Raw genomic sequence first — 46859 nt, 5'->3', positions numbered from 1 at the left:
GGATGGCGGCGGAACTGTTCGCGGGCGAAGGGACAGAGCGGGATGATGGTCTTGCCGGCCGCGCGGGCGTCTTCCACGGCGCGGGTGACGAGCTTCGATCCGATGCCCTGGCCCCGGAACGCGTCCGGGACCTCGGTGTGGTCGATGATGATCTGGCGCTCGCCGAGCTTGGAAAAGGTCGATTCGGCGATGGCGCCGTTCGGACTCCGGACGAAATAGCGGCCCTTGGAGCCGTTGTCCTCGTATTCGATGGTGACGGGCGTGTCGGTCATGATCCGCGTCCTTCCGTTGCGATGGCGGCGAAGTGCCGGGTGGCGGCCGAGACCTCGTCGGGGCGAAGCTCGTGGCCGCCCTGATGCCAGTGCATGGTGACGGCGGCACCCGCGTCGGCCAGCCAGCTTTCCAGCCGGCGGGTCAGGTTCGGCGGGCAGATCGGATCGCGCTCGCCGGCGGTGACGAGGATCGGCCGGCCCGCGAGCGAGCCTTCGATCCTCGGCTGGAACGGGATCAGCGGATGCATCAGCGCCACCGCGTCGAAGAGCCCGGGATGGGCGAACAGAACGCTGGCGAGAATGTTGGCCCCGTTGGAATAGCCGAAGGCGAGCACGCGGGACGGCTTTTCGGCCGCGACATGCGCCTCGACGAAGCCGGCCATCTTGTCTGTCGCGCGGGCGAGGTCGTCCATGTCGTAGACGCCCTCCCCGGTGCGGCGGAAGAAGCGCGCCGATCCGAACTCGGAGACGTCGCCGCGCGGCGACACGATGGTGGCGCCCGGCACGAGCTCGCGTGCGAGATCGACGAGCTGGTTCTCGTCGCCGCCGGTGCCGTGGAAGGCAAAGACCAGCGGTTGGCCGGGAGCCCCTTGCTCCCGGCGGTGGATGTAGCTGTCGGTGGACATCGTCTGGTCCTTTCTCCGGTCAGTCGGCGATCGGCTGGAGGTGACCCTCCAGGATGCCGCGCAGATGCTCGTGCTGACGCGGCAGCTTGAGCGCCTCGCCGAGATGGGCGGTGTCCTCGTCGCGGTCGAAGCCCGGCTCGTTGGTGGCCACCTCGAACAGGACGCCGCCCGGCGTGCGAAAATAGATCGCCCAGAAATAGTCGCGGTCGATCACCGGCGTGACCTGATAGCCCGTGTCCATCAACGCCTTGCGCACCTCGAGCTGCCTGGCGCGGTTCTCGACCGCGAAGGCGACGTGGTGCACCGATCCGGCGCCGAGATCGGCGCGGCTGCCGGCGATCGTCTCGATGTCGATGACGTCCGCGCCGTTGCCGCCCGGCACGGCGAGGCGGGTGACGGCGCCCGACCGGTCGACCGGCTGGTAGCCCATGAACCGGAGCAGTTCCTCGGTCGCGCCGCCGTCGCGCAGCCTGAGCGACACGGAGTGGAAGCCGCGGATCGCCTCGTCGCCGGCAACCGCGCCCCCGGTCCAGGGCGTGCGGCTGTCGTACCTCGCCTCGACGAGCGCGAACTCGTCATGGTCGGGGCCGGCGAAGGCCAGCCGCTTCTCGCCGAAGCTCTCGGTTTCGGAGAGCCCGCCAACGCCTTCGGCAGCCAGTCGCTCGCGCCAGAACGGCAGCGTGCCTTCGGGCACCGAAAAGACCGTGGCGCCGACTTCGCCGGCACCGCCGCGACGCGGCCCGATGTTGGGGAACGGAAAATAGGTCATCACCGACCCCGGCGTTCCCTGCTCGTCGCCATAGTAGAGATGGTAGACGTCCGGCGCGTCGAAATTGACCGTCTTCTTCACGCGGCGCAGGCCAAGCTTATGGGTGAAGAAGCTGTTGTTCTCCTGCGCGTCGCGCGCCATCGAGGTCACGTGGTGCAGGCCCTTGATCTGGTCGAGCATGGGTCTCGTCCTTTCGTTCCAGGCGGTCGGAGCCGCTCGTTTCTGTCTGGGATGATATTTCGGGTTTCGACCCGGCATTGAAAGCCGCCCAACGCAGAATGCATTGTCCACCGTTTGTGAACGATGGCAGAGCGATTGTTTATCGCCGACGCGACCGCACCAGGGACGCGCCCGCGGAACACGCATCATGACCCGGCATCTTCCATTCCTCTTGCCGATGTTCGTCAGCGCGACCAGCGCGGCCATCCGGCCCCGACGCATCGGAAGAAACCGCCGCTCCATGCGATTCCGTTGCATGACTGTCTAATTTCCTTGACAGTTCTCGAGGAGGCCATCAACATGATTGCTGCTATGGTTATCCGCGTTACTGGCGTGGATCTAAGAGGGAATTCGGTGCGGCGCGTGCCAATACCGAAGCTGCCCCCGCAACTGTAAGCGGCGAGCGACGATCCGGCCACGTCACTGGGAGCAATTCCGGGAAGACAGGATCGAAGCCCAGACCCGCGAAGCCAGGAGACCTGCCATAGCACACCATCAACGGGCGGGGTGCCCGGGTTAGAACACTGGCGTGACCCTGGCTGGAACCGACGTTCCGGACACCTCGTCATTGTCTGACCCACCTCGACCGGGCGCAGACGGCAGGGAGGTGTCGGATGTCGAGCATGCAATCTTGGGCGGAGGCTGGCCCGGCGTCATCGGGAAGTCCCGGGAGGAGCGGCGCCCCGCTCTGCAATCTCGTCTACCGCAGCCGCGCCGTGAACGACCTCTCGGCAGGCCAGCTTCGTCAACTCACCCTCAATTCCGAAGAACGCAATCGGCGCGAATCCATCACGGGCATCGTGGTGTATGACGATTCCCGGTTCTTCCAGTGGCTGGAAGGGCCAAGGGACAGCCTTTCCCGGGTGATGTGCTCGATCCGCAACGACCCCCGCCACACCGACATCGAGGTTCTGAGCGAGAGGACGTCGTCGCAGCGCGCCTTCGGGGCCTGGAACATGAAGCTGGCGGCGGCGGGTTCCGGCCGGGCGCCCTGGGGCCACGAGATGATCGAGGCGCCGTCCGATCTCGTCTGCGAATTGCGCCTGCGTCCGACCTCGGCGCCGGCGCTGCTTGCCAAGCTCGTGCCGGAGCGTCGGCCTGCGCCGGGGACCGAGCCGGCCGGCCCGGCGACCGGCCATGACGACGCGATGCTGGGCGGCAGCACGGCGCAGACGCTCAAGCAGGTGATCCTCACCGCCCTGAGCCAGGCGACCGGACTGGAAAGCGGCGTGGTGAGGCTGCATCCCCGCGCGCGGGAACTCGCCGAACTGCTGGTCGAGGCCGACCAGGCCGCCGCCCGCGAACTGATCGAGGAGCTGAACAGGGCGGAGGTCTCCATCACGCCGCTCTATGCCAACCTCCTGGAGCCGGCCGCGCGAAGCCTGGGCGATTTGTGGGCCCAGGAAGGATGCAGCGAGTTCGAAGTGACGCTCGGCCTCTGCCGCATCCTCGCCGCGGCGCGCTTGCTCGGCGCGATCGAGCCGCCGCATGGCGGGCGGGAGACGAGCGGCGCGACCGTTCTCATCGCGCCCGAACCGGGCGAACTCCATCATCTCGGAGCGGCGCTGGACGAGGACATTCTCTGGCGGGCCGGATGGGCCCCGCAATGCGAGTATCCGACCGACGACCGCACGCTGCAGGAACTCGTCTCGGCGACGTGGTTCGACGTGGTGGACCTGTCGCTGAGCGCGGCGTTCCAACGGGCCGACTGGCTGCCTCGCCTGACGAAATCGATCGCGGACATGCGGCGCGCCTCCCGCAATCCCCATCTGCTGGTGGTGGTCGGCGGGCGGGTCTTCGTCGATCGCAAGGCCAGCGCCGCGCAGGTGGGCGCCGACCTCGCATGCACGACGTCCGCCGACATCGGCCGGTTGATTGCGCAAGCCGTATCCGGGCAGAGGGCACGCAGGCTCGACGCCTGAAGACGCGGGCCTGGGACGGACGGCCGCCTGGCCGTTGCCGGATGCGAAAAAGCCCCGCCGCTTTCGCGACGGGGCTCTTTGTGTCCGGCCCTCGAGGGGTCGAATGACGCCAGATCAGTTGGGGACGACCATGCGCATCTGGTCGCGGCCGTTGGCGTAGGTCGCCTCGTCGTACTCGGGCTGGGCCTCGAGCTGCTCCTGCGTGAACGGCGTGTAGAGATAGCGGTTGCCGTTTTCGTCACGCATGAACTCGAGACGGTCCATGCCGATCGCGACTTCCTTCTCGCCGATGCCGAGGAAACCGCCCACGTCGAGCAGCACGGCGTCGATCTGACCGTCCTGGCTCAGGACCAGATCGCCGACTTCACCGACGTTCTCGTCGTTGACGCCGTAGACGGTGGTGCCGATGAGGTTGTCGGCGGTCAGCTCTTCGGCCGCGAGCGGCTGCAGGGTCGACCGGTCGATGGCGGCGGTGCGGGTGTCATCCGTGCCGGCGGCCGGAGCCATGGCCTGGCCATCCGTGGCCGGGGCGGCGGTGGTGCCGTCAGCCGGAGCCATCGTCGTGGCCTGACCGTCCGTGGCCGGGGCGGCAGCGGTGCCGTCAGCCGGCGCGACCGCGAGATCCTGGGCGGTTGCGGGACGGGTTTCGCCGACGACCGTGCCAGCCGGGGTCGGCTGATAGGCGAGGCGGTCGAAATCGGGCTGCGCCTTCAGGGCGTCGGTCGTGGTCGGAACGACGATCCAGCGGTCGCCGTCGCGCTCGACCCATTCGGCCAGATCATACTCGATGGCCACGTCCTTCTGGCCGATGCCGAGGAAGCCGCCGACGCCGATGATCAGGGCCTCGATGTTGCCGTCGGCGCCGATGACGATGTCGTTGACTTCGCCGATGCTCTCGGCGCCGTCAGCGGCGCTGTTGTAGACGGTCTCGCCGATGATGTTGGAGGCGAGATTGCCAGCGGCCTGCACGACCATCTGGTTCTGGGTCGCGGCCTGGTTCTGCATGGCCGGATCCTGAACCGTCACGCCCGGCTGGGCGTTTTCGGCGGGAACGGTGGTGGTCTGCGCCATGGCACCGGTGGAAATGAGGGTTGCGACGGCGGTGGTCGCCAAAAGCTTGCGGATCATGTTATGCTCTCCTTGTGCATTATTCGATGCATGGGCCGCGCTCCTGTCCCAACTTGCCGGTGAAGGCAGGGGCGTGGCCCTTTCACCCGCTCACAACGCCGCGACTCACAACTTGTTCCGAACAGAATCATCTCCGGCGACGATCCCGGCTGCTTTTCGTGCGGGTGGAACCGGGGCTGGCGCAGCCGAGTTGTAGGCCCGCCCGCATGACGCGCGCGTTGCTCTTTCCCCAGATGGAACCGGAAGTCCCATGCAGTTTCTCGCGATCCTGAACCGCGACGGCGGTACGCTGCGGACGACCGATCTCGCCGCGCTGTCGGCCTTCATGACGAAGACCATGGAGGCGGCGGGCCACCGCATCGAGATCGAGATCGTCCGGGGGAGCGAGATCGTGGCCGCGCTGGATCGCGCCGTCGCACGCAAGGACATCGACGTGGTGCTGGCAGGCGGAGGCGACGGAACGATCTCGGCCGCCGCCGCCGCCATCATGTCGACGGACAAGGCCCTGGCGGTCTTGCCAGCCGGGACGATGAACCTGTTCGCGCGCGGACTGGGGATCGATCTCACGCTGGAGCGGGCCATCGAAGGCCATGCCCGGGGACGGCTGAAGCCCGTCGACGTGGCGACCGCCAATGGCCGACCTTTCGTGCATCAGTTTTCCATCGGGCTGCACGCCCGCCTCGTCCAGATGCGCTCACGCTTCGAGTATGGATCGCGCATCGGCAAGATGTGGGCATCGGTGCGCGCGGGCCTCGCCGTGCTGCAGCACCCGCCCGCCATCGACATCTCGCTGGAGCTCGGCGATGCCGAAATCCGCAGCACCACGACGGGGCTCGGCATTTCCAACAATCTGTTCGGCGAAGGCCACCTGCCCTTTGCGGACACGCCGGACGGCGGCGTGCTGGGCATCTACATCGCAGGGCCGGCCAACCGGCTGCAACTGGCCTGGCTGTTCCTGGCGATGACGATCGGGCGGCTGCGGGAGACGGAGATCGTGGAAATCCACGAATGCGAGGGCGCGACGCTGACGATCCTGTCGCCCCTGCGCCGCCATCGCTGCGTCATCGACGGCGAACTGGCGACGCTGGAAGAGAAGACGGTGGTGAAGATCCACCCGAAGGTGCTGAACGTGCTGGTGCCCGATGCGGCGGAGAGCGCCGCCTGAGGCGGCTGACAGACCCGCCTGAGGAAAAGGGAGTGCCGCCCGAGGCGGCAGAAATTGCCGCCTGAGGCGGCAGAAATTGCCGCCCGAGGTCAGTCCGGCTCGTCGGGTGTCCGCGGGCGGTTTTCCTGCCAGATCGCGTAGGCAGCGAGCGCGGCCAGCGGCAGGGCCAGCGAGCCGACGATCCCGACCTGGCGTATCAAAGCAGGCACGGCGGCGACCGCAGCGGCGGTGGCCATGGATCGCACCTGGTCGGCCTTCTGCCGTTCCGCGAGACGGCGCAGCCGCCTGGCGGTCACCATGCGGTGCACCATCAACGTGAGCACCGACAACAGAAGAAAGCCGAGACCGAAGCCGATGGCGGCCTCGAGACCGCCCCAGCGACGCGCGGCCCAGATGAAGGCGGCGACGAGCAGAAAGCCGATGCCGAGGACGAACGCGACCCCGGCGATGGCGTAGTCGATCACGGCCCGGCGCAACCGCCTCGCCATGCGCGGCGCGTTGGCGGAGGCGATGGCGGCGACAAGCGGTCCGATCACGCGGGCACCCTTATCGACGTGCGATCAGCGCAAACAGGAAGCCGACGCCGGCTGCGAGCGCCAGCGACGTGATCGGCTTCTCGCGCACGGTCGCCGTGATCTGGGCCTCGACGTCGCGCGCGTTGGCACGCAGATCCTCCATGGCGGCCTCGCCATGCTCGCGAAGATTTTCCGCGCCACTGACCGCCGCCTTGCGCGCCGCGGCCGCCGAACGCTCGGAGGAGCGCGACAGCTGCGCCTTCAGAAGCTCCAGCTCTTCCTTGAGAATGGCGATCTGCTCCTCGAACTCCTCGCGCGAGGCGGTTTTCGATCGAGCGGCGCCGGAGGCTGCGTCTTCGGGCTTGGCTTGGCTTGGCGTCATGAAGGTCTTCCTCTTCTACCGATTGGAACCAGACAACGCCGCCGGACGGTTACGGTTCCGCCGTTTCCGCGGGCCGCGAAGGAACCCGCGCGCATGAGAGGGCGTTTCAACTCCCGAGTCCAGCCGGAAAACCTGACAGCCATGCAGCATTGGGCCTTCAAGAAGCCGCCGATCGTCCGGCTGCCGCCACGTTCCAACGCCGAGGTTCTGCTCGTCAAGGGCGCCCAGCTCGGAACCATCGCGGTCGGCCTGGTGGCGGTCGTCTTTGCTCTCGACTCCGGCCAGTTCGTGCTCGCCCCCGTGCTGATGGCGATCGTCATCGGACTGATGTTCAGCCCGGTGGCGAGCTGGCTCGAGCGGCGCGGAGCCAACTCGGCCGTCGCCGCGGCGATCGTGGTGCTTCTGTTCCTCCTGATCCTGGCGCTCGGGATGCTGGCGCTGGCGGCGCCGCTGACGACCTGGCTGGACCTCGCGCCCCAGGTCTGGGCGCAGCTTCAGTTCCACATGGCGCAGTTTCGCGAGCCGATGAACGTCTTGCGCGACCTGCGCGAGGAACTGCGCACGATCAGCGGCTCGGACAATGTGACCGTGTCGGTGGAGGAAGGCACCGCCGTGGAAAGCATGGCGGTGCTCGCTCCGGCCATCATCGGCCAGGTTCTCCTGTTCCTGGCGAGCCTCTACTTCTTCGTGGCCACCCGCAACCGCAGCCGCAATGCGATCCTGCGCCTTTGCACCACCCGGCGGATCCGCTGGCGCGTGGCGCATATCTTCCGCGACGTGGAACAGAGCGTGTCGCGCTACCTGCTGTCGATCACGGTCATCAACGTCGGGCTCGGCGTCGCGGTCGGCGCGGCGATGTTTGCGATCGGCATGCCGTCGGCAGCCCTCTGGGGGGCGCTCGCCGCGATCCTCAACTTCGTCGTCTATCTCGGCCCGGCCGTCATGGCGGTTGTTCTCTTCGCCGTCGGACTGACGCAGTATGACACGCTCAGCGGCAGTCTGTTGCCGCCTCTGGTCTATCTCGGCGTGAACCTGATCGAGGCGCAGTTCGTCACGCCGCAGGTGATCGGCAAGACCATGCTGATGAACCCTTTCGTGGTCATCCTGGCCATTGCCTTCTGGATCTGGCTCTGGGGCCCGATCGGGGGCTTCATCGCCATTCCCATGCTGCTGGTGTTCTATGCCATCGCGGCCAACATCGTGCCGGGCATGGACTGGCACGAGACGGCGAGCGCGGACGCGCTTGCCAATCGCGCGACGCATGCTAAGCCTCGCTCGACCCTCGATGGCCCGAGATAGCTCGGGTTTGCCCGACCGGACACAAGGCATGACGCGACCGCTCGATGGACTGCTCGTCGTCTCCCTCGAACAGGCGGTCGCCGCACCTTACTGCACGCGCCAGCTCGCCGACCTGGGGGCCCGGGTCATCAAGGTGGAGCGGCCAGACGGCGGCGACTTCGCCCGCGCCTATGACGGCCGCGCGCGCGGCCTGTCCAGCCATTTCGTCTGGACGAACCGATCCAAGGAAAGCCTGGCGCTCGACCTGAAGCAGGACGCAGAACGGGACGTGCTGCTGCGGCTCGTGGACCGGGCGGACGTGTTCGTGCAGAACCTGGCGCCCGGCGCCGCCGAGCGGATGGGGCTCGACCCCGAGACCCTGCGAAAGCGGTGGCCCCGGCTGATCACCTGCTCCATCTCCGGCTATGGCAAGGGCGGCCCCTACGAGGCACGCAAGGCCTATGACCTGCTGATCCAGGCGGAAGCCGGGTTCCTGTCGGTCACCGGCACGCCGGACCAGACGGCGAAGGCGGGCATCTCGGTCGCCGACATCGCGGCCGGCGCCATGGCCTTCCAGGGCATCCTGGCCGCGCTGCTGCAAAGGGCGCGGACCGGGACCGGAGACCATATCGAGATCTCCATGCTGGAGGCGATGGCCGAATGGATGGGCTTTCCGATGTACTTCGCCACCGACGGCGCCACCCCGCCGCAGCGGGCCGGAGCCGGCCATGCGACGATCTTTCCCTACGGTCCTTTCGAGACCTCGGACGGCACGGTGCTGTTCGGCCTGCAGAACGACCGGGAATGGGCGTCCTTCGCCACGATCGTGCTCGACCGTCCCGATCTTGCAACGGACGGGCGCTTCATGGGCAATGACGGACGCGCGGCCCACCGCGCCGAGTTGCAGGCCGCCATCGACGCGGTCCTGTCCCGGCTGACGGCCGCCGAGGCGATCGAGCGCCTGGAGCGGGCGGGCATCGGCATGGCGCGGGTGAACGACATGGCGGGCCTCTGGAACCACCCGCAGCTCGCGGCCCGCGGCCGCTGGACCAGCGTGGAGACCCCGACCGGACCGCTTCCGGCGCTCAGGCCGATAGGCGGCGGCTGGGAACCCCGCATGGACGCGGTTCCGGCGCTCGGCCAGCATTCGGCGGCCATCCTGGCCGAGCTGGGGATCGGCGCCGATGTCGAGCCTGGGGAGGGCTGACGCAGGATAAGCTGCGGCAGACGTCATATTTAAATGACAACGCGGCGGCGGTGGTGCAACAAATGACAATGCACCCGCAACCGGAGACCATTCCATTGGCTGAAAGCCGCCTTGACGGTCGCTCGATACTGATCCTCGAGGACGAGTATCTCATTGCCATGGATGTCGAGCAGACATGCCTGGAGTGGGGCGCGCGCGAGGTGACGATCCTGCGCAGCCTCGACGATCTGGGCGAGCGGCCTTTCGAGGACTGGCAGTTCGATGCCGCGATCCTCGATCTGCGCCTCGGCGGAGAAACGACCGCGCAATTTGCCGGCCAGTTGCTGGAGCGCCGAATCCCGTTCGTGTTTGCGACCGGCCTGACGAATGTGGGCGAGATCGCGGACGGCTTTCCCGACGTTCCTGTCGTCGGGAAGCCCTATTCGGGGGACGAACTCGCGCGGGTTCTGTCCGAGGTCATCCAGCGCAGCCGGTCAGGCTGCGGCGCCTGAACCCATGACCTGCGCTGCGATCGCGTCGGGGCCGTAGTCGCCCTCGCCTTCGATCGACAGCAGTTCCTGAAGCCGCACGCGGGCGCGGCTGACGCGGCTCTTGATGGTGCCGACGGCGCAGCCGCAGATTTCGGCCGCTTCCTCGTAGGAGAAGCCGGACGCGCCGATGAGGACGACCGCTTCCCGCTGGTCTTCCGGCAGGCGTTCGAGGGCCGCGCGGAAATCCTTCAGGTCGAGCGATCCGTGCTGGCTCGGATGGACGGCGAGCCGCGCTGTCATGGTGCCTTCGCTGTCCTGAACCTCGCGGCCGCGCTTGCGCATCTGCGAATAGAATTCGTTGCGCAGGATGGTGAAGAGCCAGGCCTTCAGGTTGGTGCCGGGCTGGAAGCTCGTCTGCTTGTCCCAAGCCTTGACCAGCGTTTCCTGGACCAGATCATCGGCCTTGTCGCTGTTGTGCGACAGCGAGACCGCGAAGGCCCGCAGACTGGGGATGGCCTTGAGCAGACCGGTCTTGAACTCCCCGGCGTCGCTCATTCATTCCCCCCTGCCTTCTTGCGCTGGCTCTCGGCGGTTTCGAGCTGGCTGAGGAGATCGGTGAAACGATCCGGGACGTCGGGCGACATCAAACCATCATAATACTCGCGCAGCTTCTTTCCGATCTCGGAGTTTGCACCGAGCGGATCGTCGCGACGCGGCTTGCCGCTCGCGGAACGCGTTTCATACTCACTCATATTTGTTCCTGACCCCTGCCGTTGCCAACCGCCATGCGCGGCTTCTCGTGCTCCAATGGAGACCAAGCGCCGAGGAGGCGCGTCTCATTCCGGCTTCAAATGCGGCAGAATCAAAAAAGTTCCTGTCGACCGGAACTTTTTTCGCAACGCGTCGTTTTGTCGGCATCGTTCGCGCCACGGGCCTGTGGGCGTCATCATGAGGGAGTTTCGACGATTATGAGTCTTTCCGCCAGTATCGCGCCACATCTGCCCTATCTGCGTCGGTTTTCGCGAGCGGTATCCGGGTCACAGGCAAGCGGTGACGCGCTGGTAGCCGCCGTCCTCGAGGCGATCATCGCCGACATCAGCATCTTCCCGGATTCGTCCAGCCCCAAGGTCGGCCTGTACAAGATTTTCGCCAAGCTGTTCTCCTCCATCACCGTGAAGGTGCCGAGCGGGACGCCCGCGTCGCCGTGGGAAGCCCGCGCGGCCGCCAGCCTGTCGTCCATCGCCCCCCGCCCGCGCCAGGCTTTCGTGCTCGTGGCGGTCGAAGGCTTCAGCGACCGCGAAGGCGCCGAGATCCTCGACGTGACGGAGGACGAATTCTCCGAACTCCTGAACGAAGCCTCGAAGGAAATTTCCCGCCAGGTGGCGACTGACATCCTCATCATCGAGGACGAGCCGCTGATCGCCATGGACATCGAGGAAATGGTGGAAAGCCTCGGCCATCGCGTGGTCGGCACCGCCCGGACCCATTCGGAAGCGACCGCGCTGTTTCGCAAGACGCAGCCGCGCATGGTGCTCGCCGACATCCAGCTGGCGGACGGCAGCTCGGGCATCGACGCGGTCAACGAGATCCTGGCGAGCACGTCCGTGCCGGTGATCTTCATCACCGCCTTCCCCGAGCGGCTTTTGACCGGCGAACGGCCCGAACCCGCTTTCCTGGTGACCAAGCCGTTCAATCCGGACATGGTGAAGGCGCTGATCAGCCAGGCGCTGTTCTTCGACCGGCAGGCCAAGGCCGCTGCCTGACGCACCTCTCGTGATTCGCCTTTCTTGATAAAAGCCGCCTCTACGGGCGGCTTTTTTCGGGAACAAGAAAAAGAAAAGAGCGTTGTTCCATCATTGTTGTAAAAGCACTGAATGGAGCGGCGATCATGCTCTACTGGACACTCGTGTTTCTGGTTCTTGCCCTCGTCGCGGGGGCGCTGGGATTTGGCGGCATCGCCGGCATGGCTGCCGGGGTTGCACAAGTTCTCTTTTTCGTCTTTCTGGTTGTGCTGGTCTGGTCGCTGGTTGCAGGGATGCGGGACCAGGCGAGATAGGCAGCGAGAACGAAATCGGTACACGAGTCCGGTTTTCCCCTCAGCCGGATTCGCGCGCACCGACCCGTGAACACGGTTCGCGGGTCGGTGTCTTTCTTTCAGGCGGAACCTTGGGCGGCTTTGTTTCGTTGGAAAGATAAAACAAACATTCGGGGCGAAAACGGGCATGGAAAAAGGCGAGAAGGAGATGGCGTCGAGCGACGCAAAGACGCCTCCTGCACTGGTGGGGTTCGATCGCGGTTTGTTGCGGGCTCTTCACAACACGAGTGTCTCCGTTCTCTATCTCGACCGTGACCTGGCGTGCCTGTGGACCGAGAACCAGCCTGCGGGCTGGATCGGCGACGCGTTGTGCGGCGGCGGTGACGCGGGCGCAGGCATGTTGTCTCAGGAAGACTCCGCGCGCCTCGACGCGGCTCGCAGGGCGGCCCTCTCGGGCGTCGAGCGGAGCCATCTGGAAATGCGCTTTCCCGATCCGGGCGGATTTCGCTGGTTCGAGATATGGATCGACGCCGACAGCGTCGACGGCGAGGTGCGCGGCATCATCACCACGGCGGTCGAAGTGACCGACCGGAAGCGGCGCGAGGACGCGCTCAGGATGCTGTTGCGGGAGGTGAGCCATCGCTCCAAGAACCTGCTCGCCATCATCCAATCCATCGCCAACCAGACCGGACGCTATTCGGGGACGATCACGGATTTCCTGCAACGGTTCCGTGGGCGGCTGCAATCGCTGGCCGCGTCGCAGGATCTGGTGACGTCGTCGAACTGGCGCGGCGCCGACCTGCACGAACTGGTGGCCGGCCAGGTGATTCGGTTCTGCCCGGACCCGGTGCGCAATCTCCGGCTGGAAGGCGGCAATCCCTATCTGAACCCGAATGCCGCGCTGCACATCGGGCTGGCGTTGCACGAGCTGGCGGTCAACGCGGTCAGCCATGGCGCCATGTCGCGGCCGGACGGGATGGTCACGATCGCGGCCAAGAAGATTGTCGGGGACGATGGCGAGGAGGCCATGGAGCTGACCTGGCGCGAAGTGCTGCCGGCCAACTCCAATCCGACGGAGGAGGGCCGTTTCGGAAGCCTCGCGCTGGAACGGGTGGTGCCCGCTTCGCTGAACGGCACGGCGACCCTGACGATCGAGCCCGACGAGCTGGTCTATCGGCTGGTGATCCCGCCGGAGAATTTCGAACTCGGCTGACCGCGCGGGCTCGAAAAAAAAGCCGGCACGAGGCCGGCTTTTGAGTTAGCGACGGAGACATGGGCGGGGGGCGTGTGTCTCCGTCGCCCGCCTTGCGATGGGGGCATCGCAAAACGTTCGCCAGGAACGTGCATCCGGGGGCAAGGTTCCAGCCGGCCGGATATTTTTTCGAATGCGATGTTTTTCGCAGTGTGTCCCCGTATTCAACGTAATGATACGATTGTCGTGGAACCTCCGGCGACGTTCGGAGTTCCATGTAGCGTCGGTGCTGCGCCGAGATTTCCGAATTTTGCCGCAAACGCGGTATCCGGACAAAATTGGGGCAAAATTTTCGGCGAGCCTGTCTTGGGACGGGCAACCGGTCATTAATCAGGAGAACGGGAACATGATGAAGATTGTTTATGCAGCGGTCGCTGTGCTCATGCTGGCTGTCACGGGCTGCACCACGGCCGAGCAGACCGGAACGGTCGGCGCCGTCGGTGGCGCCCTCGTCGGATCGGCGGTCGGCGGCACCCAGGGCGCGCTGATCGGCGCGGTGGCTGGCGGCGTCGGCGGCTACCTGATCGGCCGCACCGCGGACGGTCGCTGCCAGTATCGCACGCGCGACGGCCGTACCGTGTACGATCGCTGCTACTGATCGACCGGCACTGCCGGACGACGAGAAAAGCCTGGCTTCGCGCCAGGCTTTTTTCATGTCGTCCATGCGGTATCGGCGGTGTCGGTCAGGCTGCGGCGACGACCATGGCCCCCGGACCGGGCGTGGCGCCGGGCGGGCATTTGCCCAGGATGATCATGCCCAGCACCTCGTCCTTGGTGACGTCCTCGGTGCGGGCCGTGCCGACCACCTGGCCGTTCTTCATGACGCAGACGCGGTCGGCCAGGTCGAAGACGTCGTGGATGTCGTGGCTGATCAGGAAGATGCCGATGCCGTCGGCCTTGAGCTGCTTGACGAGTTCGCCGACCTGCGCGGTCTCCTGCGGGCCGAGCGCGGCGGTCGGCTCGTCCATGATCAGGATGCGGGCGTTGAACAGGATGGCGCGGGCGATCGCCACGGACTGGCGCTGCCCGCCGGACAGCTTCACCACCGGTTCCTTGAAGCGAACGAAGCGCGGATTGAGCCGACCCATCACCTTGCGGGCCTGGTCTTCCATGGCGACGTCGTCGAGCGTGCCCCAGGCCGTGACCAGTTCGCGGCCGAGGAACAGGTTCGCGGCGGCGTCGACATTGTCGGCCAGCGCCAGCGTCTGGTAGATGGTCTCGATGCCGTAGGCCTTGGCGTCGCGCGGATTGGCGATCGTCGCCTCCTCGCCATTGACGCGGATTTCGCCCGCGTCGCGCTTGTAGGCGCCCGACAGGATCTTGATCAGCGTCGACTTGCCGGCGCCGTTGTGGCCGAGCAGCGCGACGACTTCGCCCGGATAGAGATCGACCGAGGCGTCGTCGACGGCGCGGATGCCGCCGAAGGCGATCGAGATGTTCTTCAGTTCGACGAGCGGCGGACCCTTGCGTTCCATGTCGGTCCCTCCCTTACTGCATCCGCTTGCGATAGAGCGTGTCGAGCCAGACCGCGATCACGAGCACGAGGCCGACGACGATGTTTTGCAGCGGCGTGTCGACGCCGAGCAGGATCATGCCGGTCGACAGCGACTGCATCAGCACCGCGCCGATCATGGCGCCGGCCACCGTGCCCGCGCCGCCGGCGAGCGAGGTGCCGCCGATGACGGCCGCGGCAATGACGAGCAGCTCGTCCAGCGTGCCCTGCGCATTGGTGGCGGCGTTGAGGCGCGCGGTCGAGATGGCGGCGCCGATGGCGGCGAGGCCGCCCATCAGCATGAAGATCTTCATCGTGACCCAGCGGGTGTTGATGCCGGCGAGCGCGGCCGCCTCGGGGTTGCCGCCGATGGCGAAGACGTAGCGGCCGAAGCGCGTGCGCGTCGAGACGAAGGACATGATGACGCCGACGCCGATGGCGATCAGCACCGGGATGGCGATGCCGTGGGCGATGAAGAGCCCGCCCTCGGGAAGCGTGATGTTGTTGTCACGGGCGTAGTTGCGCACGATGCCGATCGGCCATGGATAGGAATTCGCGATCCAGACCGCGCCCATGATGAAGGCGCAGGCGATGCCGCCGAGGAAAAACTCGGCCCAGACCGGGCGCAGCGGAAAGCGGAAGCGCTTGCGCTGCCGGCGGCCGTTGAACAGCATGAGCACCACGGCCAGGCATGCGATGATGCCGACGATCCAGCTCGCGGTCGCACCGATCGACCCGGCCGGGCCGCCGCCCATCAGGCGGAAGGTTTCGTCCATGGGCGCGACCGTGCGGCCCGAGGTAACCCACCAGGCCGCGCCGCGCAAGACCAGCAGGCCGCCGAGCGTGACGATGAAGGCGGGAACGCCGAGGAAGGCGATGACGTAGCCCTGCAGCGCGCCGATGATCACGCCGATGAGGATGCCCACGATGAGCGCGATGACCCAGATGGCGGGATGCCCGAAATCGAGGTAGCGCGGCAGGATCTCGGCCTGCGTGACGCCGATGATCATGCCGACGAAGCCGAGGACCGAGCCGACCGACAGGTCGATGTTGCGGGTGACGATGACCAGAACCATGCCGGTGGCCATGACCGCGACCGACGACGACTGGACGGACAGGTTCCAAAGATTGCGCGGCGTGAGGAACAGGCCGTTGGAGAAGATGTGGAAACCGAGCCAGATGATCAGCAGCGCGGCGATCATGCCCAGCATGCGGGTGTCGAGCTCGGTCGCTTTCAGGAAGCGCGCGACGGGACCGAGTTCGTTTGACCGGGCGCGATCCGCAGGCGCCGTCGAAGTCGCGTCGGACATGGTTTCCTCCCCCGTGGGGCTGCTTCGCCCAGCCGTCTTGCGCGGCTGCCGGCGCGGATGTTCCGAGGTCAGATTAGGCTTGCGCCGCGGTTTTCGTCAAACCGCGGCGCAATTCAGGTCGGATGGTTCAGATCAGTTGCAGGCGGCGACGCTGCCGGCTGCGACGCCCTGGCAGAGCGCTTCCTTGGAAATCCAGCCGGCGTCGACGACGGCGGCGAGATTGTCCTTGGTGACCGGGACCGGGGTGAGGAAGACGGCGTCGACTTCCTTGCCGCCCGGCGTGGTGAACTTCACCGCATTGGCGATGGCGCTCATCTCGGTGCCTTCGGCGAGCGCGGAGGCGATCTCGGCGGCGTTCCTGCCGAGCTCGCGCGCGTCCTTCCAGACCGAAACGGTCTGGGTGCCGAGAGCGACGCGGTTGAGCGCCGCATGGTCGCCGTCCTGGCCGGAGACCGGGATGCCCGCGAGACCCTGCGCGGTGAGCGCCGCCACGACGCCGCCGGCCGTGCCGTCGTTGGAGGCCACGACCGCGTCGATCTCGTTGTTGTTGGCGGTCAGGATCTGCTCCATGTTCTTCTGGGCATTCGCCGGCAGCCAGCCATCGGTGTAGGCCTCGCCGACATTCTTGATCTTGCCCGAGTCCATGGCTTCCTTGAGCACTTCCATCTGGCCGGAGAAGAGGAAGTCGGCGTTCGGATCGGACGAGGAGCCCTTGATGAAGGCGTAGTTGCCCTCGGGCTGTACCTTGAACACTTCGCGAGCCTGCATGCGGCCCACTTCCTTGTTGTCGAAGGTCAGGTAGAAGGCGTTCTCGTTTTCGATCAGGCGGTCGTAGCCGACGACCGGAATGCCTTCGTTGACGGCCTTTTCGACCGCCGGGCCGATGGCCGAGGCATCCTGGGCGAGGATGATGAGGGCATCGGCGCCCTGCGCGATGAGCGCCTCGACGTCGGTGAGCTGCTTGGCGGCCGAGGACTGCGCGTCGGCGGAGATGTACTTGTCACCGGCGGCCTCGATGGCGGCCTTCATCGCGGCTTCGTCGGTCTTCCAGCGCTCTTCCTGGAAGTTCGACCACGACACGCCGATCGTCTTGTCCTTGGCGAGCGCGCCGCCGGCAAACGACAGGCTGAACACGGCGCAGCTGAGCGCCAGAATTGTCTTTTTCATGCTATCCTCCCGGTGCATCGTTGCACATGCGAAACCGGCGCACGCCCCTGCACGAGGGGGCTGTCCGGCAGTCAGCCTCTTTAATTCGAGGCTCGAAAAAAATAGTGACTCACCCGTCAAGCCGTGTCAACATGAATCTGGAGCGAGCTAACTTATTGCAGCGCAACATAATTCTTGCTGCATTGCGATTGACCGGCTTGCGAGGGAGGACGAGGCAGCGATGACGGCGATCACGAGATCGGACGACGTGCGCCGGCAGAACCGGCGCGTGGTGATCTCCGTGCTGAGGCGACACGGACGCCTGTCGCGCACGGACATCTGCGCGACGACCGGGCTGTCGGCCTCCACCGTCTCGGCCATCACCGCCGACCTGATCGACGAGACCATTCTGCGCGAGGTTCGTGACGCCGAGACGACGGGCGCCCGCCGCGGCCGGCCGCAGGTGGCGCTTGGCCTCAACCCGGAGGCGGCCACGGTGATCGCGCTCGTGCTTTCGATGAACTCGCTGTCGGCCGCGCTCATCAATTATGCCGGCGAGGTGATCGCGTCGGTGCAGCGCAAGCTGCCGACACTGACGCTGCCGCGCGACGAACTGGTGCATGCCGCCGTCGCCGTGACGGGTGACCTGATCGCCCAGTCCGCCAAGATCGGCATGCGGGTGCGGCGCATCGTCTTCGGCGTCCAGGGGATCACGGATTCGGGGTCGCGGATGCTGTTGTGGTCGCCGATCACCCAGCACACCGACGTGGGTTTCGCGGATGCGATCGAGACGGCGTTCGGGATACCGACCACCATCGAGAACGACTGCAACATGATCGCGCTCGCGCTGGGCGAACACCGCCCCGACCGCTATCGCGACAATTTCCTCGCCGTCATGCTGTCGCACGGCATCGGCATGGGCCTGGTGCTGAAGGGGCAGCTGTTCCAGGGCACGACGTCTTCGGGGGCGGAATTCGGCCACATGAACCACGTGCCGGAAGGTGCGCTCTGCCGCTGCGGCAAGCGCGGCTGCGTGGAAGCCTATGCCGGCAACTACGCCATCTGGCGCAACGCGAAGGGGTTGCCGGAAGAGGACGCACCCGCCGTCGACATCGGCGACGAGGAGATGCAGGCGCTGGCGGACACCGCCCGCGACCATGATGGGCCGGAACGCGAGGCCTACCGCCGTGCCGGCGAGGCGCTGGGCTATGGCCTCGGCTCGCTGTTTTCGCTGATCGACCCGGCGCCGGTGATCTTCATCGGCCAGGGCGCGCGCGCCTTCGACCTGATCGAGGGACCGATGCGCGAGGCGATGGCCAAGACCGCGGGTGGGCAGCACCACCGCCTGCCCCCCTTCGAAACCGAGCCGGACGAACGGCCATTGATAAGGGAGGGCTGCGCGAGCCTGGCGCTGACCTTCGTCGACCGCGAAATCTTTGCCGCCGGTGCGGCCGGGGCGCAGGATCTCCAGCGCGAGACGGCCTGACCGGCGTCGAATCGCCTCAGCCCGGCGACCAGGCGACGGCTGACCGTCCGCGCTCGATGATGAAGAATCCATCCGCGTCGAGGCGCTGCCAGTCCCCGGCCTCGCCATCCGGCCAAAGGACGCGGACCTCGGCGGAGCGCGCCTCGCCCAGCCCGACATGGCGCCATCCCGCCTGGCCGGACGCGTGCCCGCCGCCGACGGTGACTTCGCGCCGCTGGACCCTGTCGCCTGTCCGCACCTCGATCCACGCGCCGATGGCATCGCGGTTGGCGCCGGGCTGGCGCAGTTCGAGCTGAAGCCAGCGGCCCGGGCCGGACTCCGCGTTGCGCCAGACCTGGGCGGTCGACCAGCGGTTCACCACCAGCATGTCGAGCCGGCCGTCGAGATTGAAGTCGGCGAGCGCCCCGCCCCGCCCGATCGCCGTGCTGGCGATGCCCGCCGTGTCGCCGGCCTCGAGAAAGGTCCCGTCGGCGCGCTGGAGGAGCAGGTTGTTGGGATCGTCCGCCGCGAAATCGGGCATCTTGGCGACGTTGCCCTTGCCGATGAAGAGATCGGCGCGGCCGTCATTGTTGACGTCCTCGAACTGGGCGTGCCAGGCGGTGGACGGCTTGACGGTTTCGCCGATGTAGGGACGGTGGGCGGTGACGCCGAGGGAGAAGGCGATGTCCTCGAACACGGGCAGCGGCCCGCCGTCCGCGCCCGGATCCGACAGCGTCTGCAGCTTGTTGTCGGCCATGCTGGTGAGAAAATACTCCGGATAGCCGTCGAGATCGAGGTCGTGGCTGGCGATGCCCATGCCCCAGATCCGGAGCGGCTTCCAGCCATCGGACGGGCCATAGAGTTCGGGAGCCTGCCCCGGCACAACGCGCCAGAGCTGTTCCTGGCCGCCCTTGTAGTATTCGCGATCGTTGGAAACGCGCAGGTCCGGCGTGCCCGACCGGTTCCAGTCGGTGAACAGGATCGACAACGCGCAGTAGCTGGGCGTGAGCGGCAAGGGCGGCGCGAAGGACCGGGTGACGACGCCCGCCGGACGATGCAGCCAGTTGTCGGTGCAGGAGCCCCAGGGAAACGCATCCTGCTCGCGGTCGATGTAGTTGCCGACGGCGAGCGTCGGAAAGGCCCAGCCGCGCTCCCACAGGGCGGCAAAGGCGGTCGACCAGGCATCGCCGCCATCGAAGCCCCAGGCCTCGTTGGCGCGCTCGAAGCGGCATTCGCCGAGACCGCGCATGGCGAGGTTCTCGCCGACGCGAAGCAGCACGACGTCCTGGATGCCGTCGCCATCGATGTCGAGCGGGTAGGCGCCGGAGACGCCGGAGACCTCGAGGCCGCTCTGCTGCCGTTCGAAGCGCAAGGCGCCGCCGACGGCACTCGCATTGCGATAGAAGGCGGCCGGCCCCTCGCCGCCCGCGACCAGCACATCGGCCTTCCGGTCCCCGTCGCAGTCGAACACCGCCGCGCCGCCGCCGACCATGAACTCCCATTCGCCTTCATAGACCGTGTCGATGCCGGAGGATGCGGTTTCCTCGACGAACCGGGGGATGGCGACCGCCTCTTCGGCCCTGGCAGGCATCGCCGCAGACAGCAGCACGGCCGCGAGCAGCGGCGAAACGAAACGAACGGGACGCACGCTACCTCCGGGTTTGCAGGGCGTTGACGAAGGCGCCGATGCAACGCCCCTGCTCCAGCCCGCGATCGATGGCGGAGCGGAAATGGATGCCGCCGAAAAGGCGCGACATGCCGGCCTCGTGCGCGGCGTCCCAGAAGCTTCCATAGGACCGGACCGGCAGGCCGTCGTCGACATGAGTGGTGTCCTCGAAGGCGTGATCGTCTCCGAACAGACCCGTCAGGACGGTGGCCGCGGCACCGGACTGGGTGCTGTGGCCGCTCGGATATTCCGGGAAGGGCGGCGTGTTGAGGATCGGCTCCCAGGCCGGGTCGATGACGCGGCGGATATAGGTGATCGGCCGGACGAGGTCGTACTTGAACTTGGCGTCCCAGCAGCCGATGAAGGCATCGGCCATGCCGATGCCGATGAGCGCCAGCGTTTCGGCGAAGCGGGCGGCATCCGCGCCCTCCTCCCGCAAGGCTTGAAGCGCAATGGCGATCCAGTGGCCGGGCGGCGTGGGCGACAGCATGGGATCGTCGGCCCAGAAGCGCGCAATCAGACGCTGCTCGGGCGTCAGGTCGAGCACGGCGCGGTGCACCTCCGCCGCTTCGCGGTAGAAGGCGCTGTCGGGCGCTTCGCCATAGGCGGGCGGCGGCGCAATCCCGCAGGCGGCACCGTGGGGCATGGCGAAGGTGCGGTTCGAGCCCCAGCCGGGAAGAAGCGGCGCCTGCTGCTGGGCGACGAGGCTGGTCGGAACCCAGGCGTCCGGCACATCACGCGGCTGGTAGGTCGCCGGAAAGCCCATGTTCTCGATGACCGCGCCGCCATCGGTGCGCGACCAGGCGAGGATGTGCGCGGCGATCGCCTGCCCGTGGGCTTCGCTGCGATCGACCACGTCGGCGGCGAGGCCGGCGGTTGCCTCGGCGCGAAGCTTCCTTTCGAAGGCGGCGATGGCGCGCTGGCCGGTCGGGCCGGTGTTGGCGAAGAGGTCGCGGATCACCTCGGCCATCGCAGCCTGGACGATCACGGCCTCGGCATGCAGCCCTGCTTCGCGTGCGGGCAGCGCGTCCAGTTCGTTGAGCTGGCCGGCCAGCGTCTTGAGCCGCGGGTCGCCAGACGCGAGCGACTCGAAGGCGGAGATGCCGAGATAGGCCAGCGCGCGGCTGGCGACCGGCGGCGAATAGGTGGGCGTGTGCCGCACGAGTTCCAGCGTGAGACGATACCAGTTCCGGATAGGCTCGACGGCGCTGCGATCACTGGCCTGCGCGCCCGGCACGCTTGCGAGCAGGGCGAGGACGACGGCGAAGAACGGCACGCCGATTCTGCCAAGCCAAGCCATCGATGATCCTCCCACGCCGGCCGGAACGACCGCGCGGCGAAGAAAGCACAGGCGGAAGGCAAAGGACAAGGGCGGGGGGATGATGCTTGGCTGGAAGACGAGGCCCTTCACCCCGCTGCGCGGTCGATCACGTCCTCGGCCCACTGGTTGAGGCTCTTACCGGAAAGCTCGGCCGCCAAAGCAGCCCTGCGATGGACCTCCGGGCTGACGCGGAACATCATCTTCCCCGAATAAGGCTTCTGCGGTTCCTTGCCGATCCTGGCGCAGGTTTCGAGATAGTCGTCGACGGCTTCGTGAAAGGCAGTTCGCAGGTCCTCGACGTTGTCGGCATGAAAGCCCACGCCATCGCGGATGCCGGCGATCTGGCCAAACAGAATTCCGTCCTCGTCATCATATTCGATGCGGGCCGAATAGCCCTTGTAGGTCATCATGTTGTTCATGGCTCGATACCCAACCTGATCAGGAACGCCCGGGCAGCGCGGACCTGATAGCGTTTCGCTTCCTTGGCCGGATGAGGACGGTGAAAGCTCTCGACCTCGCCACCCTTCTCGAATCGGACGCGAGAGCCGCTGCCCTCGATGATCCTGCATCCGACCGCGACGAGCAGGCTTTCGACCGCTGCCCATTCCAGGGTGCCCGACACGGGATCGCTGAAGATGGCCGCGAGAGTCCTGCGCTGCTTGCCGTTCATGGCAGCAACATAGGGTTTGCTAGCACTTCATGCAAGCATCGCCTCTAACCGCCCGCCTACGCCTCGCGGATGGCGTAGCCGGCGCCGCGGATGGTGCGGATGATGTCGGGCATGCGGCCGTTGTTGACCGCCTTGCGGAGCCGGCCGACGTGAACGTCGACGGTGCGCTCGTCGATGTAGATGGTCTCGCCCCAGACGTTGTCGAGCAGTTGTCCGCGCGAGAAGACGCGGCCGGGATGCTGCATCAGGAACTCGAGCAGGCGGAATTCGGTCGGGCCGAGCTTGATCTCGGCCTTGCGGCGGTAGACCCGATGCGCTTCGCGGTCGAGAACGATGTCGCCGACCTTGAGCACGGAGGACAGGACCTCCGGCTTCGCCCGGCGCAGCAGCGCGCGGACGCGGGCGACGAACTCCGGGGTCGAGAACGGCTTGACCAGATAGTCGTCGGCCCCGGTGGAGAGACCGCGAACGCGGTCGCTCTCCTCGCCGCGCGCGGTCAGCATGATGATCGGCAGGCGCTCGGTCTCCGGCCGCACGCGCAGGCGACGGCAGAGCTCGATGCCGGAAATGCCGGGCACCATCCAGTCGAGAACGAGCAGATCCGGCACGCTTTCCTGCAAGCGGATTTCGGCCTCGTCACCCCGGGTGATGACCTCCACCTGGTAGCCTTCGGCCTCGAGATTGTACTTCAGGAGGACGCAGAGCGGCTCCTCGTCCTCCACGACCATCACCTTTGCGGCGATCATGCCACGGGTTTCCTTCAGCCGGCGGCGTCGGAGACGGCGGTCTCGTCGACGCGCGGGCGCGACATCGGCAGTTGCCGGCCCGTCATGACATAATAGGCGTTCTCGGCGATGTTGGTGACGTGGTCACCGATCCGCTCGAGGTTCTTGGCGCAGAAAAGCAGATGCGTGCAGGCGGTGATGTTGCGCGGATCCTCCATCATGTAGGTGAGGAGTTCGCGGAAGATCGCCGTGTACTTGATGTCGATCTTCTCGTCGTCGGCGCGCAGCGCGGGAAGCTCCTCGGAGCGGCGCTCGGCGTAGAAGGCCACGACGTTCTTCACCTGGTCGTGCACCAGCGAAGCCATGGAATCGATGGAATGCGCGAGCGGCTTGGGCGTGGCCGACTGGCCGACCGCGCCGACACGCTTGGCGATGTTCTTGGCAAGGTCGCCGATCCGCTCGAGATCGGAGGCCATGCGGATGGCCGAGACGACGGCGCGCAGGTCCTGCGCCATCGGCTGGCGCCGCGCGATAAGGGTGATCGCCTGCTCGTCGAGTTCGCGCTGCTTGGCGTCCATGATGGCGTCGTCGGAGATGACCCGCTGCGCCAGCGGGTTGTCGGACGACAGCAGCGCCCGCGTGGCATCGGCGACCATGGTCGCCGAGAGGGCGCCCATGTCGCGGATCAGCTGGTCGATCGACCCAAGTTCCTCGTCGAAGGAGGCTACGGTGTGCTCACCCATGTTGTGTCCTCGTCTTTGAAGCTGGACCGGCGTCAGCCGAAGCGGCCGGTGATGTAGTCCTGGGTGCGCTTGTCGTCGGGGTTGGTGAACATCTTGTCGGTCGGCCCTTCCTCGACGAGATAGCCGATGTGGAACATGGCCGTGCGCTGCGAGACGCGGGCGGCCTGCTGCATCGAGTGCGTCACGATCACGATGGTGTAGTTCTGGCGCAGTTCGTCGATCAGCTCCTCCACCTTGGCGGTGGCGATCGGATCGAGCGCCGAGCAGGGCTCGTCCATCAGGATGACTTCGGGCGACACGGCGATGGCGCGCGCGATGCACAGTCGCTGCTGCTGGCCGCCGGACAGGCCGGTGCCGGACTCCGAGAGGCGATCTTTGACCTCGTCCCAGATTGCCGCCTTGCGCAGGCTCTTCTCGACCACCTCGTCCATCTCGGCCTTCGACTTCGTCAGGCCGTGGATGCGCGGACCGTAGGCGATGTTCTCGTAGATCGACTTCGGAAACGGGTTCGGCTTCTGGAACACCATGCCGACCCGGGCGCGAAGCTCGACGACGTCGATCTTCGGATCGTAGACATCTTCCTGGTCGAGCGTGACCTTGCCGCCGACGCGGCAGCCGTCGATCGTGTCGTTCATGCGGTTCAGGCAGCGCAGGAAGGTGGACTTGCCGCAGCCCGACGGGCCGATCAGCGCGGTGACCTGGTGCTCGGGGATCTGCAGGTCGACGCCGAAGAGCGCCTGCTTCTCGCCGTAATGGACGGTGACCTTGTCGCCGCGCATCTTGATCCTGGGTTCGTTCTTCATGGGCGAGAGCTTCTGTTCGATGGAGGCTTCGGTCAACATGTTCATATCTCTCTACTCCATTACCAGCGGCGCTCGAAGCGCTGCCTCAGGAAGATGGCGATGGCGTTCATCGTGATGAGGAAGCCGAGCAGCACGAGAATGGCGGCGGAGGTTCGCGAAACGAAGCCGCGTTCGGGGCTGTCGGCCCAGATGAAGATCTGCGTCGGCAACGCCGTCGCCGGCTCCAGAATGCCGGCCGGCGGGCTGGTGATGAACGCGTTCATGCCGATGAGCAGCAGCGGCGCGGTCTCGCCAAGCGCCTGGGCCAGGCCGATGATCGTGCCGGTCAGGATGGTGGGCATCGCGAGCGGCAGGATGTGGTGCATGATGACTTCATGCTTGGAGGCGCCGATGCCCAGCGCCGCCTCGCGGATGGAAGACGGAACCGACTTCAGCGAGGCGCGGGTGACGATGATGATGGTCGGCAGGGTCATCAGGGCGAGCGCCAGGCCGCCGACGAGCGGGATCGAGCGCGGCATGTTGAACCAGCCGATGAACACCGCCAGCGCGAGCAGGCCGAACACCACCGACGGGACCGCCGCAAGGTTGTTGATGTTGACCTCGATGAGGTCGGTCAGCTTGTTCTTCGGGGCGAACTCTTCGAGATAGATGGCCGCCGCGATGCCGCATGGAAAGCTGATGAAGAAGCAGACCATGAGCGCCCAGAACGAGCCCGAGATGGCACCGGCCAGACCGGCGAGTTCCGGGAAGCGGCTGTCGGCATTGAAGAACAGGCCGGTGTTGAACGGCCGGGAGATCATGCCCTGCTGCGCCAGCCCGTCGAACCAGGCGATCTGCTGGTCGCTGACGCGACGCTGGCTCTCCGGCGTGGAGCGGTCGATCTGGCCCTTGGCGAGCTGGTCGACCGGATCGGCCATCGGGATGGTGAACGTGACCGTGGTGCCCACGAGGCGGGGATCGGCGACGACGCGGTCGCGGACGAGGAAGGGCGCGTTGTTGGTGAACATCGCGAAATAGGCACGCTCGTCGGCGGTTTCGAGCCCGGGCGTGGCCGCCTTGAAGGCGTCGCGGACGATGTTGCGCCAGTTGGCCCCGAAGACGTCGTTGCGGTCGATCCGTTCGTCGTCGAGGGTGATCTGCACCGAGACCATCGTCTGCGTGAAGGCCGTGTAGCCCGTCATGACCAGCGAGGTGATCAGGATCGCCAGAAGACCCAGAGCGGTGGCGATGGCGGCGATGCCGTAATATTGCAGCCGGCGATCGGCCGCATAGCGGCGGCTGCGCCTTTTCTTGAACTCGTCCGAGGACCAGTCGATCGTGCGCGCGCCGGAACCGGTCGTTTCTACCGCGGCCATCAGTACTTCTCCCGGTATTTGCGGACGATGCTGAGAGCGATCACGTTGAGGAACAACGTGATGATAAAGAGCATCAGGCCCAGTGCGAAGGCGGAAAGCGTCTTCGGGTTGTCGAATGCGGTATCGCCGATCAGCAACGTCACGATCTGGACGGTCACGGTGGTCACCGAGTCGAGCGGGTTGATGTTCATGGAGGCGATCAGGCCGGCGGCCATGACCACGATCATCGTCTCGCCGATCGCTCGGCTGAGCGCCAGCAGGATGCCGCCCATGATGCCGGGCAGCGCGGCCGGCAGCAGCACCTTGCGGATCGTCTCGCCCTTGGTTGCGCCCATGGCGTAGGACCCCTCGCGAAGGGCACGCGGAACGGCGGCCAGCGCGTCGTCGGAGAGGGAGGAGATGAACGGGATAAGCATGATGGCCATGACGCCACCAGCGGCAAGCGCGCTGCGTGGCGCCACGGAGAGGCCGAGCCCGGTGCCGAAATCGCGGATCAGCGGCGCCACGATCAGCACCGCGAAGAAGCCGTAGACCACGGTCGGCACGCCGGCGAGGATTTCCAGCAGCGGCTTGACGACGGAGCGAACCCGCACATCGGCATATTCGGTGAGGTAGACCGCCGACATCAGCCCGATAGGCACGGCAAAAACCATGGCGATGGTGGCGATGACGAAGGTGCCGACGAAGACCGGGATGGCGCCGAACGCGCCGGAGCCGGCGACCTGGTCGGCGCGGATCGGGATCTGCGGCTCCCAGCGCGTGCCGAAGAAGAACTCGGACGCGGGAACGCGCATGAAGAACTGGATCGATTCGAACACCAGCGAGGCGATGATGCCGATCGTGGTGAAGACCGCGACAAAGGAGCAGAACACCATGAAGATGTTGAGCGAAAGCTCGACGCTGTGGCGGGCGCGGTAGCGCGGCGCGATGGCGCGCACGCCGAGCACCAGGCCGAGGGCGCCGATGACGCCCACGATGACGACCATGGAGACGTGAGCCAGCCAGGTCCAGCCGTTCAGCGTTTGCGCTGCCGCGAGAAGATCCTCGCCCGGGGTGCCGAACTGGCGACCGGCGGCGAGCTGCCTGATTTCGCTGATGAGCAGCGATCGCTCGGCCGAGGACATGGCTGCGATGCGGTCGGCGTCGAAGAGGCCGAGGATCATCCGGTTGATGACGGCGTCCTGGAAGAGAACCCAGACGAGAACGATGATCAAGGGCGGGGCGCAGGCCCAGATCGCGGCGTTGAAGCCGTGATACGTCGGACGCGAGTGCATCGAGGCGCCGACGGATCGGCCGACGACCGAAGCCTGGCGACGTGCCGCGAAATAGGCGACGAGCGTGAGAAGCAAAATGAGCGCGAAAGCGTAGCTGACCATACCCGTCCCCAAAGCCTGCGAAGTCAAAGGGGAAGGCCGCCGGTTTCCCGGCGGCCTTCCCTCGGTCTGGAGATTACATTTCCAGCTTCTTGCCGCCGGTCACGGCCTCACGCACTTCCAGGATCTTCTCTTCGGAAAGCGGGGTCAGGCCGCGCTCGGCGAGATAGCCGCCAGCCGCCAGAGCTTCCTCGGACATATACTCCTCGAGGAACTCGTTCATGCCAGGAATGACGCCGCGATGCGCGTTCTTCACGTAGAAGAACAGCGGGCGAGCAACCGGGTAGGAACCGTCGGCGATGGTGTCGAAGGTGGGCTCGACGCCATTGATGGCAACGCCCTTCAGCTTGTCGGAGTTTTCGTAGAGGAACGAATAGCCGAAGATGCCGATCGCGTTGACGTCGCCGTCGAGCGACTGGACGATGAGGTTGTCGTTCTCGCCGGCTTCGACGAACAGGCCGTCCTGGCGAACGCGCGAGCAAGCGACGTTCCAAGCGTCACGGTCCGTCTTCTTCAGTTCGGCGAAGAACGGCATGGCGCTGCAGCCATCATGCAGGGTCAGCTCGACGAAGGCATCGCGGGTGCCCGAGGTCGGGGGCGGGCCGATGATGACGATCTTGGTCGCCGGCAGTGACGAGTCGACGTCAGCCCAAGTCTGGTTCGGGTTGGGGACGAGTTCACCGGCCTCGTTCGGCAATTCGGCGGCCACGGCGCGGAAGATCTGCTCTTCGGTCAAATCCCAGTCGGCATCGTTCTTGCGCGAGATCGCGAGCGAGAGACCGTCATAGCCGATCAGCGCCTCGGTGATGTCGGTCACGCCGTTGGAAGCGCAGAGCTCCTTCTCGGACTTGGTGATGGCGCGCGACGCGCCGGTGATGTCGGCGTGGTCCGGTCCGATGCCGCCGCAGAAGGCGCGGAAACCGCCGCCCGTGCCGAGCGACTCGACCACGGGAGCCGGGTTGCCGGTCTTGGACGAATATTCTTCAGCGACAGCCTGATTGTACGGGAAAACGGTCGACGAACCGACGATGCGGATCTGATCGCGCGCGGCGGCAACGCCGACCGACGCGGTCAGGGCGATGGCAACCGCCGACGCCGAGACGAGAAACTTGTTCATGGGGCCTACTCCTCTTGGGAATTCCTCTGACGCCAAAGTCTTGCGCCGCGGCCCGAGTAGCCCGCCCATGTTACAGTTCGATGACACATTTGTGTCGGCAGGATTAAGGTTTCGATTCCGCCGCTCCGGCAGTGCTTTGCCGGCAACGGGAACGGGGTGCATCCGCCGCAGCCCCGGAAGACGGGTCTGCGGCCGGCGGTCAGGCGGTCGAGGACTGCGCCTGCCGGGAGTGCGCGAGCCACCGGCCGACCTTCTCGCGAAGCGTTCGCGGGCTGATCGGCTTGGACAGATAGTCGTCCATGCCGGCCTCCAGGCAGCGGACGCGGTCGCCCTTCAGCGCATGGGCGGTGACGCCCACGATCGGGATGTGCTCGCCCTCCCCTTCCTCCGCGCGGATGGCCTGGGTGGCCTCCAGCCCGCTCATGAGCGGCATCGAAACGTCCATGAGGATCATCGAGGGTCGCATGCCGCGCCAGATCTCGAGCGCGAGTTCGCCATTGCCGACGATTTCGAACGTATAGCCGGTTTCGCCGAGGATCTGCGCGAAGACCAGCTGGTTGACCTCGTTGTCCTCGGCCACGAGGATGTCGAGATGGCTCGTCCAGCCGCCGACCTCGGTCGTGGCGTCGCCGGGCGGCGTGGCGTCGGCCGGCGGCGTCGGCCGCCGCTCGGGCAGCTTGTGGACGACCGCGGCCTCGTGTTCCCGCGGGGCGAGGGGAGGCGGCGGCGCGACCGGCCTCGCCGAGACGGCGCCACGGGCGAGCCGGCGCCGCTGCACCTCGGCCAGAAGCGACTCCTGCAAGAGGTTGGAGCGGACGGGCTTGATGATCTGCATGGCGATGCCGAGGTCGCGATGCTGCCGGCCGCTGAGCGGCTGATCGACGGACGTCAGCATGATCACCGGCGTGTCGTCGATGAAGGGCGTGGCGCGGATCCTGGCCGCGACGTCGGCGCCGTTCATGCCCGGCATCTGGTAATCGAGTACCACGCAGTCGACCGGCAGGCCCAGACGCGCCGTCTCGGCGAGCACCGCCATCGCCTCGCTGCCGCTGGAGGCCGCGCACGCATCGTAGCCCCAGGCCGCCATCTGCTCCATCAGGATCGACCGGTTGACCGCGTTGTCGTCGACCACGAGGATGCGGGCGCCGGTGACGTCCATCGGGACGATCCGCCGGCTCTCGACGGCCTCGCCGACGGGCAGCTCCAACTCGACCCAGAAGGTGGAGCCTTCGCCGAGCCGGCTCTCGACGCCGATGCGGCCGTTCATCAGCGTCACCAGCCGCGAGGTGATCGCCAGGCCGAGGCCGGTGCCCTCGTGGCGGCGGGTGGAGCTGGAATCCACCTGGCTGAACTTTTCGAACACCTGGGCGATCATGTCTTCGGGAATGCCGATGCCGGTGTCCTCGACCTCGATCCGAAGCCTGGCCGTGCCGTCCGAGACGTTGCCGGACACGTCGACGAGAACATGGCCGGCATCGGTGAACTTGACGGCGTTGCCGACCAGGTTGGTCACGATCTGGCGCAGGCGACCAGCGTCGCCGACCACGACGGGCGGCAATCGCGGATCGACCCGCACGATGAGCTCGAGATCCTTCTCGTTGGCGCGCGTCGACATCAGCGTGGCGACGTCCTCCACCGATTCGGTGAGGTTGAACGGCAGCGGATCGAGCACCATCTGGCCGGCGTCGATCTTGGAGAAGTCGAGAATGTCGTTGATGATGGTCAGGAGCGCGTTGCCCGACTTGACGATGATGTCGGTGAAGGTCTTCTGCTTCACGTCGAGCTGGGTCCGGGCGAGGAGTTCGGCCATGCCGAGCACGCCGTTCATGGGCGTGCGGATCTCGTGGCTCATGTTGGCGAGGAATTCGGATTTGGCGCGGTCGGCCAGCACGGCGCGTTGCTCGGCACAGCGCAACGCCTCCTCGCGCAGCTTCAGTTCGGTGATGTCGACCCGCACGCCGACGAAGAAGCCGTCGCTGGTGCGCTCGTCATAGACCTGGAGCCAGGTGCCGTCGGGGTTCAGCTGCTCGCGCACGCCTTGCGTCTCGTGATAGCGGAGCAGGCATTTTTCGAGCCAGGCCGGCGGATCCTCGTCGTAGAGACGCTCCATCTCGGGCTCGTTCGGGAAGCGGAAGTAGCCGGCGGCATGGCCCCCTTCCAGAACGGCCCGCAAGGGGACGCCCGGGACGAGCAGGTGGGCGATCTTCGGCAGCCGCGTGACGATGTGCTCGTTGCAGAGCACGAACCGGTCATGCTCGTCATAGATGACGACGCCGGCCGGCAGCGTCTTCAACACGTGCGCGAGACGACGTCGGGCTTCCTCGGCTTCCTGTTCCCGCCGCCGGATGTCGGTGACGTCGAAGAGCAGGCCCGACAGGAACTGCTTGCCGCCATCGATGGTGACGAGCTGCTTGCGCAGGATGCGGAAACGCCCGTCGCCATGGCGGTCCGGATCGTCCTCTATCTCGAGCGGCTCGCCGGTGGCGAGAATCTTCTGTTCCTCCGCCTCCGACGGCACGGTCCATCTGTCTTCGAAGACGTCCCTCGCCCGCTTGCCGACCAGCGCGGCCGCGGTGCTGCCCACGAGCCGCGCGAACGCCTCGTTGACGAAGACGTAGCGCAGGTCGGTGTCCTTGACGAAGACCGGGTCGCTGACCGCGTTCAGCGCGGCCTCCACCAGCCCGGCCCGTTCGAGCGCGCGCTCGAGTTCGGCCGCGCGCAGCTTCAGCGGCGTGATGTCGTAGTGGACGAGGAAGGTCTTGCCGGCCGACAGCGGCGTGATCGAATAGAGAAGGGTGGAGCCGTCGGAGCGATGGATTTCGCCGGTGCCGAGGAGGCCGGCCTTCATGCCCTCGATGCGGCCGTCGAAATAGGCGTCCCGCTCGCTGGGCGGGAGATTGTAGAGGGCCCGCACCGGTTCGAGATCGAAGACCGCGCGCAAGGGCGTGCCGAGCGGTGCGGCCTGCTCGTCGATGCGCCAGAGTTCGCGAAAGGCGCCGTTGACAGACTCGATGCGGAGCTCGGAATCGAGCAGCATCACGCCCATGTTCATGGCGTTCAGCGCGGTCTTGAAGTCCCCGACCACCTGGTTGAGGGCTTCGTTGGCGCGCGCGAGTTCCTCCTCGCGCTGCTTCACCGCGGTGATGTCGTTGCAGATGCCGATGCGCCCGCCGTCCGCGGTGACGTATTCGCGGTGGAAGATCCAGCGCCCGTTCGTCATCCGCATGGTCGTCGGCTCAGGCGCGTCGAGGGCGCGATTGTGCAGGACGTCCCGCAGCCAAATAGAAGGGTCGACGCCGTCGGTGTCGAACAAGCCCCGTTCGAGCCCCGTCCGAAGGAAATCGCGGACGTGGATGCCGGGTCGAATGACGTCGGCAAGCCCGTCGTAGAGGGTCAGCAGTGCCTCGTTGTAGAGGACGATGCGGTCGTCGGCATCGTAGATCGCCACCGCGTCGTGGATGACGTTCATGGCCGAGCGCAGGGTTACGGCGTCCGCGTCGCCCGACCGGACGGCCGGCGCGGACGCAGGCGGCGCCCTGTCGCCGCCGTCGCGCAGGCTGTACGACGCTGCCTCGATCAGCGCCGTGACATTGCGCGTCGTGCCGCGATAGCCGCGGAAGTTTCCGTCATCGTCGAAGACGGGCATGCCGGAAACGGAGATCCAGCGACAGGCCGGGTTTCTGGCCGGCAGTTCCATCAGGAAATCGCGGAAAGGCTGGCGCGCGGCGATCAGATCGAGATGGGCGGCGAACCGGGGATCGTCCAGCGCCTTGCGGGAAAACCCCAGCATGGCCGACCGACCAATGATTTCGTTGCGTGGCAGGCCGGTGATCTCCAGGCCGCGCTCGCTCACCCAGGACCAGCGGTGGAACTCGTCCGTTTCCCAAAGCCAGTCGGCCGAGAGTTCGAGCAGGGTCGCGAAGCCATTGGCGCCGAACTGGGCGTCGATGTCGCGCAGGACGCCATCGGCGCCGGCCGGATTCGGCGACGGGTTCCAGCCGCCGCCCGCGGGCCGCGGCATTCCCGGCGACAAAGCCTTGCCAATTCCACCTTCCACCCGCAATCCCCCGACGGCGCACGTCAGGTTAGTCATGCCGCAGAAGTTTTAAGGATAAATAACCATTCGCGGACTTTTGGCCCACGAATGGTTAGTGGCAGGACAATCAAGCCGCGGTGACGTCGAACCGCAACGGCTTTGCCGAATCGATCTTCGGATTGGCGCGCAGTTCCGCCAGAACATCCTGCGGGAAGGGCTCGTCGAGGTAAAGCAACGCGATGGCATCGCCGCCCGGCCGGTCGCGGCCGAGATGGAAGTTGGCGATGTTGACGCCGTTGCCGCCGCAGATGGAGCCGAGCAGGCCGATGATGCCCGGCGCGTCGGCATTGGTGGTGTAGAGCATGTGCTCGCCGACCTCGGCATCGAGGTTGATGCCCTTGATCTGGATGAAGCGCGGCTTGCCGTCGGAGAAGCAGGTGCCCGCGATCGAGCGCGTCATGTGCTCGGTCTTGACCGTGAGCTTGATGTAGCCGTCGAACACGCCGGACTTGTCGCGGCGCACCTCCGACAGGATGATGCCGCGCTCCTTCACCATGATCGGCGCCGAGACCATGTTGACGTCGGAGACCTGCGGCCGGATGAGGCCGGCGAGGGCGGCACTCGTCAGCGCCTTGGTGTTCATCGTCGCCGTGGCGCCGTCGAACAGGATCTCGACCTCCTTGATCGGATCGTCGGTGACCTGGCCGACGAAGGCGCCGAGCACTTCGGCGAGCTTGACGAACGGCTTCAGGCGCGGGGCTTCCTCGGCGGTGATCGAGGGCATGTTGATGGCGTTGGAGACCGCGCCCTTGATCAGGTAGTCGGACATCTGCTCGGCGACCTGCAAGGCCACGTTTTCCTGCGCCTCGGACGTGGAGGCGCCCAGATGCGGCGTGCAGACCACGTTCGGCATGTCGAACAGCGCGTTTTCGGTGGCCGGCTCGACCTCGAACACGTCGATGCCGGCACCTGCGACCTTGCCGGACTTCAAGGCCTCGACGAGGTCTGCCTCGACGATCAGTCCGCCGCGGGCGCAGTTGATGATGCGCACGCCGTCCTTCATCTTCGCGATCGACGCGGCGTTGATGATGTTGCGGGTCTTGTCGGTCAGCGGCGTGTGCAGCGTGATGAAGTCGGCGCGGGCGAAGAGCTCGTCGAGCTCGACCTTCTCGATGCCGAGTTCGGAGGCGCGGCTCTCCGACAGGAACGGGTCGAAGCCGACGACGTGCATCTTGAGGCCGATGCCGCGGGTCGCCACGATCGAGCCGATGTTGCCGCAGCCGATGACGCCGAGCGTCTTGCCGGTGATCTCGACGCCCATGAACTTGTTCTTCTCCCACTTGCCGGCGTGGGTGGAGGCATTGGCCTCGGGGATCTGGCGCGCGACGGCGAACATCAGCGCCACCGCGTGCTCGGCCGTCGTGATGGAATTGCCGAAGGGCGTGTTCATCACGATGATGCCCTTGCGGGAGGCGGCCGGGATGTCGACGTTGTCGACGCCGATGCCGGCGCGGCCGATCACCTTGAGGTTTTCGGCCGCCGCGATCAGCTTCTCGGTGACCTTGGTGGCCGAGCGGATGGCGAGGCCGTCATACTGGCCGATGATCTCGGCGAGCTTGTCCTTGTCCTTGCCGATCTCCGGCAGATAGTCGACGTCGACGCCGCGATCCTTGAAGATCTGCACGGCGGTGGTGGAAAGGGCGTCGGAAACGAGAACGCGGGGCATGGGTGTGGTCCTTCGAGGATGTGTGCCCTCTCCCCCTTGCGAGGGAGGGTGTCGGCGGGCCGACGGATGGGTTTGGTTCAATCTGGCGGGCAGGTGCGGGAGGGCGACCTGGACCTGTCCGGTCCAGAGCGTCGCGGCCACCCCCACCCGGCCCTTCGGGCCACCCTCCCCACAAGGGGGAGGGTAAAGAGATCAGGCCGCGGCCTTGAGCGCGGCTTTCTGCGTTGCAAAAGCCCAGTCGAGCCAGGGGAGCAGCGCCTCCAGGTCGTGCGTCTCCACGGTCGCGCCGGCCCAGATGCGCAGGCCGGGAGGCGCGTCGCGATAGGCGCCGATGTCGTAGGCGGCCCCTTCCTTTTCGAGCAGCGCGGCCAGGTTCTTGGCGAAGACCGCCTGCGCGTCCTCGTCGAGCGCGGCGATGTCGGGATCGACGATCGACAGGCAGACCGAAGTGTTGGAGCGCGTCGCCGGGTCGACGGCGAGATGGCCGAGCCAGGACGAAGCCTTCACGAAGCGGTCGAGCACGGCGAAGTTGGCGTCGGCGCGGGCGACGAGCCCGTCGAGCCCGCCCACCGACTTCGCCCATTCGAGCGCGTCGATGTAGTCTTCCACGCACAGCATGGAGGGCGTGTTGATGGTCTCGCCCTTGAAGATGCCCTCGATCAGCTTGCCGCCCGAGGTGAGGCGGAAGATCTTGGGCAGCGGCCAGGCGGGCTTGTAGGTCTCCAGCCGCTCGACCGCGCGGGGCGAGAGGATCAGCATGCCGTGCGCGCCCTCGCCGCCCAGCACCTTCTGCCAGGAGAAGGTGACGACGTCGAGCTTGGCGAAATCGAGGCGCTGGGCGAAGGCCGCCGAGGTGGCGTCGCAGATCGTCAGGCCCTTGCGGTCAGACGGAATGAAGTCGCCGTTCGGCACGCGCACGCCCGACGTCGTGCCGTTCCAGGTGAAGACCACGTCGCGGTCGAAATCGATGGTGGAGAGGTCGGGCAGTCCGCCATAGGGCGCCTCGATGGTGCGCGCGTCCGCAAGCTTCAGCTGCTTGACGACGTCGGTGACCCAGCCGGCGCCGAAGCTTTCCCAGGCGACCATGTCGACGCCGCGCTCGCCGAGCAGCGACCACATCGCCATCTCGACCGCGCCGGTGTCGGAGGCCGGTACGATGCCGATGCGATAGTCGGCCGGGACGTTCAGGATTTCGCGGGTGAGGTCGATGGCGCGTTCGAGGCGGGCCTTGCCGACCTTGGCGCGGTGCGAGCGGCCGAGCGGCGCGTTGGCGAGCGCCTGAGGCGACCAGCCGGGACGTTTGGCGCAGGGGCCGGAGGAAAAGTTGGGGGATGCCGGACGGAGTCCGGGCTTGGAGATGGTCATCGTGGTCTATCCTTCCAGATAGTAAGCCCGCTCGTTGGGGAGGGGTGGCCCACGGACGGCGATATTCCCTTCACCCCCTTGGCGTCAAGGGCAAAGTTTTCGTCGCTGGAAGGATGGCGGGGAAGCAGTCTGGACGCCGGCAAAACGAAAGGACGGCGGACAAGCCGCCGTCTCGTCGGGGTGTCGGGGTGGATCCGGGGCTACCAGAGATCGTAGCGAAGCCCGACCTTGACCTGGTGAACCTTCATGCCCTTGGCGATCTCGGGCTCGCCGTTCCGGATCGTGGCGTATTCCAGAGAAGGCGCGGCGAGGTAGCTGTAGCCGACGTCGACGGAGACGTTTTGCGTGAACTGGTAGCTTGCGCCGGCATTCAGGCTGTAGGCCCAGGTGACCTGGTTCTTGTCGTCGTGCTGGTCGATGTCTGGCGTCAGGATGTCGTCGTAGTCGACGGCGTAGCTTTGCTTCCGCTCGGCATAGGCGATGCCGAGACCGCCGCCGAGATAGGGCGTGATGCCGACATAGGTGCCGAGATCGACATAGGCATTCGCCATGCCCATCCAGACCCTGTTGTCGACGGAAACGGTGGTGGAACTGACACCGGCGTCGCCATAGGACAGGTTCTGGTCGTTGCTGCTGAGGAAGCCGAGATTCAGATCGCCCCGGAAGAACTCGGAAAAATGGTAGCCGAAGCCGACCGAACCCGAGAAGGCGGTATGGGACTCGTCATAGGCTTCGTCGACGACGGTGGGGCCACCCCAGTCGAGATTGCGGAACGGCTTGCCGAAATTGTAGCCGACGTCGCCGCGCAGGTACCAGCCCGAGCCGATCTCGACCGGGACGTATTCCGGCGCCTCCTCGATGTAGAGAGGCGCGTCGTAGTCGGCCGCGACGGCCTGCCCGAGCGGCCATGCCGCCAGGGCGGCGCTCGTCAGCAGGAAACGGGATAGCAGTTTCATGGGCCTCACTCCGGTATAACGCGACCGGGCGGAGCGTGCGCTTCATCGCCGGGTCATGAGGCATTGTTAACCATAGTGGTTAAATGCGGGTTAAGCATACCGACCGGCCGCGGGCCGTATTTTCAGGGACTTGCGCTGGCGCCCCGCGCCCCAGGCAAACGACGAAGGCCGCCCGGCTCGACGCCGGACGGCCTTTCGGGAAAGGCAATCGATGGAGGAAGACGCCTACTTGTAGACCGGCTGGAAGACCGGCTCGGGCTGGAAGGCGACCTGCTCGGGGGCGCAGTTGGTGTTGCCGCCGAAGGTCCAGCGCAGGCCGCCACGAACCTCGTGGGTGTTGATGCCATGGTCGAAGCCGGGGCCGACGCCGATCGATTCACCGGAAGGCGAATACTCCTGGAACATGCGGCCGCCTTCGATGCGGCTGTAGCGGTAGCCGAGGTCCGCCTGCAGGTTCTGGGTGATGCAGTAGGAGGCACCGGCCATCAGGGCGTAGGCAAAGCGCCAGCTCGACACGCCCTTGTGGACGTCCGTGTTGACGCCGATCGTGTTGCGCAGGTCGCCCCACTTGACATGCGCGCCACCCAGGCCGGCGCCGATGTAGGGCGTGACGCCGTAATAGGTGCCGAGGTCCACATAGGCATTGGCGAGAAGCAGCAGCGCGCTCATGTCCGACTCGTCGACCGAGACGCACGGGTTGCCGCCGCAGGAGCCGCTCGTGCTGCCCGTGAACTTGGACTTGAACCAGTAGTCGCCGGTCAGGTCGGTGCGGAAATGGCGGTTGATCTGGTAGCCGACGCCGGCGCCGAGCGACAGCGCGCCCTTGAGGCTTGTCTCGCCGAAGCGGTTGGTGCCGGGATCGGGGGTGCAGCAGCCGTAGGTGATGTATTCGGTGCCGCGCAGTTTCGGCCAATGATAGTCGATGTCGCCGCGAATGTACCATCCGCCGACCTCCTGGTAGATCGGCGCGGGCGGCTGGTACTCGATGACCGGCGGTTCGTAGATGTCCGCTGCGAGGGCTGGTGAAACGCCGCCGAGCGCGAGCGCTGCGATGATCAGCCTGACGGGCTTCAGCATGAGGGATGTCCTTGCGAGTCCCGGCGTCGTCGAGCCGGGATGTGGTTGAACTCGACTAGGATAATGAAACCCAAAGGTTAAATAGGATTTAACCCTGTTCGTTTACCGTGTTTGGAGTTTTCCCGGCGGGGCGCCCGGACCGGAGCGCGGTCGACGGGCTCCCCCAGCGCACCGGACGAGATCCGAGCGCGGCGTCCTTGCGGCAAGTCTGTATCATCTGTAAAATACAGATGATACAGACAGGAGGCGCTCATGAAGCAGTTCACGTTCTCGGATCTAAGCCGCCGGTCGGGCGACGTGCTCGACGCTGCCATGGCGGGAAAGGTTTCCCTGGCCAAGCGCGGCAAGGCCAAGGTGATGATGATGCCCATGGAGGAATACGAGCGGCTGGAGCAATTGGCCGCCGGACGGCGTGAGGGGCGTGCCTTCACGCTCGCCAACGCGCCGGAAGACGATCTCGAAAACCTCACGGCCGGTTTCCGTCAGATCCTCGACGAGGCCAAGGGTGAAGAATGAAGCGAGGAGAGGTCTATCGCTACAACTACCTCTGGGGCCATGAAGCGGAGCGCGGAGAGGAAAGCGGTCGCAAGATCCGGCGGGTGTGCCTGATGATGGAAGTGAACGGATGGCTCTACCTCTTCCCCATATCGAGCCGGGTTCCAAGACCTGCCGAGCCGGGCACCGAGAGGATCTACGAGATCATTCCGGAGACCGAACGGCGGCGCGTGGGACTTGGTGCCGACAAGACGAGCCATCTCGTTCTCGACGACTACAACAGGGTCCGCCCCGACGAACTCTACGACTTCGAAAGCACCACCCCCGTCGGGACATTCAGCTCGCGTTTCCTGGAAAAGGTGGCGCGACGGTTCCTCGAGGCAATGCGTGAACGTCGGCCGATCGCCGGACTGAGCCGCCGATAGCTGGATGCTGGTCCCAGGTGCGAGGACCTGGCCGGGCGCGGAAACGTCAGGCGGCGGTCTTGATGTTGCCGATCGCGCCGACGATGTCGTCGACCACGGTCTCGACCAGGGAAGGATCGTCCCCCTCGGCCATGACGCGGATGAGCGGTTCGGTGCCTGAAGGGCGGATCACGAGGCGCCCGGCCGTGCCGAGGCGCTGGCGGGCCTCTTCGATCATCGCGCGCACCGGTTCGCTTTCGAGCGGCCGCCCGCCATTGAAGCGGACGTTCTTCAACACCTGCGGCACCGGCTCGAACTTGCGGCAGACTTCGCTCGCGGGGCGGTTGGAGCGCTTGATGCAGGCGAGCACCTGCAACGCCGCGACCAGACCGTCGCCGGTGGTGGCGAAATCCGACAGCACGATGTGCCCGGACTGCTCGCCGCCGAGATTGAACCCCTGCGCCCGCATGTGCTCGACCACGTAGCGGTCGCCCACCTTGGTGCGGTGCAGGGCAAGACCGAGCGTGCCCAGATGGCGCTCGAGGCCGAGATTGGACATGACCGTGGCAACCACGCCACCGCCCGCGAGGCGGCCCGCCTGGTGCCAGGACTCGGCGATGACGGCCATGATCTGGTCGCCGTCGACGATCTCGCCGTTCTGGTCGACGATGATCATGCGGTCGGCGTCGCCGTCGAGCGCGATGCCGATGTCGGCGCGCACTTCGCGCACCTTCTCGCACAGGCTCTGGGGGGCCGTGGAGCCGCAGCCGTCGTTGATGTTGAAGCCGTTCGGCTCGTCGTGGATGGCGAAGACCTCGGCGCCGAGTTCCCACAGCGCGGCGGGCGCGACCTTGTAGGCGGCGCCGTTGGCGCAATCGATGACGATGCGCATGCCGGCCAGCGACATGGAGCGCGGCAGGGTGCGCTTGGCGAACTCGATGTAGCGATCATGCACGCCGTCGATGCGCTTGGCGCGGCCAAGCCCCTCGGAATTGGCGAGCTGGCGCGAGAGATCCTTGTCGAGCATCCCCTCGATGCGCGTCTCGATCTCGTCCGAGAGCTTGTAGCCGTCCGGCCCGAACAGCTTGATACCGTTGTCGTAATAGGGGTTGTGCGAGGCCGAGATCATGACGCCGATGTCGGCGCGCAGGGACCGCGACAGCATGGCGACGGCCGGCGTCGGCACCGGCCCGAGCAGGAAGACGTCCATGCCCGCGGCGCAGAAGCCCGCCACCATGGCGTTCTCGATCATGTAGCCCGAAAGCCTGGTGTCCTTGCCGATGACCACGCGGTGGCGGTGACTGCCGCGCTGGAAGGACAGGCCCGCGGCCATGCCGACCTTCATCGCCACTTCGGCGGTCATCGGAAAGGAATTGGCCCGTCCCCGGATCCCGTCGGTTCCAAAATATTGTTTCGACGACATGCCTGTCGATTTCCTCGCCGCTCTGCCCTGATCCCCTGACCGCAGGGTGTGCCATAGCAACCACCCATCCCGTAATCACAATATATGAGACGATGTAACCGATTATTGTCGGTCGGAGCGACCGATCAAAAAGGTGAAGGAGTGGTTAAGACGCCAGGTTCCCGGCCTTCGCGAGAAGCCTCTCGGCCTGGTCGAGATGCAGTCGCTCGACCATGCGGCCGTCGATCTGGATCACGCCCTTGCCGGCATTGTCCGGCAGCGCGAAGGCTGCGACGACGGCGCGCGCCTCGGTGATTTCATCGGGTGAAGGCGAGAAGGCGCGGTTGGCCGGCTCCACCTGGGCCGGATGGATCAGCGTCTTGCCGTCGAAGCCCATGGCGCGGCCCTGGTCGCATTCGCGCGCAAAGGCTTCGAGATCCCGAAAATCGTTGGAGACGCCGTCGAGCGCGTCGAGCCCGCCGGCCCGCGCCGCGACCACGATCTGCTGCAGCCAGCCCAGCAGCCACCGACGATCCGGGGTCATCCGCACGCCGGTCTCCTTGACGAGGTCGTTGGTGCCGGCGACGAGGCAGGCGAGGCGCGCGGCGGGATCGCGACCAAGCTCGGCGATGGGGCCGAGATTGAGCAGGCCCTTCGGCGTTTCGATCATGGACCAGAGCTTGATGGCCGGATCGGCGTCGAGCGAGTCCAGCATGTCGTCGGCAGCCAGCACGTCTTTCGGGCCATCGACCTTGGGCAGGAGGATGGCATCCGGCGCGCAATCCGCCGCAGCCTTGAGATCGTCGGCGCCCCACGGGCTCGACAAGGCATTGACGCGGATGACGAGGTCCGGGCCGCCGGCGCGCCGGGCGGCGAAGACCCCGGCCAGCCTGGCGCGAGCCTCGGCCTTGGCGGTCGGCGCCACCGCGTCTTCCAGGTCGACGACGACGGCGTCGCAGGGAAGGGTCGGCGCCTTGGCGAGCGCCTTTTCGCTGGAAGCGGGCACGTAGAGGACGGAACGACGGGGGCGGTGGGCATTGCTCATGGGACCGTCATCGCAAGGCGCCAGGCCTCTTGCAAGTCCGCGGAGGTTCCGGCAGAGCCAGCAAGGATCGCATCGCCAATCGCCAGGAGACCCGCGTGGCCGGCTACGACATCGTCATCATCGGCGGCGCCATCGTCGGCGCCTCGCTGGCCTGGCAACTTCGCGAGGAGGGCTTTTCCGGCTCGATCGCGCTGATCGAGCGTGATCCGCGCTTCGAACACGCCGCGACCACGCTGTCCTGCGCGTCGATCCGGCAACAGTTCTCGATCCCGGAGAACATCCGCCTGTCGCGCTACACGCTCGACCTGTTCCGGCGGCTGAAGGCGGAGTTCGGCGCGGACGCCGACATCGGCTTTCGCGAGAAGGGCTATCTGATCCTCGCTTCCGAGGACGGCCGGCCGGTGCTCGAGGCGAACCACCGCGTGCAGGCGGCCGAGGGCGCCGACATCCTGCTGGAGGATGCGGGGGCGCTGGAGAAGCGCTTTTCCTGGCTGTCGACGGAGGGCATCGCCGCCGGCGCCTTCGGCCGCACCGGCGAAGGCTGGTTCGACGCGCACGCGCTGCTGTCGCTGTTCCGCAAGGCGCTGAGGACGAAGTCCGTCGACATGATCGAGGCCTCGGCGACGGCGATCGCCCGCGAAGGGAACCGCTTGACGGCGGTGACGCTGGACTATGGCGAGACGCTCGATGCGGGGATCGTGGTCAATGCCGCCGGCCCGAATGCCGGGAAGGTTGCGGCCATGGCCGGCATCGCGTTGCCGGTGGAGCCGCGCAAGCGCTCGGTCTTCGTGTTCGAGGCACGCGAGCGCTTCGACGACATGCCGCTGCTGGTGGACCCCTCGGGCGTCTACGTGCGGCCGGAAGGCTCGGTCTACATCACCGGCGGCGCGGAACCCCACGACACCGACGCCGCCGCCGACCCGGCCGACTTCGAGCCGGACTGGCCGCTGTTCGAGGAGACGATCTGGCCGGTGCTGGCGACGCGCATTCCCGCCTTCGAGGCGATCAAGGCCACCCGCGCCTGGGCCGGCCACTACGACTACAACACGCTCGACCAGAACGCCGTGATCGGCCCGCATCCGGAGGTCGAAAACCTTCTCTTCGCCAACGGGTTCTCCGGCCACGGCCTGCAGCAGGCGCCCGCCGTGGGCAAGGCGCTGGCCGAACTGATCGTCCATGGCGCCTATCGCACCATCGACTGTTCGGTCTTCGGCTACGAGCGCGTGGCGGCCGGCCGGGCGTATCGCGAACTGAACGTGATCTAGAGAAAACCCGAGCTTCCAACCGCCGGCAGGTGCCGATTGACCGCACCGATGCTTCTTTCTATGAGCATCGCTCCCTGAACCGTCGCGTCATCCGGCCTGTGGAAGGTCCCATGCAAAGTATTTCGACCGGCGACGTCCCGTTTCGTCAGCGCATGGCCTATCTGCATGATTTCGTGTCTTCGCGCATCGCGGGGTTGCGGTTCGAACCGCGCGACGTCGCCAGCTTCGATTACTTCCTCGCCGCTCGCCGGATCGAGAACGGCATCGTGGTGTCGTCGACCCGATACAGCGCCGTGAAAGGGGCCCGGCGACCCGACATGCTGGCTGACGGGCGCGGCAACTACGTCCTGTCGATCCACGACACCGACTACGAGCTTGCGATCGATGGGCGCCAGTGGTCCGTCGGCGCCGGCGACGTGGTGCTGATCGACGAGTCGAGCCCTTACGAGTTCCGCCTGCCGGGAACGGGGTCGCTGATCCTGGCGCTCGACCGCAAGCGGCTCGAGGACCTGGCGCCCCGGATCGCTTCCAAGCCGGCCTGGCACTTCGAGCGGGCGTCGCCGATGGCGCCGCTCGTCAGCGGCTATGCCGACCTGCTGCGCGGACTGCCGGAAAGCGCGCCGACCGCGGTCGCGTCGGAGCACATGTATCGGCTGGTCGGCGAGCTGGTCGGGACCCAGGGCGACGTCGAACGGCCCCGCGGCGGGCTCTCGCGGGCCCGGCTCGAGCTCATCAAGGCCGACATCGACCGGCGGCTGTCGGATCCCGACCTCGACCTGGAAACCCTGGCGCGGAGGCATGGCGTGACCCCGCGCTACGTCCAGCTGCTGTTTTCGGGCGAGGGAACCAGTTTCTCCGACCACGTCCGCGAGAAGCGGCTGGAACGTGCCTGGTTCGATCTGCGCGACGAGACGCGGCTCGACGCTTCCATCGCCACCATCGCCTTCGAGGCGGGCTTCGGCGACCTTTCGAGCTTCAATCGCGCCTTTCGCAAACGCTATGGCGCGACCCCTCGCGACGTGCGCGCCGACGCGATGCGCCGCACCGACCGGTGACGGTGGACGGCCGGCGGCCCGTCGGGACCGTTGATCGGACAGGTCCGACTTCGCCCGGCGCATAGTCCCTTCGCCTCTGCCCGAGACCATCCGTTCCGCGACGCCTAAGTGCGCGGTCCCCGGCGATCAGTCGCCAGAACGGATGGATGAACCATGTTGATGATGAGAACGGCCCTTATGCTCGTCCTCTGCGGCCTGGCCGCGGGATGCAGCCAGACCACCGAGGACACGGCGGCCACCACGCCGCCACGGGCGAAACCGGCGACAGCGGCAACCAGAGCCGCGGCCAGCGACAAATGCGCCGACACGATCCGCCAAGCGGCGCAGTCCAACCAGAACGCGGCCATGGCCGGGATGATGCTGTCCGCAGCCGGCGCCCTCGGCGGCTATGCCGGCCAGGGCGGTGCGATCGCGGGCCAGGTGGCCTCGGTCGGCGGATCGATGATGCAGGCCCAGTCCCGCAACCGCTCCACCGGCATGGCGCTGGAGGAATGCTGATGAACATGATGTCGAAAGTCTTCGCGATCCTGCTGGCGGCGCTTGCCCTGGCGATGTTCCTGTCGTCGCCGTCAAAGGCGCTGTCGGCGAAGGAGGTCGAGCGCGTCGTCGAAGTGATGGAGCAACTCGTCGAGGATCTCGGCGACCTCGCCTATGACGAGGAAGCCGCAGAAATCTGGTTCGAGGAAGATGCCGCCTATGAAGGACGGATCGCCGAGGCGGGATTTTCACGCCAGACCTGGCGCCAGGCCCTCGATGGAACGATGAAGGGCTACTTCGCCGCCATCGAACAGTCGAAGCTGGATTCCGTGCTTGGGCCGCTGCTCGAGTTCGAATCGCGGGAAGGCCTGACCGAGGCGCAGCGGGACACGGCGCGCGCGCTGATCGCCGACTGGCGGACGAAGATGGCCGACTGGCGCGTGCAGGGCGCGAAGGATGCCGGCGTCGTCCGCCCTTTCGCGAGCCGGATCGAGCGCGCGCTGGAACAGCCGGCCGCGCGCTGACGCGCCGGAAAACTCCCTTGCCAACGGAAACGACCGGAGGGGCGCCGCACAGCGCCCCTTTGATTTGTGCGGACAAGCCGTATAAAGCGGTGCGCAGCCACATTAGCCGCATCAGACCACGGGCCGAAAACGATGGACAAGTTCACCAAGCTCACCGGCGTCGCCGCTCCGCTGCCGATCATCAACGTCGACACCGACATGATCATCCCGAAGGATTACCTGAAGACGATCAAGCGCACCGGGCTCGGCACCGGCCTGTTCTCGGAGATGCGCTACAACGAGGACGGCTCCGAAAATCCCGACTTCGTCCTGAACAAGCCGGCCTATCGCAATGCGCAGATCCTGGTCGCGGGCGACAATTTCGGCTGCGGTTCGTCGCGCGAGCACGCGCCCTGGGCGCTGCTGGACTTCGGCATCCGCTGCGTGATCTCGACCTCGTTCGCCGACATCTTCTACAATAACTGCTTCAAGAACGGCATCCTGCCGATCACGGTCAGCCCCGAGGATCTCGACAAGCTGATGGACGACGCCTCGCGCGGCGCCAACGCCACGCTGACGGTCGACCTGGAAGCCATGGAAATCCGCGGCCCCGACGGCGGTGTCATCACCTTCGACCTCGACTCCTTCCGCCGCCACTGCATGCTGAACGGTCTCGACGACATCGGCCTGACCATGGAGAAGGCACCGGCGATCGCCAGCTACGAGCAGAAGCTGACCGAGAACCGCCCCTGGGCCTGAGGCGGCCACCCGAAACGAGACGCCTCACCCCGCGCCGGCTCGAACCGGACGCCGCCAGTCGGCTCGCGCCGGCGCAGCCATTTGCGCTTGCGCCCGCGCATGGGCGGGGTTAGCAAAGCCCGCGATTTCCAAGCTCAACGGAGACTTCCACCCATGGCCACGCGCAAACTCCTTCTTCTGGCCGGCGACGGCATCGGCCCCGAGGCGATGGCGGAGGTGAAGAAGCTGATCGCGGCCATGAACGAGAAGCTGGGCGCCGGCTTCGAGACCGAGGAGGGCCTGGTCGGCGGCTGCGCCTACGACGCGCATGGCCAGGCGATCTCCGACGCGGACATGGGCAAGGCGATGGCCGCCGACGCGACGCTGTTCGGGGCCGTGGGCGGACCGAAGTGGGACGCCGTGCCCTACGAGGTGCGGCCGGAGGCGGGGCTTCTGCGCCTGCGCAAGGACATGCAGCTGTTTGCCAACCTGCGTCCGGCGATCTGCTATCCGGCGCTGGCGCAGTCGTCGTCGCTGAAGCCCGAGGTGGTCGAAGGCCTCGACATCCTGATCATCCGCGAGCTGACCGGCGGCGTCTATTTCGGCGAGCCGAAGGAGATCATCGATCTCGGCAACGGCCAGAAGCGCGGCATCGACACGCAGGTCTACGACACGTTCGAGATCGAGCGCATCGCGGGCGTGGCCTTCGAACTGGCGCGCACGCGCAAGAACAAGGTCTGCTCGATGGAAAAGCGCAACGTCATGAAGTCGGGCGTGCTCTGGAACGAGGTGGTGACCGCCACCCACAAGGCGCACTACTCCGACGTCGAGCTGTCCCACATGCTGGCCGACGCGGGCGGCATGCAGCTGGTGCGCTGGCCCAAGCAGTTCGACGTGATCGTGACCGACAACCTGTTCGGCGACATGCTGTCGGACGTGGCGGCGATGCTGACGGGCTCGCTCGGCATGCTGCCGTCCGCCTCTCTCGGCGCGCCGGACGCCATGACGGGCAAGCGCAAGGCGCTCTACGAGCCCGTGCACGGCTCCGCGCCCGACATCGCCGGCCAGGGCATCGCCAACCCGATCGCCATGATCGCCTCCTTCGCCATGTGCCTGCGCTACTCGTTCAACATGGTGGCCGAGGCCGACCGTCTCGAAGCCGCGATCGCCGCGGTGCTCGACGACGGCCTGCGCACCGCCGACATCATGTCGGATGGCATGACCAAGGTCGGCACGGTCCAGATGGGCGACGCGATCGTGGAGAAGTTCTTGGCGCTCTCGGCCTGAGAGCAATCCACCCGGCCACGACCGATCGAGGGCCGGCGCGGCGACGCGCCGGACCTTCGCGCATTGAGGGGGCGAGCGCGATCCGGATCAGGAAACGCCCGGCGGCACCTCGCCCCATCTGTTGGGGTTCTTCTGCGAGGGCACCAAGGCGAAGACCAGGATGATCAGGCTGCCGATGGTGGGAATGAGCCCGAGCAGCACGAACCAGCCCGACAGGCCGATGTCGTGGATGCGGCGGACGGTGACGGCGACCGACGGCAGCACCATCGCCAGTCCGAAGAGACCCGGCAGGATGGCGAGCGTGATCGGCTCGTCACGGTCGAGGTTTCCGAGAGCGGCGTCGATGAACAGGGCGACGAGCGCAAGCACGGTCATCGTGACCAGGAAGAACAGCACGAAGCCCCAGTATTCCTTGCGGCGCGCACGGCCGCGGAAACGCGCGTAGCCGCCGGTGACGCACGCCTTGAAGTAGCCGAACAGCGAGAGAGCATCGGCCGCCTCCGCGGCCTGGCGCGGCATCGGCGGCGCGGACGCCATGGCACCGGCCGAAACGGACGGAACCGCGCCGGTCGGCCGCGTCTCGCGCGGGGCTGCGGACGCGG

General features: G+C 66.5%; 47 protein-coding genes and 1 riboswitch. Of the genes, 18 read left to right on the top strand and 29 right to left on the bottom strand.

What is annotated here, in order from left to right:
* From EJC49_RS17650 to EJC49_RS17640, 3 genes are all read right to left on the bottom strand, one after another.
* Positions 1-272: GNAT family N-acetyltransferase (locus EJC49_RS17650; protein ID WP_148106310.1), on the bottom strand; the 272-nt coding region annotated here is incomplete at its 3' end.
* A complete protein-coding gene (locus tag EJC49_RS17645) occupies positions 269-898 on the bottom strand; it encodes an alpha/beta hydrolase (RefSeq protein WP_126701252.1) in 630 nt (209 codons plus the stop codon). The genes EJC49_RS17645 and EJC49_RS17650, both read right to left, overlap by 4 nt.
* Before the next feature lie 19 nt (positions 899-917).
* A complete protein-coding gene (locus EJC49_RS17640; RefSeq protein ID WP_126701251.1) occupies positions 918-1847 on the bottom strand; it encodes a VOC family protein in 930 nt (309 codons plus the stop codon).
* A gap of 335 nt (positions 1848-2182) precedes the next feature.
* Positions 2183-2387, top strand: a riboswitch (cobalamin riboswitch).
* 113 nt (positions 2388-2500) lie between these two features.
* On the opposite strand from EJC49_RS17640, the gene EJC49_RS17635 reads away from it, so the two are divergent.
* Positions 2501-3808, top strand: coding sequence for a BLUF domain-containing protein (locus EJC49_RS17635; protein WP_126701250.1), 1308 nt, complete (start codon positions 2501-2503; stop codon positions 3806-3808).
* 114 nt (positions 3809-3922) lie between these two features.
* Here the strand turns inward: EJC49_RS17635 and EJC49_RS17630 are convergent, their stop codons facing one another.
* Positions 3923-4936 carry a PRC-barrel domain-containing protein gene (locus EJC49_RS17630; RefSeq protein ID WP_126701249.1) on the bottom strand — a complete coding sequence of 338 codons (1014 nt, stop codon included), beginning with the start codon at positions 4934-4936 and terminating at the stop codon, positions 3923-3925.
* Positions 4937-5186: 250 nt separating this feature from the next.
* Here EJC49_RS17630 and EJC49_RS17625 point away from each other — a divergent pair, with 250 nt between their 5' ends.
* Positions 5187-6101 carry a diacylglycerol/lipid kinase family protein gene (locus EJC49_RS17625; RefSeq protein WP_126701248.1) on the top strand — a complete coding sequence of 305 codons (915 nt, stop codon included), beginning with the start codon at positions 5187-5189 and terminating at the stop codon, positions 6099-6101.
* Positions 6102-6190: 89 nt separating this feature from the next.
* Here EJC49_RS17625 and EJC49_RS17620 read toward each other — a convergent pair whose 3' ends face one another.
* Together EJC49_RS17620 and EJC49_RS17615 are read right to left on the bottom strand one after the other, a co-directional pair.
* Positions 6191-6637, bottom strand: coding sequence for a hypothetical protein (locus EJC49_RS17620; protein ID WP_126701247.1), 447 nt, complete (start codon positions 6635-6637; stop codon positions 6191-6193).
* 10 nt (positions 6638-6647) lie between these two features.
* On the bottom strand, positions 6648-6998 hold the full coding sequence (locus tag EJC49_RS17615) for an ElaB/YgaM/YqjD family protein (RefSeq protein ID WP_126701246.1): 351 nt from the start codon (positions 6996-6998) through the stop codon (positions 6648-6650).
* Between the two features lie 93 nt (positions 6999-7091).
* On the opposite strand from EJC49_RS17615, the gene EJC49_RS17610 reads away from it, so the two are divergent.
* From EJC49_RS17610 to EJC49_RS17600, 3 genes are all read left to right on the top strand, one after another.
* Positions 7092-8297 carry an AI-2E family transporter gene (locus EJC49_RS17610; RefSeq protein ID WP_245453454.1) on the top strand — a complete coding sequence of 402 codons (1206 nt, stop codon included), beginning with the start codon at positions 7092-7094 and terminating at the stop codon, positions 8295-8297.
* Between the two features lie 28 nt (positions 8298-8325).
* A complete protein-coding gene (locus EJC49_RS17605) occupies positions 8326-9483 on the top strand; it encodes a CaiB/BaiF CoA transferase family protein (protein ID WP_126701245.1) in 1158 nt (385 codons plus the stop codon).
* A gap of 95 nt (positions 9484-9578) precedes the next feature.
* Positions 9579-9974, top strand: a complete 396-nt coding sequence (locus EJC49_RS17600; RefSeq protein WP_245453453.1) for a response regulator — start codon at positions 9579-9581, stop codon at positions 9972-9974.
* On the opposite strand, the gene EJC49_RS17595 is transcribed toward EJC49_RS17600, so the two are convergent.
* Positions 9957-10508: a sigma-70 family RNA polymerase sigma factor gene (locus tag EJC49_RS17595; protein ID WP_126701244.1), complete on the bottom strand. Its 552-nt coding sequence runs from the start codon at positions 10506-10508 to the stop codon at positions 9957-9959. The two genes, EJC49_RS17600 and EJC49_RS17595, sit on opposite strands and share 18 nt — an antisense overlap.
* Positions 10505-10705 carry a NepR family anti-sigma factor gene (locus EJC49_RS17590; RefSeq protein ID WP_126701243.1) on the bottom strand — a complete coding sequence of 67 codons (201 nt, stop codon included), beginning with the start codon at positions 10703-10705 and terminating at the stop codon, positions 10505-10507. Before EJC49_RS17590 ends, EJC49_RS17595 begins: the two co-directional genes overlap by 4 nt.
* 216 nt (positions 10706-10921) lie before the next feature.
* Here EJC49_RS17590 and EJC49_RS17585 point away from each other — a divergent pair, with 216 nt between their 5' ends.
* From EJC49_RS17585 to EJC49_RS17570, 4 genes are all read left to right on the top strand, one after another.
* Entirely contained in the window at positions 10922-11716 is a 795-nt protein-coding gene (locus EJC49_RS17585) for a response regulator (RefSeq protein ID WP_126701242.1), read from the top strand.
* A 125-nt stretch (positions 11717-11841) separates the two neighbouring features.
* Positions 11842-12009 carry a DUF1328 domain-containing protein gene (locus EJC49_RS17580; RefSeq protein WP_126701241.1) on the top strand — a complete coding sequence of 56 codons (168 nt, stop codon included), beginning with the start codon at positions 11842-11844 and terminating at the stop codon, positions 12007-12009.
* A 166-nt stretch (positions 12010-12175) separates the two neighbouring features.
* Positions 12176-13201 (top strand): sensor histidine kinase, encoded by a 1026-nt coding sequence (locus tag EJC49_RS17575; RefSeq protein ID WP_245453452.1) that lies wholly within the window; start codon positions 12176-12178, stop codon positions 13199-13201.
* A gap of 385 nt (positions 13202-13586) precedes the next feature.
* Positions 13587-13838, top strand: coding sequence for a glycine zipper domain-containing protein (locus EJC49_RS17570; RefSeq protein ID WP_126701240.1), 252 nt, complete (start codon positions 13587-13589; stop codon positions 13836-13838).
* A gap of 85 nt (positions 13839-13923) precedes the next feature.
* On the opposite strand, the gene EJC49_RS17565 is transcribed toward EJC49_RS17570, so the two are convergent.
* The 3 genes from EJC49_RS17565 to xylF all read right to left on the bottom strand — a co-directional run bounded on the left by EJC49_RS17565 (position 13924) and on the right by xylF (position 17209).
* Positions 13924-14715 (bottom strand): ATP-binding cassette domain-containing protein, encoded by a 792-nt coding sequence (locus EJC49_RS17565; RefSeq protein WP_126701239.1) that lies wholly within the window; start codon positions 14713-14715, stop codon positions 13924-13926.
* 13 nt (positions 14716-14728) lie between these two features.
* The gene (locus tag EJC49_RS17560; protein WP_126701238.1) at positions 14729-16042 is read right to left on the bottom strand and encodes a sugar ABC transporter permease; all 1314 of its coding nucleotides are present in this window, start codon (positions 16040-16042) and stop codon (positions 14729-14731) included.
* A gap of 132 nt (positions 16043-16174) precedes the next feature.
* Positions 16175-17209: a D-xylose ABC transporter substrate-binding protein gene (gene xylF / locus EJC49_RS17555; RefSeq protein WP_126701237.1), complete on the bottom strand. Its 1035-nt coding sequence runs from the start codon at positions 17207-17209 to the stop codon at positions 16175-16177.
* Positions 17210-17429: 220 nt separating this feature from the next.
* Here xylF and EJC49_RS17550 point away from each other — a divergent pair, with 220 nt between their 5' ends.
* Positions 17430-18674, top strand: a complete 1245-nt coding sequence (locus tag EJC49_RS17550) for an ROK family transcriptional regulator (RefSeq protein ID WP_126701236.1) — start codon at positions 17430-17432, stop codon at positions 18672-18674.
* Positions 18675-18690: 16 nt separating this feature from the next.
* Here the strand turns inward: EJC49_RS17550 and EJC49_RS17545 are convergent, their stop codons facing one another.
* The 15 genes from EJC49_RS17545 to EJC49_RS17475 form a co-directional block, all read right to left on the bottom strand.
* On the bottom strand, positions 18691-20301 hold the full coding sequence (locus tag EJC49_RS17545) for a CRTAC1 family protein (protein ID WP_342635360.1): 1611 nt from the start codon (positions 20299-20301) through the stop codon (positions 18691-18693).
* Between the two features lies 1 nt (position 20302).
* Positions 20303-21619: a vanadium-dependent haloperoxidase gene (locus EJC49_RS17540; protein WP_126701235.1), complete on the bottom strand. Its 1317-nt coding sequence runs from the start codon at positions 21617-21619 to the stop codon at positions 20303-20305.
* 107 nt (positions 21620-21726) lie between these two features.
* Positions 21727-22059: a type II toxin-antitoxin system HicB family antitoxin gene (locus EJC49_RS17535; RefSeq protein WP_126701234.1), complete on the bottom strand. Its 333-nt coding sequence runs from the start codon at positions 22057-22059 to the stop codon at positions 21727-21729.
* Complete coding sequence (locus EJC49_RS17530) at positions 22056-22310, bottom strand: type II toxin-antitoxin system HicA family toxin (protein WP_126701233.1); 255 nt, start codon at positions 22308-22310, stop codon at positions 22056-22058. The genes EJC49_RS17535 and EJC49_RS17530 overlap by 4 nt, the downstream gene beginning before the upstream one ends.
* A gap of 56 nt (positions 22311-22366) precedes the next feature.
* Entirely contained in the window at positions 22367-23056 is a 690-nt protein-coding gene (phoB, locus tag EJC49_RS17525) for a phosphate regulon transcriptional regulator PhoB (protein WP_126701232.1), read from the bottom strand.
* Between the two features lie 14 nt (positions 23057-23070).
* Complete coding sequence (gene phoU, locus EJC49_RS17520) at positions 23071-23778, bottom strand: phosphate signaling complex protein PhoU (RefSeq protein ID WP_126701231.1); 708 nt, start codon at positions 23776-23778, stop codon at positions 23071-23073.
* A gap of 32 nt (positions 23779-23810) precedes the next feature.
* A complete protein-coding gene (gene pstB, locus EJC49_RS17515; RefSeq protein ID WP_126701230.1) occupies positions 23811-24626 on the bottom strand; it encodes a phosphate ABC transporter ATP-binding protein PstB in 816 nt (271 codons plus the stop codon).
* Positions 24627-24640: 14 nt separating this feature from the next.
* On the bottom strand, positions 24641-25936 hold the full coding sequence (pstA, locus tag EJC49_RS17510) for a phosphate ABC transporter permease PstA (protein ID WP_126701229.1): 1296 nt from the start codon (positions 25934-25936) through the stop codon (positions 24641-24643).
* A complete protein-coding gene (pstC, locus tag EJC49_RS17505) occupies positions 25936-27312 on the bottom strand; it encodes a phosphate ABC transporter permease subunit PstC (RefSeq protein WP_126701228.1) in 1377 nt (458 codons plus the stop codon). The genes pstA and pstC overlap by 1 nt, the downstream gene beginning before the upstream one ends.
* 73 nt (positions 27313-27385) lie before the next feature.
* Positions 27386-28426, bottom strand: a complete 1041-nt coding sequence (locus tag EJC49_RS17500; RefSeq protein ID WP_126701227.1) for a substrate-binding domain-containing protein — start codon at positions 28424-28426, stop codon at positions 27386-27388.
* A 199-nt stretch (positions 28427-28625) separates the two neighbouring features.
* Positions 28626-32447, bottom strand: a complete 3822-nt coding sequence (locus tag EJC49_RS17495) for a PAS domain-containing hybrid sensor histidine kinase/response regulator (RefSeq protein ID WP_245453451.1) — start codon at positions 32445-32447, stop codon at positions 28626-28628.
* A gap of 142 nt (positions 32448-32589) precedes the next feature.
* Positions 32590-34188 (bottom strand): phosphoglycerate dehydrogenase, encoded by a 1599-nt coding sequence (gene serA, locus EJC49_RS17490; RefSeq protein ID WP_126701225.1) that lies wholly within the window; start codon positions 34186-34188, stop codon positions 32590-32592.
* 192 nt (positions 34189-34380) lie between these two features.
* Positions 34381-35553, bottom strand: a complete 1173-nt coding sequence (locus tag EJC49_RS17485) for a phosphoserine transaminase (RefSeq protein ID WP_126701224.1) — start codon at positions 35551-35553, stop codon at positions 34381-34383.
* 200 nt (positions 35554-35753) lie between these two features.
* Positions 35754-36509: an outer membrane protein gene (locus EJC49_RS17480; RefSeq protein ID WP_126701223.1), complete on the bottom strand. Its 756-nt coding sequence runs from the start codon at positions 36507-36509 to the stop codon at positions 35754-35756.
* Between the two features lie 225 nt (positions 36510-36734).
* Positions 36735-37586: an outer membrane protein gene (locus tag EJC49_RS17475; RefSeq protein WP_126701222.1), complete on the bottom strand. Its 852-nt coding sequence runs from the start codon at positions 37584-37586 to the stop codon at positions 36735-36737.
* 252 nt (positions 37587-37838) lie between these two features.
* Between EJC49_RS17475 and EJC49_RS17470 the strand changes: the two genes are divergently transcribed.
* Together EJC49_RS17470 and EJC49_RS17465 are read left to right on the top strand one after the other, a co-directional pair.
* Complete coding sequence (locus EJC49_RS17470) at positions 37839-38102, top strand: type II toxin-antitoxin system prevent-host-death family antitoxin (RefSeq protein ID WP_126701221.1); 264 nt, start codon at positions 37839-37841, stop codon at positions 38100-38102.
* On the top strand, positions 38099-38506 hold the full coding sequence (locus tag EJC49_RS17465) for a hypothetical protein (RefSeq protein ID WP_126701220.1): 408 nt from the start codon (positions 38099-38101) through the stop codon (positions 38504-38506). The genes EJC49_RS17470 and EJC49_RS17465 overlap by 4 nt, the downstream gene beginning before the upstream one ends.
* A gap of 46 nt (positions 38507-38552) precedes the next feature.
* Here the strand turns inward: EJC49_RS17465 and glmM are convergent, their stop codons facing one another.
* Both glmM and EJC49_RS17455 read right to left on the bottom strand, forming a co-directional pair.
* The gene (gene glmM / locus EJC49_RS17460) at positions 38553-39908 is read right to left on the bottom strand and encodes a phosphoglucosamine mutase (RefSeq protein ID WP_126701219.1); all 1356 of its coding nucleotides are present in this window, start codon (positions 39906-39908) and stop codon (positions 38553-38555) included.
* A 145-nt stretch (positions 39909-40053) separates the two neighbouring features.
* The gene (locus EJC49_RS17455) at positions 40054-40932 is read right to left on the bottom strand and encodes an HpcH/HpaI aldolase/citrate lyase family protein (protein ID WP_126701218.1); all 879 of its coding nucleotides are present in this window, start codon (positions 40930-40932) and stop codon (positions 40054-40056) included.
* Positions 40933-41027: 95 nt separating this feature from the next.
* Here EJC49_RS17455 and EJC49_RS17450 point away from each other — a divergent pair, with 95 nt between their 5' ends.
* The 6 genes from EJC49_RS17450 (at position 41028) to leuB (ending at position 46257) form a co-directional block, all read left to right on the top strand.
* On the top strand, positions 41028-42197 hold the full coding sequence (locus EJC49_RS17450; RefSeq protein ID WP_126701217.1) for an NAD(P)/FAD-dependent oxidoreductase: 1170 nt from the start codon (positions 41028-41030) through the stop codon (positions 42195-42197).
* A gap of 110 nt (positions 42198-42307) precedes the next feature.
* On the top strand, positions 42308-43252 hold the full coding sequence (locus EJC49_RS17445; protein ID WP_126701216.1) for a helix-turn-helix domain-containing protein: 945 nt from the start codon (positions 42308-42310) through the stop codon (positions 43250-43252).
* Between the two features lie 153 nt (positions 43253-43405).
* Positions 43406-43750, top strand: a complete 345-nt coding sequence (locus tag EJC49_RS17440; RefSeq protein WP_126701215.1) for a hypothetical protein — start codon at positions 43406-43408, stop codon at positions 43748-43750.
* Positions 43750-44253: a hypothetical protein gene (locus EJC49_RS17435; protein WP_126701214.1), complete on the top strand. Its 504-nt coding sequence runs from the start codon at positions 43750-43752 to the stop codon at positions 44251-44253. The genes EJC49_RS17440 and EJC49_RS17435 overlap by 1 nt, the downstream gene beginning before the upstream one ends.
* Positions 44254-44385: 132 nt before the next feature.
* The gene (gene leuD / locus EJC49_RS17430; RefSeq protein WP_126701213.1) at positions 44386-44991 is read left to right on the top strand and encodes a 3-isopropylmalate dehydratase small subunit; all 606 of its coding nucleotides are present in this window, start codon (positions 44386-44388) and stop codon (positions 44989-44991) included.
* 153 nt (positions 44992-45144) lie between these two features.
* On the top strand, positions 45145-46257 hold the full coding sequence (gene leuB / locus EJC49_RS17425; RefSeq protein WP_126701212.1) for a 3-isopropylmalate dehydrogenase: 1113 nt from the start codon (positions 45145-45147) through the stop codon (positions 46255-46257).
* An 87-nt stretch (positions 46258-46344) separates the two neighbouring features.
* On the opposite strand, the gene EJC49_RS17420 is transcribed toward leuB, so the two are convergent.
* Positions 46345-46859: DUF805 domain-containing protein (locus tag EJC49_RS17420; RefSeq protein ID WP_148106309.1), on the bottom strand; the 515-nt coding region annotated here is incomplete at its 5' end.

This window comes from Aquibium carbonis (assembly GCF_003970795.1).
Classification (GTDB): Bacteria; Pseudomonadota; Alphaproteobacteria; order Rhizobiales; family Rhizobiaceae; genus Aquibium; species Aquibium carbonis.
The sequence above is the reverse complement of the archived record's forward strand: the minus strand, read 5'-3'. Positions and strand labels throughout refer to the sequence as shown.

Excerpts from the sequence above, each read along its gene's own strand:
- EJC49_RS17610 (WP_245453454.1), top strand. The coding sequence starts at position 7,092 with ATGAGAGGGCGTTTCAACTCCCGAGTCCAGCCGGAAAACCTGACAGCC.
- EJC49_RS17475 (WP_126701222.1), bottom strand. The coding sequence starts at position 37,586 with ATGCTGAAGCCCGTCAGGCTGATCATCGCAGCGCTCGCGCTCGGCGGC.
- phoU (WP_126701231.1), bottom strand. The coding sequence starts at position 23,778 with ATGGGTGAGCACACCGTAGCCTCCTTCGACGAGGAACTTGGGTCGATC.
- leuB (WP_126701212.1), top strand. The coding sequence starts at position 45,145 with ATGGCCACGCGCAAACTCCTTCTTCTGGCCGGCGACGGCATCGGCCCC.
- serA (WP_126701225.1), bottom strand. The coding sequence starts at position 34,188 with ATGCCCCGCGTTCTCGTTTCCGACGCCCTTTCCACCACCGCCGTGCAG.
- EJC49_RS17575 (WP_245453452.1), top strand. The coding sequence starts at position 12,176 with ATGGAAAAAGGCGAGAAGGAGATGGCGTCGAGCGACGCAAAGACGCCT.
- EJC49_RS17570 (WP_126701240.1), top strand. The coding sequence starts at position 13,587 with ATGATGAAGATTGTTTATGCAGCGGTCGCTGTGCTCATGCTGGCTGTC.
- EJC49_RS17605 (WP_126701245.1), top strand. The coding sequence starts at position 8,326 with ATGACGCGACCGCTCGATGGACTGCTCGTCGTCTCCCTCGAACAGGCG.
- EJC49_RS17565 (WP_126701239.1), bottom strand. The coding sequence starts at position 14,715 with ATGGAACGCAAGGGTCCGCCGCTCGTCGAACTGAAGAACATCTCGATC.
- pstC (WP_126701228.1), bottom strand. The coding sequence starts at position 27,312 with ATGGTCAGCTACGCTTTCGCGCTCATTTTGCTTCTCACGCTCGTCGCC.
- EJC49_RS17590 (WP_126701243.1), bottom strand. The coding sequence starts at position 10,705 with ATGAGTGAGTATGAAACGCGTTCCGCGAGCGGCAAGCCGCGTCGCGAC.
- EJC49_RS17585 (WP_126701242.1), top strand. The coding sequence starts at position 10,922 with ATGAGTCTTTCCGCCAGTATCGCGCCACATCTGCCCTATCTGCGTCGG.
- EJC49_RS17595 (WP_126701244.1), bottom strand. The coding sequence starts at position 10,508 with ATGAGCGACGCCGGGGAGTTCAAGACCGGTCTGCTCAAGGCCATCCCC.
- EJC49_RS17635 (WP_126701250.1), top strand. The coding sequence starts at position 2,501 with ATGTCGAGCATGCAATCTTGGGCGGAGGCTGGCCCGGCGTCATCGGGA.
- EJC49_RS17580 (WP_126701241.1), top strand. The coding sequence starts at position 11,842 with ATGCTCTACTGGACACTCGTGTTTCTGGTTCTTGCCCTCGTCGCGGGG.
- EJC49_RS17485 (WP_126701224.1), bottom strand. The coding sequence starts at position 35,553 with ATGACCATCTCCAAGCCCGGACTCCGTCCGGCATCCCCCAACTTTTCC.
- EJC49_RS17465 (WP_126701220.1), top strand. The coding sequence starts at position 38,099 with ATGAAGCGAGGAGAGGTCTATCGCTACAACTACCTCTGGGGCCATGAA.
- leuD (WP_126701213.1), top strand. The coding sequence starts at position 44,386 with ATGGACAAGTTCACCAAGCTCACCGGCGTCGCCGCTCCGCTGCCGATC.
- EJC49_RS17495 (WP_245453451.1), bottom strand. The coding sequence starts at position 32,447 with ATGCCGCGGCCCGCGGGCGGCGGCTGGAACCCGTCGCCGAATCCGGCC.
- EJC49_RS17480 (WP_126701223.1), bottom strand. The coding sequence starts at position 36,509 with ATGAAACTGCTATCCCGTTTCCTGCTGACGAGCGCCGCCCTGGCGGCA.
- EJC49_RS17435 (WP_126701214.1), top strand. The coding sequence starts at position 43,750 with ATGAACATGATGTCGAAAGTCTTCGCGATCCTGCTGGCGGCGCTTGCC.
- EJC49_RS17535 (WP_126701234.1), bottom strand. The coding sequence starts at position 22,059 with ATGAACAACATGATGACCTACAAGGGCTATTCGGCCCGCATCGAATAT.
- EJC49_RS17500 (WP_126701227.1), bottom strand. The coding sequence starts at position 28,426 with ATGAACAAGTTTCTCGTCTCGGCGTCGGCGGTTGCCATCGCCCTGACC.
- EJC49_RS17645 (WP_126701252.1), bottom strand. The coding sequence starts at position 898 with ATGTCCACCGACAGCTACATCCACCGCCGGGAGCAAGGGGCTCCCGGC.
- xylF (WP_126701237.1), bottom strand. The coding sequence starts at position 17,209 with ATGAAAAAGACAATTCTGGCGCTCAGCTGCGCCGTGTTCAGCCTGTCG.
- EJC49_RS17470 (WP_126701221.1), top strand. The coding sequence starts at position 37,839 with ATGAAGCAGTTCACGTTCTCGGATCTAAGCCGCCGGTCGGGCGACGTG.
- EJC49_RS17550 (WP_126701236.1), top strand. The coding sequence starts at position 17,430 with ATGACGGCGATCACGAGATCGGACGACGTGCGCCGGCAGAACCGGCGC.
- phoB (WP_126701232.1), bottom strand. The coding sequence starts at position 23,056 with ATGATCGCCGCAAAGGTGATGGTCGTGGAGGACGAGGAGCCGCTCTGC.
- EJC49_RS17615 (WP_126701246.1), bottom strand. The coding sequence starts at position 6,998 with ATGACGCCAAGCCAAGCCAAGCCCGAAGACGCAGCCTCCGGCGCCGCT.
- EJC49_RS17440 (WP_126701215.1), top strand. The coding sequence starts at position 43,406 with ATGTTGATGATGAGAACGGCCCTTATGCTCGTCCTCTGCGGCCTGGCC.
- EJC49_RS17530 (WP_126701233.1), bottom strand. The coding sequence starts at position 22,310 with ATGAACGGCAAGCAGCGCAGGACTCTCGCGGCCATCTTCAGCGATCCC.
- pstA (WP_126701229.1), bottom strand. The coding sequence starts at position 25,936 with ATGGCCGCGGTAGAAACGACCGGTTCCGGCGCGCGCACGATCGACTGG.
- glmM (WP_126701219.1), bottom strand. The coding sequence starts at position 39,908 with ATGTCGTCGAAACAATATTTTGGAACCGACGGGATCCGGGGACGGGCC.
- EJC49_RS17630 (WP_126701249.1), bottom strand. The coding sequence starts at position 4,936 with ATGATCCGCAAGCTTTTGGCGACCACCGCCGTCGCAACCCTCATTTCC.
- EJC49_RS17445 (WP_126701216.1), top strand. The coding sequence starts at position 42,308 with ATGCAAAGTATTTCGACCGGCGACGTCCCGTTTCGTCAGCGCATGGCC.
- EJC49_RS17540 (WP_126701235.1), bottom strand. The coding sequence starts at position 21,619 with ATGGCTTGGCTTGGCAGAATCGGCGTGCCGTTCTTCGCCGTCGTCCTC.
- EJC49_RS17560 (WP_126701238.1), bottom strand. The coding sequence starts at position 16,042 with ATGTCCGACGCGACTTCGACGGCGCCTGCGGATCGCGCCCGGTCAAAC.
- pstB (WP_126701230.1), bottom strand. The coding sequence starts at position 24,626 with ATGAACATGTTGACCGAAGCCTCCATCGAACAGAAGCTCTCGCCCATG.
- EJC49_RS17640 (WP_126701251.1), bottom strand. The coding sequence starts at position 1,847 with ATGCTCGACCAGATCAAGGGCCTGCACCACGTGACCTCGATGGCGCGC.
- EJC49_RS17625 (WP_126701248.1), top strand. The coding sequence starts at position 5,187 with ATGCAGTTTCTCGCGATCCTGAACCGCGACGGCGGTACGCTGCGGACG.
- EJC49_RS17455 (WP_126701218.1), bottom strand. The coding sequence starts at position 40,932 with ATGAGCAATGCCCACCGCCCCCGTCGTTCCGTCCTCTACGTGCCCGCT.